This window comes from Bacillus sp. AFS053548 (assembly GCF_002575105.1).
Lineage (GTDB): Bacteria > Bacillota > Bacilli > Bacillales > Bacillaceae_G > Gottfriedia.
In genome coordinates this window covers 1-51,265 of sequence record NZ_NUHI01000021.1, presented here as the reverse complement: position 1 = coordinate 51,265, position 51,265 = coordinate 1, and the positions used below count along the sequence as shown (strand labels likewise).

47 protein-coding genes are annotated in these 51,265 nt (G+C 32.0%); 13 read left to right on the top strand and 34 right to left on the bottom strand.

Annotation, left to right across the window (positions count from 1 at the left end; genetic code table 11):
• Window positions 1-242: 242 nt before the first annotated feature.
• From CN946_RS10935 to CN946_RS10925, 3 genes are all read right to left on the bottom strand, one after another.
• On the bottom strand, window positions 243-1,919 hold the full coding sequence (locus CN946_RS10935; RefSeq protein ID WP_286133904.1) for a GMC family oxidoreductase: 1,677 nt from the start codon (window positions 1,917-1,919) through the stop codon (window positions 243-245).
• Between the two features lie 897 nt (window positions 1,920-2,816).
• The gene (locus CN946_RS10930) at window positions 2,817-3,089 is read right to left on the bottom strand and encodes a GNAT family N-acetyltransferase (protein WP_098861140.1); all 273 of its coding nucleotides are present in this window, start codon (window positions 3,087-3,089) and stop codon (window positions 2,817-2,819) included.
• A gap of 1 nt (window position 3,090) precedes the next feature.
• Window positions 3,091-3,336 carry a (4Fe-4S)-binding protein gene (locus CN946_RS10925; protein WP_084006805.1) on the bottom strand — a complete coding sequence of 82 codons (246 nt, stop codon included), beginning with the start codon at window positions 3,334-3,336 and terminating at the stop codon, window positions 3,091-3,093.
• 612 nt (window positions 3,337-3,948) lie between these two features.
• On the opposite strand from CN946_RS10925, the gene CN946_RS10920 reads away from it, so the two are divergent.
• A complete protein-coding gene (locus CN946_RS10920) occupies window positions 3,949-4,446 on the top strand; it encodes a DinB family protein (protein ID WP_098861139.1) in 498 nt (165 codons plus the stop codon).
• 169 nt (window positions 4,447-4,615) lie between these two features.
• On the opposite strand, the gene CN946_RS23460 is transcribed toward CN946_RS10920, so the two are convergent.
• From CN946_RS23460 to CN946_RS10880, 9 genes are all read right to left on the bottom strand, one after another.
• Window positions 4,616-4,792, bottom strand: a complete 177-nt coding sequence (locus tag CN946_RS23460) for a hypothetical protein (protein ID WP_176547295.1) — start codon at window positions 4,790-4,792, stop codon at window positions 4,616-4,618.
• 587 nt (window positions 4,793-5,379) lie between these two features.
• Complete coding sequence (locus tag CN946_RS10915) at window positions 5,380-5,955, bottom strand: competence protein ComK (RefSeq protein ID WP_098427758.1); 576 nt, start codon at window positions 5,953-5,955, stop codon at window positions 5,380-5,382.
• Between the two features lie 290 nt (window positions 5,956-6,245).
• Window positions 6,246-7,535: an isocitrate lyase gene (gene aceA, locus CN946_RS10910; protein WP_098861138.1), complete on the bottom strand. Its 1,290-nt coding sequence runs from the start codon at window positions 7,533-7,535 to the stop codon at window positions 6,246-6,248.
• A gap of 18 nt (window positions 7,536-7,553) precedes the next feature.
• Window positions 7,554-9,140: a malate synthase A gene (gene aceB, locus CN946_RS10905; protein ID WP_098861137.1), complete on the bottom strand. Its 1,587-nt coding sequence runs from the start codon at window positions 9,138-9,140 to the stop codon at window positions 7,554-7,556.
• A 259-nt stretch (window positions 9,141-9,399) separates the two neighbouring features.
• A complete protein-coding gene (locus CN946_RS10900; RefSeq protein ID WP_098861136.1) occupies window positions 9,400-9,678 on the bottom strand; it encodes a hypothetical protein in 279 nt (92 codons plus the stop codon).
• A 433-nt stretch (window positions 9,679-10,111) separates the two neighbouring features.
• On the bottom strand, window positions 10,112-11,389 hold the full coding sequence (locus CN946_RS10895) for a M48 family metallopeptidase (protein WP_098861135.1): 1,278 nt from the start codon (window positions 11,387-11,389) through the stop codon (window positions 10,112-10,114).
• Window positions 11,390-12,089: 700 nt separating this feature from the next.
• Window positions 12,090-13,622 carry a fatty acid--CoA ligase family protein gene (locus tag CN946_RS10890; protein WP_098861134.1) on the bottom strand — a complete coding sequence of 511 codons (1,533 nt, stop codon included), beginning with the start codon at window positions 13,620-13,622 and terminating at the stop codon, window positions 12,090-12,092.
• Between the two features lie 148 nt (window positions 13,623-13,770).
• Window positions 13,771-14,760 carry a lipoate--protein ligase gene (gene lplA, locus CN946_RS10885; RefSeq protein WP_098861133.1) on the bottom strand — a complete coding sequence of 330 codons (990 nt, stop codon included), beginning with the start codon at window positions 14,758-14,760 and terminating at the stop codon, window positions 13,771-13,773.
• A 10-nt stretch (window positions 14,761-14,770) separates the two neighbouring features.
• Complete coding sequence (locus CN946_RS10880) at window positions 14,771-15,502, bottom strand: MBL fold metallo-hydrolase (protein ID WP_098861132.1); 732 nt, start codon at window positions 15,500-15,502, stop codon at window positions 14,771-14,773.
• 180 nt (window positions 15,503-15,682) lie between these two features.
• On the opposite strand from CN946_RS10880, the gene yhfH reads away from it, so the two are divergent.
• Entirely contained in the window at window positions 15,683-15,814 is a 132-nt protein-coding gene (yhfH, locus tag CN946_RS10875; RefSeq protein WP_097973739.1) for a protein YhfH, read from the top strand.
• Window positions 15,815-15,955: 141 nt separating this feature from the next.
• Here yhfH and hemY read toward each other — a convergent pair whose 3' ends face one another.
• The 4 genes from hemY to CN946_RS10855 form a co-directional block, all read right to left on the bottom strand.
• Window positions 15,956-17,377, bottom strand: a complete 1,422-nt coding sequence (gene hemY, locus CN946_RS10870) for a protoporphyrinogen oxidase (protein WP_098861131.1) — start codon at window positions 17,375-17,377, stop codon at window positions 15,956-15,958.
• A gap of 27 nt (window positions 17,378-17,404) precedes the next feature.
• Complete coding sequence (hemH, locus tag CN946_RS10865) at window positions 17,405-18,337, bottom strand: ferrochelatase (RefSeq protein ID WP_098861130.1); 933 nt, start codon at window positions 18,335-18,337, stop codon at window positions 17,405-17,407.
• A gap of 23 nt (window positions 18,338-18,360) precedes the next feature.
• The gene (gene hemE / locus CN946_RS10860) at window positions 18,361-19,404 is read right to left on the bottom strand and encodes a uroporphyrinogen decarboxylase (protein ID WP_098861129.1); all 1,044 of its coding nucleotides are present in this window, start codon (window positions 19,402-19,404) and stop codon (window positions 18,361-18,363) included.
• 402 nt (window positions 19,405-19,806) lie between these two features.
• Complete coding sequence (locus tag CN946_RS10855) at window positions 19,807-21,942, bottom strand: transglycosylase domain-containing protein (RefSeq protein WP_098861128.1); 2,136 nt, start codon at window positions 21,940-21,942, stop codon at window positions 19,807-19,809.
• 200 nt (window positions 21,943-22,142) lie between these two features.
• Here CN946_RS10855 and CN946_RS10850 point away from each other — a divergent pair, with 200 nt between their 5' ends.
• Window positions 22,143-23,339 carry a M20 family metallopeptidase gene (locus CN946_RS10850; RefSeq protein ID WP_176547294.1) on the top strand — a complete coding sequence of 399 codons (1,197 nt, stop codon included), beginning with the start codon at window positions 22,143-22,145 and terminating at the stop codon, window positions 23,337-23,339.
• Between the two features lie 43 nt (window positions 23,340-23,382).
• On the opposite strand, the gene CN946_RS10845 is transcribed toward CN946_RS10850, so the two are convergent.
• From CN946_RS10845 to CN946_RS10835, 3 genes are read right to left on the bottom strand one after another with little or no spacing between them, the layout of a single operon-like run.
• A complete protein-coding gene (locus tag CN946_RS10845) occupies window positions 23,383-24,111 on the bottom strand; it encodes an EcsC family protein (RefSeq protein WP_098861126.1) in 729 nt (242 codons plus the stop codon).
• A gap of 12 nt (window positions 24,112-24,123) precedes the next feature.
• On the bottom strand, window positions 24,124-25,344 hold the full coding sequence (locus CN946_RS10840) for an ABC transporter permease (protein ID WP_098861125.1): 1,221 nt from the start codon (window positions 25,342-25,344) through the stop codon (window positions 24,124-24,126).
• Window positions 25,341-26,078, bottom strand: a complete 738-nt coding sequence (locus CN946_RS10835; protein ID WP_098861124.1) for an ABC transporter ATP-binding protein — start codon at window positions 26,076-26,078, stop codon at window positions 25,341-25,343. The genes CN946_RS10840 and CN946_RS10835 overlap by 4 nt, the downstream gene beginning before the upstream one ends.
• A gap of 2,133 nt (window positions 26,079-28,211) precedes the next feature.
• Between CN946_RS10835 and CN946_RS10830 the strand changes: the two genes are divergently transcribed.
• Both CN946_RS10830 and CN946_RS10825 read left to right on the top strand, forming a co-directional pair.
• Window positions 28,212-28,649: an HIT family protein gene (locus tag CN946_RS10830; RefSeq protein ID WP_098861123.1), complete on the top strand. Its 438-nt coding sequence runs from the start codon at window positions 28,212-28,214 to the stop codon at window positions 28,647-28,649.
• A 353-nt stretch (window positions 28,650-29,002) separates the two neighbouring features.
• The gene (locus tag CN946_RS10825; protein ID WP_097973757.1) at window positions 29,003-29,563 is read left to right on the top strand and encodes an HTH-type transcriptional regulator Hpr; all 561 of its coding nucleotides are present in this window, start codon (window positions 29,003-29,005) and stop codon (window positions 29,561-29,563) included.
• Between the two features lie 281 nt (window positions 29,564-29,844).
• Here CN946_RS10825 and CN946_RS10820 read toward each other — a convergent pair whose 3' ends face one another.
• Both CN946_RS10820 and CN946_RS10815 read right to left on the bottom strand, forming a co-directional pair.
• Window positions 29,845-29,934, bottom strand: a complete 90-nt coding sequence (locus CN946_RS10820) for a YjcZ family sporulation protein (RefSeq protein ID WP_097973758.1) — start codon at window positions 29,932-29,934, stop codon at window positions 29,845-29,847.
• Window positions 29,935-30,032: 98 nt separating this feature from the next.
• Window positions 30,033-30,116, bottom strand: a complete 84-nt coding sequence (locus tag CN946_RS10815; RefSeq protein WP_082459494.1) for a YjcZ family sporulation protein — start codon at window positions 30,114-30,116, stop codon at window positions 30,033-30,035.
• Window positions 30,117-30,548: 432 nt separating this feature from the next.
• Between CN946_RS10815 and CN946_RS10810 the strand changes: the two genes are divergently transcribed.
• Window positions 30,549-31,370, top strand: a complete 822-nt coding sequence (locus tag CN946_RS10810; RefSeq protein ID WP_098861122.1) for a peptidylprolyl isomerase — start codon at window positions 30,549-30,551, stop codon at window positions 31,368-31,370.
• Window positions 31,371-31,945: 575 nt separating this feature from the next.
• Here CN946_RS10810 and CN946_RS10805 read toward each other — a convergent pair.
• Both CN946_RS10805 and yhaM read right to left on the bottom strand, forming a co-directional pair.
• The gene (locus CN946_RS10805; protein WP_056472082.1) at window positions 31,946-32,149 is read right to left on the bottom strand and encodes a sporulation YhaL family protein; all 204 of its coding nucleotides are present in this window, start codon (window positions 32,147-32,149) and stop codon (window positions 31,946-31,948) included.
• A 68-nt stretch (window positions 32,150-32,217) separates the two neighbouring features.
• Window positions 32,218-33,156 carry a 3'-5' exoribonuclease YhaM gene (yhaM, locus tag CN946_RS10800; RefSeq protein WP_098861121.1) on the bottom strand — a complete coding sequence of 313 codons (939 nt, stop codon included), beginning with the start codon at window positions 33,154-33,156 and terminating at the stop codon, window positions 32,218-32,220.
• Window positions 33,157-33,494: 338 nt separating this feature from the next.
• Between yhaM and CN946_RS10795 the strand changes: the two genes are divergently transcribed.
• Window positions 33,495-33,680, top strand: a complete 186-nt coding sequence (locus CN946_RS10795) for a YhzD family protein (RefSeq protein WP_098427778.1) — start codon at window positions 33,495-33,497, stop codon at window positions 33,678-33,680.
• A gap of 189 nt (window positions 33,681-33,869) precedes the next feature.
• On the opposite strand, the gene CN946_RS10790 is transcribed toward CN946_RS10795, so the two are convergent.
• From CN946_RS10790 to CN946_RS10770, 5 genes are all read right to left on the bottom strand, one after another.
• Window positions 33,870-34,406 (bottom strand): YrrS family protein, encoded by a 537-nt coding sequence (locus CN946_RS10790; RefSeq protein WP_176547293.1) that lies wholly within the window; start codon window positions 34,404-34,406, stop codon window positions 33,870-33,872.
• Window positions 34,407-34,761: 355 nt separating this feature from the next.
• Entirely contained in the window at window positions 34,762-35,550 is a 789-nt protein-coding gene (locus CN946_RS10785; protein WP_098861119.1) for an enoyl-CoA hydratase, read from the bottom strand.
• A gap of 71 nt (window positions 35,551-35,621) precedes the next feature.
• Window positions 35,622-37,109 carry a coproporphyrinogen III oxidase gene (locus CN946_RS10780; RefSeq protein WP_098861118.1) on the bottom strand — a complete coding sequence of 496 codons (1,488 nt, stop codon included), beginning with the start codon at window positions 37,107-37,109 and terminating at the stop codon, window positions 35,622-35,624.
• A gap of 124 nt (window positions 37,110-37,233) precedes the next feature.
• Complete coding sequence (locus tag CN946_RS10775) at window positions 37,234-38,103, bottom strand: Cof-type HAD-IIB family hydrolase (protein WP_098234676.1); 870 nt, start codon at window positions 38,101-38,103, stop codon at window positions 37,234-37,236.
• Window positions 38,104-38,314: 211 nt separating this feature from the next.
• On the bottom strand, window positions 38,315-38,671 hold the full coding sequence (locus tag CN946_RS10770; RefSeq protein ID WP_056472063.1) for a YlbF/YmcA family competence regulator: 357 nt from the start codon (window positions 38,669-38,671) through the stop codon (window positions 38,315-38,317).
• 173 nt (window positions 38,672-38,844) lie between these two features.
• On the opposite strand from CN946_RS10770, the gene CN946_RS10765 reads away from it, so the two are divergent.
• The 6 genes from CN946_RS10765 (at window position 38,845) to CN946_RS10740 (ending at window position 45,801) form a co-directional block, all read left to right on the top strand.
• Window positions 38,845-39,939: a YheC/YheD family endospore coat-associated protein gene (locus CN946_RS10765; protein ID WP_098861117.1), complete on the top strand. Its 1,095-nt coding sequence runs from the start codon at window positions 38,845-38,847 to the stop codon at window positions 39,937-39,939.
• An 18-nt stretch (window positions 39,940-39,957) separates the two neighbouring features.
• Window positions 39,958-41,043, top strand: coding sequence for a YheC/YheD family endospore coat-associated protein (locus CN946_RS10760; RefSeq protein WP_098861116.1), 1,086 nt, complete (start codon window positions 39,958-39,960; stop codon window positions 41,041-41,043).
• Window positions 41,043-42,398, top strand: a complete 1,356-nt coding sequence (locus CN946_RS10755; RefSeq protein ID WP_286133903.1) for a YheC/YheD family endospore coat-associated protein — start codon at window positions 41,043-41,045, stop codon at window positions 42,396-42,398. Before CN946_RS10760 ends, CN946_RS10755 begins: the two co-directional genes overlap by 1 nt.
• Window positions 42,395-43,570, top strand: a complete 1,176-nt coding sequence (locus CN946_RS10750) for a YheC/YheD family endospore coat-associated protein (RefSeq protein ID WP_098861115.1) — start codon at window positions 42,395-42,397, stop codon at window positions 43,568-43,570. The genes CN946_RS10755 and CN946_RS10750 overlap by 4 nt, the downstream gene beginning before the upstream one ends.
• Window positions 43,571-43,648: 78 nt before the next feature.
• The gene (locus CN946_RS10745) at window positions 43,649-44,572 is read left to right on the top strand and encodes a PucR family transcriptional regulator (RefSeq protein ID WP_098861114.1); all 924 of its coding nucleotides are present in this window, start codon (window positions 43,649-43,651) and stop codon (window positions 44,570-44,572) included.
• 131 nt (window positions 44,573-44,703) lie between these two features.
• A complete protein-coding gene (locus CN946_RS10740; protein ID WP_098861113.1) occupies window positions 44,704-45,801 on the top strand; it encodes an ABC transporter ATP-binding protein in 1,098 nt (365 codons plus the stop codon).
• A gap of 54 nt (window positions 45,802-45,855) precedes the next feature.
• Here CN946_RS10740 and CN946_RS10735 read toward each other — a convergent pair whose 3' ends face one another.
• From CN946_RS10735 to CN946_RS10710, 6 genes are all read right to left on the bottom strand, one after another.
• Window positions 45,856-46,107, bottom strand: a complete 252-nt coding sequence (locus CN946_RS10735) for a hypothetical protein (RefSeq protein WP_098427787.1) — start codon at window positions 46,105-46,107, stop codon at window positions 45,856-45,858.
• A gap of 77 nt (window positions 46,108-46,184) precedes the next feature.
• Window positions 46,185-46,388 (bottom strand): alpha/beta-type small acid-soluble spore protein, encoded by a 204-nt coding sequence (locus tag CN946_RS10730; protein ID WP_097973784.1) that lies wholly within the window; start codon window positions 46,386-46,388, stop codon window positions 46,185-46,187.
• A gap of 189 nt (window positions 46,389-46,577) precedes the next feature.
• Window positions 46,578-47,312 carry an amino acid ABC transporter ATP-binding protein gene (locus tag CN946_RS10725; protein WP_098861112.1) on the bottom strand — a complete coding sequence of 245 codons (735 nt, stop codon included), beginning with the start codon at window positions 47,310-47,312 and terminating at the stop codon, window positions 46,578-46,580.
• Window positions 47,313-47,326: 14 nt separating this feature from the next.
• On the bottom strand, window positions 47,327-48,022 hold the full coding sequence (locus tag CN946_RS10720) for an amino acid ABC transporter permease (RefSeq protein WP_098861111.1): 696 nt from the start codon (window positions 48,020-48,022) through the stop codon (window positions 47,327-47,329).
• Window positions 48,009-48,806 carry an amino acid ABC transporter substrate-binding protein gene (locus tag CN946_RS10715; protein ID WP_483295386.1) on the bottom strand — a complete coding sequence of 266 codons (798 nt, stop codon included), beginning with the start codon at window positions 48,804-48,806 and terminating at the stop codon, window positions 48,009-48,011. The genes CN946_RS10720 and CN946_RS10715 overlap by 14 nt, the downstream gene beginning before the upstream one ends.
• A 1,115-nt stretch (window positions 48,807-49,921) precedes the next feature.
• Window positions 49,922-50,800: a hemolysin family protein gene (locus tag CN946_RS10710; RefSeq protein WP_176547292.1), complete on the bottom strand. Its 879-nt coding sequence runs from the start codon at window positions 50,798-50,800 to the stop codon at window positions 49,922-49,924.
• Between the last annotated feature and the right edge of the window lie 465 nt (window positions 50,801-51,265).

Sequence of the window (51,265 nt, the reverse complement as noted above, 5' to 3'; positions counted from 1 at the left end):
AGAAATGTAATATTATTATATAAAAATTATTATCAATTGTTTTAGTTATACGCCTTTTCATTTGGAAAATTATGTAAATGAACTGCCATTTAACTTCATAAAAAAATCGAATATTCAGCTGATTATCTTGTTCAACTAAAGCATGCGTTAGTTTAAGTACAATGCTTCACAATTCTATTTATGCACGATGAATGATGAAAAGTGTGCTAAAAACCAGCACCAAATAATTGATAAATTGGAGTTTAATCTTGAATGAATCGTACAGCATTTAAACCGATAATTTGAGAAGGGAGTGAAGTATTCCCATCAGGTAAAATAGGTGCGACTGATAGATCTGCCACCTTAAGGTTCTTTGTTCCAAAAACATTCAATTCGCCATCTACGACACCTTCTCGAACACTCCTTGCCATTTTGCATTGACCTCCAAAGTGGAAAACATTACGATATGAGGCTCTTACGAAACTTTCTAATTTTTTACGCTTTTCTTCAATATTTTTTATCTCAAAGATATTTTCAGGCGGGAATACGACTTTGAATATTCCTTCAGGATCGATTTCACGTGCTTTCTTCATAATGTTGTGGGTCTCAATAAACTGATCAACCATGAAATTCAGGTCATCTGCATCTCCAAGCGGATTAAGGTCTATGGAAGGATATGCCTCAGGATCGCTGTGTGAGACCATAATAGTACCTCTGCTTTTTGGGTTATCGTCAAAAAGTCCAAAACTTATGATATTGCTTTTCTTTTTAGGATCGAAATCCCAATTATTTTCCAATACCTCTGAGGCAGGAAGAAACGATGGTGCTGGTGATCCTATTATTTGAAGGCGACGCCCTCCTTTACCGCGATCTGCATTAAATGCACCTAGTGTAATTGGATTGTCTGGGTCTGCAGCCATGAGTTCTAAAATCCGATCGGTTTTAACTTCAACTCCCAATCCGGTTGTAAATTGGGTTTGAAAGTTATGTCCTACATTTGGACTGTAAATTAAAGTTTCTATACCTGCTCTTTTCAGATCATCCGGGTCCCAATTCCCGAACGCTGCAATATAACAGAAGATAAATTGCCTGCACAAAGAATTATTCCTTTTTTTTGCGAATGCTTTATTTGATTTGCCGTTTCTGACAAAGTCAACTCCAACTGCAACTTGAATTTTTCCATCTTGCTTAAATAGAATTTTATTTACTGTTGTTTTTACCAAAATAACTAACTCTCTGCCGCCAACTCCAATTTCATCTGGATGGAACTCATTTCCTTGTGTCACTATTTTACTATTTAAATATCCTGTTGCAGTAGATGAGCGAACAAATTTTCCATTTACTTCCTTATTTAAAAACTGTGATTTAAAGAAAGTACAATCCCTAATACCAGTATTGCAATCCTCGACTATGGGAATATCTAATATTTCTGATGTTGCTTTTGCTAATGTAACGGTAATCCCATCCTTAGGAATAATTTGTTGTCTGATAAAAATAGGGCCCTTTTTACCACGTTCTTCTGGTTGTTGAGTCTTTCCAGTATAGGTTTCATTTTTTTTGAATAGTGGCTTTAAACTGTTATAACTCCATTGAGGTCCAACTAGGCGTGCCCATTCATCATAAAGTTCCCTGCTTCCCCGTACAGCATACATGGCATTATGTTCAGAGCTTCCACCGATTGCTCTACCGCCTGATACTCTAAGTTGTTGGTTCCCAATTGCGGGCTGTACATTTGTAAATATATTAAAGGAATGCCTATTATCAGCAGACAAAACACCGGATACTGCACCTGAAGGACTGCTTAGCTCTTGAACCATATTTGTGCCTGGTTCCAAGACCAATACAGAAGTAATTTTGTCATCTGATAATTTTTTTGCAATTACACCACCTGCTGTACCTGCACCTATCACAATAAAGTCAAAAGTATTATCGTTCAACACTGTATCATTCCTTCCGTTACTGGGTTTGCATAAATGTGGACTATTCATTTTTATGATTTATTATCTAAACTTATGAAAATAAATGGCATTTACTGAAGCAATTACCTTCTTATTGGATATAGATGTATGTAATATCTTCTATACTCGCGCTAATAAATAAAGTAATAGAAAAATCCCAATTTCTTATTAAAAAATTAAGAAACTGGGATTTTTAATTTATTAAATTCCTTTAGGTTGAAAATCCAATATTCTTGACACTTCACTAAGAGTCAAAACAAGATATATTTAATCTTGTTTCACATCACTCTCTTCAACTATCTTCCCTCGATCTGAAATAGAAGTTGATTGATCATAATCGCCAGTGTTAAGTGTTGTTCAACTATTGCATGTGTTAGTTACATAAGCTGAATTCAAAATTGTTACAATTCTTTTATGTTAAAACTATATTTTTTCGTACTTATAACAATTTGTTATATATGACATTTTTGAATTTGGAACAAGTTTTTTAAAATAAAATAAAGACGTCTTCTTTAGGCATGCATTTTTTTACATGAATACCGTAAGGTTTTTTCATGGGAGTGCAATAAAAAAGAGTTGCCGAAGCAACTCTTTTTGTACAACTAATGCATTGTTATTGAACAAGGATATTTAATAAATTCTGCAAAAACTAATAGCTCCATTGTATAGCTTATATCTTTCTATAAGCCACGCCCAAGCTGTGAATCCCAAAGTATATTGCTTAAATATCCTTCTAATTTATTCTATCATTAATCATTCTAACTCCCCTGACTTTTCCATACCTCCCTTTTTGATACTCATATGTAATGATGTTAACATGATGGATAGAAAAAAATGTAAAAAGGGACGATTGTTACCATCATTTAACAATGTGTATAATTACGCAAGCATATCTTGATATTCCTTTTTGCGTTCAAATTCAGCCTTAGCAAATGGGCAAAGTGGCACAATCTTTTTGTCTTGTTCTCTCATCTCTTCTACAACAGAAGCAACAAGTTTACTGGCAATTTTTTGTCCTCGCAAGGATTCATCGACAAAAGTATGATCAATGATCACTTTTGATACTCCAGCTTGTACAAATGTAATTTCAGCGACGATTTTCCCTTCTTCATTCTCAATGAAGTGTTTTTTCTCTGCCTTTTCAATATTCATATTATTTATCATCCTTTTTATAAATATATTGTAGTGCACCACTTGGACATAAATCGATCGTTTTCATAGCTGAATCTACTTCTCCATTATCAGCAAGAATCCATGGCTTTCTTTTTGTATCAAACACTGTCGGCATTGTCCTTACACAATTACCTGAATGTGTACAGATATCTTTGCTGAAATAAACTTCAATCTCTTCTCCTGAATATTTCCGATATCCTTTATTTAGTAGGTCTTCTTTATTCATTTCATTATCTCTTCTCATTTTGTAAATTTTCTCCTATTTTTAAAGAAATCAATTTTTATTAGACATCTAACCTAAAAAGCACCTCCAAATTGTCGATAATTATTTATACGACTTTGGGAGTGTTTTTTCCTTTGTCTGAGGTTTTTTTTTTGACCGGAACCAATACTATATAAGAATTTAGCTTGCTAAAACAGTTATTATAATTGACTCTAAAGAAGGCATTAAACAAAAAAAAAGAAGCGTAATCATTTTAAATTTATTTTTGGGTTTAGTAGTTGTTAATTCATTATAGTCCTAACGCAATGCGTTAGTTGAACAAGAGTACAAGTCACTTATCTGGCTTTTTATATTGGATTATTTGGTAGAGTAGTTAAAGAAGAAGTAAGAGCTTTTAATCATTCATTTATCTATTGACTTAGAGTTTACTCTAATCAGTATAATTAAAAAAAATGAAGATGTACTGTAATCAGTTAAAGATTGGTTGCTTTATCTTCAAATGATTTAGATGAAAAATTAGAGTTGACTAATGTGAACAGTGATTTTTTCGATAATAGAAAGTAAAAAGAACAAAAAATTCAGTGAATTTGAACTAGAATGTTGGGAGTCGGTTTTATGGAGCAATCAAATAAAGCGTTTAGCGACACATTAATAAAATCATTAAGAGGAGAACGTGGTCATCTTCCTATCAAGAATGCTTTGTTGGATATAAACATGGATCTTGCAGGGAAAAGAATAGAAGAGTTACCTTATACTATTTATCAATTAGTCAAACACATGACATACTGGCAAGAATTTCTCTTATTATTCGCACAAGGGGAGAAACCAGAATTACCTTCCGATGTAAAAGAAAGCTGGCCTATTGAAGAGGGGCCAAGTAATGAGGAAGAGTGGAAACAGGTTATTCAGCATTTTCTTCAAGGGATAGAACAGGCATGTACGATTGCCCAAACTGTTCAATTAGACAAATCATTGGAGAAATGGCCAGGCGAATCACCAGGTGGTGTGCTACGCAATATTGCATCTCACAACTCCTATCATTTAGGTGAAATCGTACTAATACGCAGATTATTTAGCGCTTGGCCACCACCAACCGGAGGATATCCAGCCTAAACTTTGGATCAATAGTAATTTCATAACACATGGGAGTCAATGAGGCTCCTATTTTTCCTGTTTGCCCTTTTTTGAATAAGAAGTGATATAAGTGTTTATAGAAATTTAATTAAAAGTAGTAGAAATTCTTATATAACTAATAAATTCGTTAGTTTCTTAAGGTTTATATTTACTTTTTTTCATTTGAAGTGCCTTTAGCAGAACCTGTAAATGGATTAATTTCATAAGATAGATCTCTGCCAGCCTCTTTTTCTTCTTGATGAATTCTTTTTCCTAAAGATGCATAATACCAAATCCATGCACCTAACGCTAAGATACCACCGATTGTTGAAATCCAAAAATCCATTTAAATTCCCTCCAAAAAGTTCCAAATGCGAGATAGTTTGGGATTTGAACAATATCACCTTAAAGAAGGAAAGAAAATAAAAAAATGTAATGAGACTATAACATTTCACGGGACCTCAAGGACCAACAGGACCGGCTGGTGCAGGAGCAGGGTTTATTTATTTTAGTTCAGATCAATCACTTGCAAATAATGATTTCATGGGGCAAGGAACATCCTCACCAATGTTTAATCGAAATACGATTGTAATTCCACAAGCTGGTGTTATTACAGGAATCATATTCAGCCACAGTAAAATACAATCTCACTTTTATTACTATCACTCAAAAGTAATTTATAATATTTCATGCCTTCATCCACCCATTATTTTATTTCTATATATTAGCATTCCTTATTCAACTAAGCTGCCATTTAATTGAATAAGAAATCAACAATCTACTTTAACAGAGCCTTTTACTAAGAATTAAAAGGACTAAATTTCTAAAATAGAACTTCCCAATTATCTTTTTTTCTACAAATCTGTTTAAATAATCCACATAAAAAAACTACTTTACTAAATGTTAAGTAGTCAAAATTTTAATCTTCCACATTTATTTTTCGTGTATTGATATTCCTTTTATATATGAAGTAATTTCGTTATCAGGGATTAATTTGTAAGTTTTTTGTTGGGTATTCTCAGGGTTGAGCCGATCTTCATAAATAGCCCTTAAATGTGCAGTTCGATATAATTGGTTTTCAAATGAACCACGAGATATTTCTAATGGAAGTTCAACACCATTGAAAAATTCAACAACTGATCGATTGTATTTACCGCCTCTGAAATTTGCAACATGATTGTAGGAGATCCAAGAACATTCTACTTTTAAAGAAGATGAAGTGGGGAAAAAGAAAATTTGATTCATTGAGCTGATCGCTATTGGTGGTTTGTGAGTGATGGAAATCATTTGTTTAGTTCCTTCACGCCTACCCCGGTAACTACTCCCGAAGTAAGCACAGCTTCTTTCAATAATTTCAATCGGTTTCATTAAAACATAAAAACTATCATCTGTTTCATAAACCTTTGAAATTACAACTAAATCGACCGTAAATTCTGGAATGATTGCCATTGTTGACTTATTAATCTCGTACTCATTTAATACTTTAACTTGTCCTTTCACATGATTCATCCTTACAACTCCTTCTGTTATTAGTATTGAAATGTTAAATTTTGTTGGCTTCAAGACAGTCTCTTAAATAAATTGATTGCCAACAATTAAGTTTAACAAGTTCAGATAAAAAATTGTTAACATGAAGTATAGTAGCTACATTGATGTTAGAGAAATAATATCACAAATCTTTATTTGTAGAATCATTTTTTAAATACTTTAACAAAAGTGTCATTGTTTACTAAATTTTAGGATAATAGCCAATAGAAAAACCACCTTTCTCACAATTGAAAAAAGTGGTTTTTTATTAATTAGTTAGATGAAAATTGTTGTTCTTCAGTAGAGCCTTTGAGAGCTGTTGTTGAAGAAGTTCCTCCAGTAATTATTTGAGCTACTTGATCAAAATATCCAGTTCCAACTTCGCGTTGATGTCTTGTTGCAGTATAGCCATATTGTTCACTTGCAAATTCGGCTTGTTGAAGTTCTGAATATGCTCCCATTCCACGATCTTTGTAATTTCTAGCTAATTCAAACATGCCAAAGTTTAATGCATGGAAACCAGCAAGGGTAACGAATTGGAATTTATAACCCATTGCTGCAATTTGTTGTTGGAATGTCTCGATTGTTTCGTCATCTAGTTTCTTCTTCCAGTTAAATGAAGGTGAGCAGTTATAAGCTAGTAATTTACCTGGGAATTTGGCATGAATAGCATCTGCAAAACGTTTTGCATCTTCTAGGTTTGGCTCTGATGTCTCACACCAAACTAAGTCTGCATACGGTGCGTAAGCAAGACCACGAGCAATTGCTTGATCTAACCCCGCTTTCGTACGATAAAAACCTTCAGGTGTTCTTTCACCTGTAATAAATTGTTTGTCGACTGGATCAATATCACTTGTAATTAAATCTGCTGCATCTGCATCAGTTCGTGCAACAATAAGGGTAGGAACTCCCATTACATCCGCTGCTAAACGAGCAGAAATTAAGTTACGAACCGCCGTTTGTGTTGGTAATAATACTTTCCCACCTAAATGGCCACATTTTTTCTCCGAAGACAATTGATCTTCAAAATGTACACCTGCCGCTCCTGCTTCGATCATACTTTTCATTAGTTCAAATACATTTAATTGTCCACCGAAGCCAGCCTCTGCATCTGCCATAATCGGTGCGAAGTAGTCGATTTCTTCTCCACCTTCAACAAATTGAATTTGATCTGCACGTTGGAAAGCCTGATTAATTCGTTTTACAACTGCTGGTACAGAATTTGCTGGATATAAGCTTTGATCCGGGTACATTTGACCAGAAAGATTCGCATCAGCAGCTACTTGCCAACCACTTAAATAAATAGCCTTCAAACCTGCTTTTACTTGCTGAATTGCTTGATTTCCAGTTAATGCTCCTAGTGCATTAACATAGCTTTCTTCATTTAAAAGCTTCCATAATTTTTCCGCGCCTTTTTTTGCCAATGTTTGTTCAATATCGATTGATCCTCTTAATTTAATTACATCTTCAGCAGTGTATGTTCTTGTAATGCCATTCCATCTAGAATCAAGCTCCCAGCTTTCTTGTAATTCAGCAATACGCTTTTCACGATTTTTCGTCATATTCAATTCCTCCTAATTTTATAAAAAGTTATATCCTTTTAAAGTCAGAAAGTCAGCAAATTCATCGTTGCTAATTAATTCATCAAATAATCCAACTGCTTCATTAAATCGTTTTGCTTCAAATTGTTCTTTCCCAATTTCTAGTTGAAGCTTCAACATTTCTTCATTTTTTAATAAATCCACTAATTGTAAAGTAATGTTTGTACCATCCTCTAAAACACCTTTTTCATGACGCACCCATTGCCAAATTTGCGCACGCGAAATTTCAGCAGTCGCAGCATCTTCCATTAAGTTGTATAGCGGCACCGCACCTCGACCACTTATCCATGCTTCAATATATTGAATCGCAACTGTTATATTTGTTCTGAGACCTTGTTCAGTAATAACACCACTAGGAATCTCTAAAAGGTCCGCCTCAGTTATATTAACATCTTCACGTTTTCTATGAATCTGGTTTGGTGTAGGCATAAATCGATTAAACTGTTCAAGAGCAACAGCTACTAAACCAGGATGGGCTACCCAAGTTCCATCGTGTCCATCCTTTGCTTCACGCTCTTTATCTTTTCTTACCTTTTCAAACGCAACTTCATTTCGCTCTTTATCATCTTTAATTGGAATTTGAGCTGCCATTCCTCCAATTGCTGGAGCATTTCGACGATGACAAGTTTGAATAACTTTTTGAGAATATGAACGCATAAAAGGTACTTCCATTGTCACAACAGATCGATCAGGTAAAATAATTGATTTGTCGTATCGCATCATTTTTATAAAACTAAAAATATAATCCCATCTGCCGCAATTAAATCCCGCTGAATGATCCTTTAATTCATAAAGTATTTCATCCATTTCAAATGAAGCAGCAATTGTTTCGATTAATACAGTTGCTTTAATCGTTCCAACAGGTATATTCAATTCATTTTGAGCAAATAAAAAAACATCATTCCATAATCTTGCTTCCAAATAACTTTCCATTTTTGGTAAATAAAAATAAGGTCCTGAGCCATTTTTTATTGCTTGTTTCGCATTATGAAAGAAATAAAGTCCAAAATCTACTAAGCTACCAGACATATTTTCACCATTTACAGTGATATGTTTTTCTTCTAAATGCCAGCCCCTTGGTCGAACTAATAGTACAGCTGGCTTCTCTTTTAACTTATATGTTTTTCCATTTGAATGGAGTGAAATTGTTCGGTTCACAGCATCTTTTAAATTAACCTGACCCGAAATGATATTTTCCCATGTTGGAGAAGTAGCATCTTCAAAATCAGCCATGAAAACAAACGCATCAGAATTCAATGCATTGATAATCATTTTTCGATCAACTGGTCCTGTTATCTCTACTCTTCGATCTTGTAAATCCTCTGGAATAGGTGCAATTGTCCATTCACTTTCACGAACGTGTTTTGTTTCCTCTAAAAATTGGAGCTTTCCACCATTCTGTAAAAAACACATTCTTTCTTTTCTGTTTAATAACAGCTGTTGTCTACGTTGATCAAACTTCAGATGTAATTGCTCTAAAAAACTTAATGCTTCGGTCGTAAGAATGTCAGTTGAACCTTCTACATGATTACCTAGAACTTTGATTTTTGAAAGCTCAGTTGTCATATGATCCCTCCATTCAGTTATATAACAGATATTGATTACTTATGTTATTATATAACAGTGTATTCGGATTTGATATTAAATTCTGAAAATATTTCCAAAAGAATTTTCGACAGTTTTACTTTTTAAAGTGTGGTTGTTTATTTCAATTAAATAAAAAACACCCTATAAGGATGTTTTTAGACGAGTATCCATCTTTTGCAAATGGAGGAACAGTAAAATACGAAAATCAGCATTTTCTTTATAAAACTTACCTTTAGAATTACTTAAAATTATAATTTCTTTTCTTAATTACTTTATCATTTGTATAAAGTTCAACTTTGAATTGTCCTTTGTAAAGTCTAGTCCGATCTACCGATAAACTAGTTCCAGATGTATCTTGTTCTTCTGTCCATAATTTTTGGAACAGTACTTGATTTTTATCATTTTTTATTACTAATTCTCTTATATTCTTGTTAACTTTCCCTAAATTCGTATCTTGGTAGTCCACTGATACCCAAATTATTTTATTTAGATCGAGAGGTCCCTCATATTTTTCCATTTTCTGAGATTCTGCATTAATTACATAACCTAAGTGAAAATCTTCAATTTGTGCTCCATTGTCTTTAATAAAGTTTAGTAAAAGTATACTAAAAGGAACACACGAAATAATTAATCTACATATAAAGAGTATTCTTCTTTTAATAAGATCACCTCAGTAAAAGTTGTTATAGAGAATTAGATTTAATTTTCGATCATCATTTTATTGAATAAAAAGATATTTTTACTAAATTTAACTACCGCACCTAATTAAACACAATAAAATAAATGTGAAACTTTCAACAGATTTTATAACTTTTGATAATATGACACATTTAAAGTAGTTGACCCTATGTACAATTAAGACAGGGCGAAGCTATAATACAAAAAAAGCTTGTAGATCTTGGTATAAAACCAATCAATCTACAAGCTAAACATTCCACAAAGAATTTACTCTATTTATTGTTGATTCTTTTTTCAGCTGCCTCTAAATACTGCATTCTTTCCAACATTGTCGGATGATCATATCTAAATAATTTCACTAAAAATGGTGGATTTACTTGAGACAAACTGTTTTTGGATAACTTTTGAAACGCTATAATCCCTGCCTCCGGATCATGTGTTAGCTTAACAGCATATAAATCTGCTCTTTTCTCGGCACTTCTTGAAAATGCATTTGATATCGGATCTGAAATAAAGCCTACAATTCCACTAATTATCAAAAATAAGGTTAGGAGTACGGCCATTTTTTCGGTTGAATGACTGCTCCTATTCTTTGATTGTACATACTTCATTAATAAATGAATGATATACAGACCGACTAAACTACCTGCCAACATACCAAACATTGATTTATAGATGTCTTTATGGACGTAATGTGACATTTCATGAGCCATGATGAACATAATTTCATCTTCAGTCAGCCCTTTAAGAGTTGTATCCCATAATACAATCCTAGCGTTTTTACCTATTCCTGTAACATATGCATTATAAGTAGTTGTCTTTGTAGACATATTTACTTCATATACTCGATGTGCTGGAATATTTGCTTCTTTAGCAAGGGTAATAATTTTCTTTTCTAAATTTTTATCTTTTAATGGGTAGAAATCATTATATAAGGGATCTATTACTACAGGCTGAATAAATGTCAAGAAAACCGTAAAAGGAATACTTAATAACCATGCAGTTAGCCACCATTTTTTTGGTTGTTTTTTGATTAATAAATACACAACATACATCACAAAAAACATCATAGCAAAATTTATCCAAAAACCAATCATTTCATCCTTCATCCACGCATTAAATGATTGAACAGACAATCCGTATTTCGTCGATAATTTAAATCGATAGAAATCAATTGGAAATGAAACGATATATGTAGCGACCGAGACAAAGAAGAAATATAAAAAGACTTGTATAAACTTAAATCTAGTCAACTTAGATAATGAGTCACCTAATCTTTCAATTGATCCACTTAATAATAAAAGTGATAATACAATCCAATCAATCGGCAAGGTAATAAAGTAAAGAACATTTTTTAAAGTGCTATAACTAGAACTTAGATTAGCTTCCTTATGATTCATGAATGTATGTGGATCAACAAATGTTCCTTTATATTTTAAAGGTAGGTCAGAAGTCGTAAAAACATAAAAGTATAACAGGACTAAAATGATATAAACGAGATAGCCTAGACAGATGAATTTGGCTAATTTAGATTTAGTTGCTTTTTTCATAAAATCTCCCCCCATTCTATATTATCAACTTTGTCCAATTTTTTAGAACTTCAACCTATTATATTTTTATTTACTTTTTTCTATTTTAAAGAGATTTTTAGGAAAATAAAGATACACCCTTTATCAAACGTAAAAAATTCCGTCCAACACTTTTAGTATAAAATTGGGAAGATCTTAAACAGTTTTTATAAATACCAGGAATTAGTAATCTATTTTAATGGAGAGAAATTTAAAAATGTAAGGTGGGTATATCGGAGGTTATTTTTCATTTCTAGTATAAATTCAACTTTATTTTAGAGATAATTAGCAGACTAGAATCAATTTTTTATTTAAATTTGAAAGAATTAGAACAGTTTTACATGTTTTCCATTTGAAAGGATCAAATACTGTACATTTTTTGTGTGTAATACCTTAACTGGTATGTGTAATCTTTTATCTTATTTACAGATTTGTTATTTTTATTTGCAGTTTTAATATTTTTATTTGCAGATTTACTATTTTTATTTGCAGTTTGCCTTTAATTGCAGCTTGTCCTCGTTTATTTGCACAGTTGTGTCTCTTATTTGCTGTGCTCAAGGACTTATTTGCAGATCAGACTTTAACTACACTATCAGTTTTTAAAAGATTAGTATTACAACTATATATCCAAAATAAAAAAGGAGAGATTCCCTAAAAGAACTCTCTCCTCTATTACCTCAATTTATATTCTAACTGAATCTTTCAATGCTCTTCTAAGTATTTTTCCAGTTGCATTTTTTGGTAACTCTGGAATGAACTCTATTGATCTTGGTACTTTATATTTTGCTAAGTGCGCCTTGCAATATTCTGTCAAAGTCTCCACACTTAATGAAGGATTTTTTGAAACAACATAGGCTTTTACACTTTCTCCAAAATTATCGTCTGGTAATCCAATCACCGCACATTCAACAACATCTGGATGATTATAAATTACCTCTTCAACTTCGCGAGGGTATACATTATAGCCGCCAACAAGAATCAATTCTTTTTTTCGATCGACTATATAGAAATAACCATCTTCGTCAATTCTTGCTAGGTCACCAGTATATAACCAGCCATCACGTATCGTCATTGCTGTTTCTTCTGGCATATTATAATAGCCTTTCATTATATTTGGTCCGCGGACGATTAATTCACCTACTTCACCAACTGCTGCTTCTTCACCAAGAGCATTTATAACTTTATTTTCTACATTGCTAATATTTGTCCCAATTGATCCTGCTTTTCTCGGACGGTCTAATGGATTAAACGTCGTAACAGGTGAAGCTTCTGATAATCCATAACCTTCTGAAATAATAACTTTAAATTTCTTCTCAAAATTCTCTAAAAGTGCAACAGGCAATGAAGAACCACCTGAAATGCATAGACGAATTGACTCAAAGTCTTCTGTCTTTCCTTCAGGGAATTGATATAAGAAATTATACATTGTTGGCACACCAGCAAATACGGTTGCTTTGTATGTACGAATAATATCAAATATTTCTTTTGGGCTAAATTTAGGCACTAAAATAACAGTAGCTCCATACATTAAAGGTGCGTTTAAAGCTACAGTTAAACAAAATACATGGAAAGCAGGTAAAGTTGCAATTACCTTTTCTGTATTTGAAAAGCTTAAGAAGTGTCCAGCATCCATAGCATTCGAATAAAGGTTTTTATGCGTTAACATAGCTCCTTTTGGTTTTCCTGTTGTACCGGAAGTATATAAAATGACTGCTAAATCATCATCATGTAATTCAGGTCCTTTGAAATCTATATCTCCAAGTCCAACTACATTTGTAAACGATTTCAATTTATTGTTTTTAAATTCATAAGGATTTTCTTGTTTTGTTTCACAAATAATGAAGTGATCGATATAAGGAAGAATCGGTGAAGCTTTTTCTACAAGTGGAAGAAATAAGTCTAAGGTGATAACTGCTTTTGCGTCGCCGTTTGTTAATATGTATACTAATTCATCGGGTGCATATAAAGGATTAACCGGTATTACAGCCGCTCCAACCTTCAATGCACCATATAGCGCTATAATAAAATGAGGTGAATTACCAACAACTAGAGCTACTTTATCTCCTTTTTCAATGCCTAATTTTGAGAGGCCACTCGCAAATTTTGTAATATAGGTCTCTAGTGTTGAGTATGAAAATGTCTGCCCTTCAAAGATAATAGCAGAATGTTTTGGATGCCTCAAAGCTGATTGTGACAGTGTTTCAACTAAATTCAAGAAAAACTACCCCCTTTAAATATAAAAATTTAAAATATTCTAAATATATTATATTGCTAGAAAACAATTCTGACAAGTGAGAAAACTAGCACTTTTTAGACTTCTAATTTTTTAACAAACAAAAAAAGAGTAGTTTCCTACTCTTTTTTTAAAATAATAAACTCATAAATTCTTCTTTCGTTACATTACCGAAATAATGGGTAAAATTAATTTCATTTAGCTTATTTTCAATCTCTTGTTGATCAAATTTACTACCAATCAGAAGCTGTTCTATATCAGATACATCCCCTACCCCAAAGAAGTCACCATAAATTTTAACATTCTCAACGATTCCTTTGTTTACATCTAAACGAAGATCAATTGAACCAGCAGAGAATCTTTTACTTTGTTGAATATTGCATTTAGGAGATTTTCCAAAATTCCAATCCCAATTTCGGTATCTACTCTCAGCAAGTTCTTTAATATTTTTTATATCCTCATCTGTCCATTCATATCGTTCTATTCTTCCATGTTCTTTAAAAATAGATTTTAAAATTAAATCTTTAAATTCTAGGATTGTTAAATCGTCTTTTAAAAACTCCTTAATGTTTGCAACTCTACTTCGGACTGATTTAATTCCTTTGGATTGAATTTTTTCTAGCTTTACGTTTAATGCATTTACAACTTCATCTATATCACTATCAAACAATAATGTACCGTGGCTAAACATTCTACCTTTAGTAGAAAATTGTGCATTACCTGAGATTTTTCTGCCTTCTGCTAATATATCATTTCTTCCACTAAGTTCAGCATTTACACCGAGTTCCTTTAATGCCTCTATTACTGGCTCAGTAAACTTTCTAAAATTATGAAAACTGTCACCATCATCTTTTGTAATAAAACTAAAGTTAAGATTTCCTAAATCATGATATACCGCTCCACCGCCAGATAATCTACGAACTACATGGATATTATGATCATTTACATATGAAGCATTAATCTCCTCGGCAGTATTTTGATTTTTACCAATGATGATTGATGGTTCATTAATATAAAATAAAAAATATGTATTTTCAGGATCTAGATTTTTTAGCGCATATTCTTCCATCGCTAAATTTAATGTTGGATCCGTTATTCCCCTATTATCTAAAAAAAGCATATGTATCCTCCTATAATTTCGATTTCCATTCAAATCCTGTATAAGCTAAATGAACAAGTCCATTATAATACTTTTGGGCTTCATTTATTAAATCTTTTGTATTTCCACTATGAGGAAGATGTGATAATAATAATTCTTTTACATTCGCCTCATTTGCAATTGTGGCAGCATCTTTGCTGCTCATATGCCCCTTAGCTCCATCTTGATGTTCATACATATTACAGTCACTTATAAGTAAATCCGCGTTAGAAGAAAACGGTATGAACTCTTCCGTAAAGCTTGAATCCGCTGTATATACAACCGAATGATTTGCAGTTTCAATTCGCATCGCGAAACAATCAACTGGATGAACAGTCTTAAGAAAACGTATTGTAAATGGACCTAGATCGAGGGCCTCATTTGGATTATATACATATCCCTTTGTTGCTTCTTTATATGTTAATGAATTAAATTTTTCGAGATCAAAGTTATGTCCATAAATAGGTAAAGCAAACTTAAGCTTACCTGAGTTTACAAGTTGGAAGTATTGTAGCACACCTATATCTGCAATATGATCATGATGATAATGTGAAAGGATTACAGCATTTAGGCAATTAGGATCTATGTAATTTTGTAATGTAGCTAATGCACCTGAACCACAATCAACCAATAGATTAAAATTTTTTGATTTAAATAAATAACATGAAGTTGCTTCACCTTTACCTGGATAGCCGCCCCAATAACCAATAACGGTTACTTTCATAAAACAAACACACTCCTTTATACTTATTATTTCTATGAAAATTTAAATTTATAAGCTTGTCCTTACTGTTTAATAAAAATAGGCGTTTAGATTATTTTTTAAAAATTGTACTAATACAGATTGACACAAAATACGTTGTAGTAATACAATACTAATAAGTTAACTAAAGGAGAGGGTAACATGCTTGTAAAAATGTCCGAATTTTTGAAACTATTACCAAAGAAAATATGTAAACACTGTAATTCGACGATTGAAGAACAACATGATTGCTACAGTAACACTTGCTCAAATTGTTTAAAAGATAGTTTTTAAGTGAAGTCTTTTAGGAACATCAATTTTCTTAACGAAATTATTAAACATATTATTAGTACAAAGACAGAATAAAAAGAGCAACCTCAAAGTATCGATCTACTTTTTTGGTTGCTCTATTCTTTACTAGTTGTTTTAAAAGCCTTAATAATTTCGAACAGCTTGTTTTTCATGTGAGAACAAGTATTCAATTGTATCTGAAACTGCTTTTTCACCTTGATCTATGCAGTCTGGTAAGCCGGACCCATAAAATGAGCAACCGATTACCGATACACCAGGCATTTCTTTTTGTAAATATTGTTCCATATTTTTCGTACGCTCTTTATGATTAATCGTATATTGAGGCATAGCATCTTTCCATCTGGAAACTATATAAAACTCTGGTTTTTCAGTTATATCCATCGTTTTTCTTAAATCTTCTAAAACAATTTCAACAAGTTCTTCATCCGTTTTATCGACTATTTCCTTATTGTAAGGTCGTCCAACGTAACAACGTAATAGAACTTTACCTTTTGGACATGCATGTGCCCATTTTTTATGAGTCCAAGTACACGCTGTTATATTATAGTCATTATTACGTGAAACAACAAAGCCTGTACCATTTATATCCCTCTTAATTGCATGCTCTGGAAATGCAAGTGCAACATTCGCAACTGATGTAGAAGGAACTTTTTTGAAAGGCTCAAATACAGGTTTATTATTAAATAGTTGTGGAATGAAACGATGAGGTACAGTAACGATAATTGAATCTGATTCTATCTTTTCATTATTGCTAAGTAAAATCTCATATTTTTTTCCAATTTTATTTATATTAACTACTTGTACACCTTTTAAAACTTCCTCTTGATCTAACTCTTTTTCAATTCGTTCAACGATTGTTTGAAGACCTGTACTTACAGTCTGGAAAATTCCTTTTCTCGGACCTTTTGATTTCTTCACAGGCATCTCTTTTTTCATTCCTAGAACAATACTTTGATGTTTTTGTTCAATTTGGAAGAATTGAGGGAACGTTGCCATTAAACTCATTTGGTCAATGTCGCCTGAATAAATACCTGATAAAAGGGGTTCAATTAGATTCTCAACTACTTCATTACCAAGTCTTCTTCTAAAAAATTTACCTAATGACATATCCCCTTGGACATGTGTTTTTGGTAAAACAAAATCTAAACCTGCACGGATTTTTCCTGCTGGTGAAAATAGACCTGAAAAAATAAAAGGCTTGATTTGTGTAGGTATCCCCATGTTTGAACCTTCTGGCATACCATGTAATTTATTATGGGCTAGTACATACGATTTACCAGAAGAGTTAAAAACGATTTGATCTTGGATACCTAAGTTCTCAGCTAATCGATATGCACTCTTTTTCCTTGCCAAAAATGAGTCAGGACCACGCTCAATAACAAACCCATCTTTTCTAATTGTTTGGATTTTTCCTCCAAGCCTTGATGAACCTTCAATTAATTGAATATCAATTGGAAGATTATTTTTTAATTTTTCTTGTTTTAAATAGTAGGCAGATGTCAATCCAGTAATACCGCCACCAATAATGACAACCTTCTTATTCACTTCTTTACCTCCTATTTCAAAACCATATTATTGTTCGTTTAATTTTCTTAATACAACCGTACTAAGCCCACTAATAAATAATGGATCCGTATTAGGCATCGGTGGACGAACATATGCTTTTTGAATTTCATCCGTTACTTGTTTACACTCTATATCATTATCATACAGTACTTCTAAATGCTCACTTACAAATCCTAATGGTAAGTATACATAAGTTTCAAAATCATAATTTTCATTTAACTCACGTGTTAAATCTTGTACATCAGGTCCAAGCCAAGGATCTGGTGTATTACCAGCACTTTGCCATCCTAGAAAATAATGACGAATATCAGATTGCTGAACGACTAACTCGGCAGTTTCCTTAAGTTGCTCTGGGTATGGATCTCCAAGGTTAAGAATTTTTTCAGGTAAACTATGCGCTGAAAAAATAAACGCCGTTTTCACACGTTGCTCTTCATTCATTGGTTCAAGAATTGCTTCTACTTCACGAACCCAATATTGAATAAATCGTTCTTCTTTATACCAATCATCTACATGGATAATTTTTGGTCCGTCTATTTTTTCTGAATGATTTGTAGCACGTTCGTTATATGACTTTACACTAAAAGTAGAATAATGTGGTGCAAGTACGATACTAACTGCTTTTGTTATACCATCTTTTTTCATTTCATCTACTGCATCTTCAATGAATGGTTCAATATGTTTCAGTCCAATATACATTTTGAATTCTACTTTGTCTTGGATCTTATTTAAATCTTCTTCTAATGCTTTTGCTTGTTCAATTGTTATTTTTGCTAAAGGAGAGATTCCTCCAATTGCACGATATCGTTCAGTCAGTTCTTCTAGCGCCTCTTGTGAAGGCTTTCTACCTCTACGAATATCTGTATAATAACGCTCAATATCTGATTCTTTATATGGCGTGCCGTAAGCCATAACTAATAAACCGATTTTTTCTTTCATGTCATCACCATAGTCCTTTTATATTAAGCTTTAACCCTTGATGAATACTCATGTACAAAACTTGTTAATCGTTTAAGAGTATCAGGATTTACTTCAGGGAATACCCCATGACCTAAGTTGAAAATATGACCTGGATTTGCCATACCCTCATCTAATATTTCCTTTGCACGTTTCTCAATTTGTTCCCATGGTGCTAATAAAAACGCAGGATCTAAATTACCTTGAAGCGTTTTTGTAATCCCTAAAGAGCGAGCTTCAGAAATAGAAGTTCTCCAATCTAGTCCAATTACATCTACAGGCAGTTCATTCCATTCATGAATTAAATGGCTTGCTCCAATTCCAAACATAGTTGATGGAATATGGTCTGCTTTAAGAGCTGTAAAAATCTTTTCCATACATGGTTTAATATAAATGCGATAATCAGTTGCATTCAAAGCACCAACCCATGAATCAAATAATTGAATTGCGCTTGCCCCTGCTTTAACTTGTGCTTTTACGTATTTGATTGTCATGTCTGCTAAATGATCCATTAAAGCAAACCATGCTTCTGGCTCTGCGTACATAAATGATTTTGTTTTATTATAGCTTCTAGAAGGTCTACCTTCGATCATATAGCTAGCAACTGTAAAAGGTGCACCTGCAAATCCAATTAATGGAACAGAAAGAACCTCTGTTGTTAATAATTTAATCGTCTCATAGATATAAGGTAGTTGCTCTTCTGGATGAATATCAGTTAACTTTTTTACATCTGCTAATGAACGAATAGGATTGCTTATTACCGGTCCTACCCCTGATTGAATTTCTACGTCTACTCCAATTGCAGGAAGTGGAGACATAATATCTTTATATAAAATAGCTGCATCAACATTATATTGGTCCACTGGTAGCGCTGTTACGTAAGCGCATAATTCAGGTTGATGAGTAATTTCAAATAAAGAATATTTTTCTTTTATTTTTCGGTATTCTGGCTGAGAACGCCCTGCTTGTCTCATATACCAAACTGGTGTATGCGTTACTTCTTCTCCTCTAATCGCTTTAAGAAATGTATCGTTAAAATCTTTTTTCATCCTTCAAAGTCTCCCTTTCACTTTTCCAAACTCTACTATTAAATATACTGATTGAACCATTAATTGTATAGAAAACTCGAATTTTGACACATAATGTTCACTGATTTTACAATTTTTCTCAATTAATAGGCCTATTTCACTACCAGACTTTTCCCATTAAAAATTATATCAAAATATGTCTAAAATATCGAATTAATAATCTTTATTTATTAATACTTTTTATAAAATAAAGGGGTTTTATAATTTTTTTTTAATGTTCGGTTAATCGTTATCTCATCGTTCAAACTTCTTAATCTCTTTACTATTCTTTTTTAAGAGATACAGTTTTTACAATCGTAGATTTAATAGGAAATAAAAAACTCCCCTTCAAATCATTTGATAAGAAGGAGAGCCTTAAAATGTCTATTCCTTATTTCTTATGTTGGGTTTGACAAGTTTAGACCTGTCACCTTCTTCTTTTGTTTGAGGATTGTACGGTACTACATAATAAGAAGGGACATTAAATACATTTACAAAGGAATCCTTGTACTCATCTAAACCAGTAACAGTATCTATTAATTTCTCTTTTCCATTCTTCACTCGATAGATTCGATATTGCTGTCTGTGGTCAGTTGGTGCAGTCCAATTAATGACGACAGTGAATAATCCAAATGGAGAGAATGATACTTTTGATTGAACATTTGAAATAGGCTCTAAATTTATCGGTGATTCTAAATCGTCTATATTTTTTGGCTTTTTAAATTTGGTAGATGGTTCTCTTCCTGCTTCACTTAAAATCTTTTTAAATAAAATGGTTGGGTATGTACTACCATTTCTTAAAAAATGTTTTGAATCTGTTTTATCATATCCCATCCAAATTGCGCCTACAACGTCTGGTGTATAGCCTACAAACCAAGCGTCTTTGTTTCCATTTGTTTGGCCAGGTATATTTGTAGATCCCGTTTTACCAGCTAAATCGCCAGTAAAACTTCCTCTACTAGCCGTACCTTCATTTACAACACCTTTAAGCATTTTTGTCATATACCAAGAGGTTTGTGATGAAAACACTTTATATTCCTTAATTTTCGCTTCGCCAACTAATTCATTGTTCCGATCATAAATTGCATTAATAACAAAAGGCTCTAATGCATCTCCATCATGATCAAAGGCACTATATGCTTTTACTAGCTCTAAAGGTGTTAAACCAATCTTAAGTCCTCCTAGCGCCATACTTAAACCTTGATCGGGAATATTCAAATCCATTTTTTCTAGATACTCTTTTGCATGATCAATTCCTATATCATTTAATAACCAAACTGCTGGTACATTTGCTGACTCTATTAATGCATTAAACATCGAAATCGTTTTCGTATAAACACCATTATAATTTTTCGGTTTATAGTCTCCTAACGCACTTTGTTCATTTGGTAATAAAGAATACGGATTGTAGTTTCCCGTTTCAAGCGCTGGCGAATAGACAAGTAAAGGCTTCATTGTTGAACCTGGTTGTCTTTTCACGTTAATACGATTTAAACCTTGAAAATAGTAATTTCTACCTCCAATTGCCGCCTCTACACCGCCTGTTTCGGAGTTTATTAATACGAAGGCTCCTTCAGCATTTTGATCAGTTCCCGGAAAATAGTTTCCATTTTTAAAATATTTATAGGCGGTTAATTGTGTTTTTTTATGGATTGGAACGACAACTTTGTATCCACCATTTAAAAGTTTGTCATAAGAAATGCCATATTTCTCTTTTGCTTCTTTTATAACCATATCAATATATGTAGCATATCCGTTTTCAAATTTTTGTTCCGTAATATGTAATACTGTTGGCTTGCTTTTGGCTTTCTGATACTCAGATTCAGTTATATAATGCGTATCTAGCATTTTATAAAGAACAAGATTCCTACGTTCTAAAGATCGCTCTGGTTGTGTGACTGGATCATAATGTGATGGTGCTTTTAATAAGGCTGCTAACGAAGCACTTTCCTCAATAGTCAAATTTTTAACATCTTTCCCGAAATAATATTTCGCAGCCCCACCTATGCCATATACTCCGTGACCGAAATAAACCTGATTTAAATACATTTCTAGTATTTGATCTTTTGTATACTTTCTTTCTAGATTAATTGCTATAATTACTTCCTTTGTTTTTCTCATAAATGTTTTGTCGTTCGTCAAAAAAACATTCTTTGCAAGTTGTTGAGTAAGTGTACTCGCACCTTGTACTTTACTAAATGCTTTTATATCATTTACTATAGCCCGAAAGATTGATTGTGTATCAATTCCATGGTGCTTATAGAAACGTTCATCTTCAATTGAAACTACTGCTTGTTTAGTATAATCAGGTATATCACTAATTGAAACGATTTGATGATTTTCATTATATAGCTTCGAGATAAAATTCCCCTCTAAGTCTACCATTTCCGATGATGAATGGACGACTAACTTATCTTCATCTATAACATAATTACCTAAGAAAACGATTAGTAAAAATCCTACAAAGCTAATTAACAGGACACTTAACAGTCCTATTGCTAAATATCCCCATTTTTTCAATTATTTCACCTTCATTTCTCTTACCATATAACAAATAGTATATCCATTTATTCCCATGAATAAGTCATTATTTCCTTTTTTTCGATGTATATTTCCTTGGAAATACATTTTTCGCCATATCTTAACTGAAGATAATTTTAAAGGATATCAATTACATTTCTTGAATAGGTTATATAGATAGTAAGTAGGAGGGTGAAATAATGTCAGATTTATTTTCTTTATTAGATTCATATTATCCGGAAATGGTATCTACACGTAGATACTTACATGAAAATCCTGAGCTTTCATTTAAAGAATACGAGACAGCAAAATTCATTCAAAACTTTTATCAACAATTAAATATTCCATTCAAATCAAACGTCGGTGGAAATGGTGTTGTTGCTACAATTAATGGTCGTAACCCTGGAAAAACAATCGCTTTACGAGCTGATTTTGACGCTTTACCTATTCAAGATGAGAAAAATGTTCCTTATTCCTCAAAAGTGCCTGGCGTTATGCATGCATGTGGTCATGATGGCCACACTGCTACACTATTATATCTAGCAAAGGCACTTCATGAGCAAAGAGATTTATGGGACGGTAAAGTTGTGTTCCTTCACCAACATGCAGAAGAATATGCACCAGGTGGAGCAATTTCTATGATTGCCGATGGCTGTTTAGACGGTGTTGATGAGGTTTATGGAACTCATTTATGGGCAATTGAAGAATTAGGAACAATTGGTTATCGAAAAGGCCCAATCATGGCAGCAGCTGATCGTTTTTCAATCACAATCCAAGGTCAAGGCGGTCACGGTGCGGAACCCCATCGAACAAAAGACAGTATTGTAATTGCTAGCCAACTTGTTATGGCACTTCAACAAGTTGTTAGTCGAGAAACAAATCCAATTGACACCGTAGTGTTATCGATTGGAAGTTTCGAAGCAAAAAATGCTTTTAATGTAATCGCCGATCGAGCAACCTTAATAGGAACGGTTCGTACGTTCAAAAAGGAAACACAGGAAAAAGTAAAAAAACAAATTGCTAGAATCATTAAAGGAATTTGTCTAGCAAATGATGTTACATACGAATATAAGTACGATGATGGATATCCTCCAGTAGTAAATCATGAAAAAGAAACTGATTTATTAGTTAAAGTAGCCGAATCAATTGAAGAAGTTAATCAATTAAAAGAAATGGACCCTAAAATGGGCGGAGAAGATTTCGCATACTACTTACAAAAAGTACCAGGAACTTTCTTCTTCACAGGAGCTAAACCTCCTCACGCTACAGAAGCATACCCACATCACCATCCAAAATTTGATTTTGACGAAAAAGCAATGCTAATTGCAGCAAAAACACTAGGGACTGTGACATTAAATTCATTAAAACAATCACAAAAATTAGTTGAGCAAAAATAAAAAGAAGGAGAACTTTTTAGTTCTCCTTTTAGTATGTAACTTCTTAGATGATATCTCCCTTCTTCTTCATATACCTTAACCGATAAGCATTTTTAGCCGTTTCACCTAATTGTTCAAGAAGTTGATAATTTACATAAGCTCCAACCGGTGCTCCAATAATAGGGACTAATTGCAGAAGTTTTGCTAAATCGATATGATCCCGATATTCTAGTTGTAATTGCTCCCAATTGACTTGGGGATTTTCATCTACTTTATCTTCCCACTTTTCAATAACTGAAAAAACTTTTTTCCGATGGCTATCACTTGAAAAAGCAAGTTGAAAGATATACAGCATAAATTGTCTTTCAAGTTCATCTTTAGGTGAGTAACCATATATTTTTGCTGCCTCAACTAAAAACCTAATTTTTATCCCTAGCAATAACGGAAAATCGGCAAGACCGAGTAATATTCCACCCGCTCCTGTACCCGCACCTTCTACAGCTGAAATCTTTTTGTACTCATTTAACTTTTTATCTAAGATTAAATCTCTTTCTCTAAGTGTTAATGCTTCATACTCTTCACCACTGCCATTAAAAACAGTAGACCCTCCCATAAATAAAACCATCATATTTTTAACGGTTTTTGTAAGCAGATCTTGGATTTGTTCTGGTAATAATGATTGAAGCTTTAACTGAACTTTTTTTGCAGAAGTTTGAAAAACATTTGAATCGGACATTACTTTTTGTTTCCATCTAGATAGTTCGTACTCAATACGAAGTTCATAAGAATCCATTTTGTCCACCCTTTACAATTTTTGTGGCTGACTTAACCTTTTAAGCACATAAAATTTAATTAACCACATTGAAAATAAAGTATACACAACGATTGCAATAGCAAAGTTTAAAATTGATAAGCCCTTTATTAAACCAATGATACTAAAAACTAGACTACATATTATCAGTAGTATATACAAAAGTGTCGAAATAGATTTTTTATTTTCTTCATTTGTATAAGGATAAATTTTCCACAACAAATGATAGTTATACTGTTTTAATATTGACATATTCTGTAGAGAAATTACGTAAAGAAATAAAATGCCAATCAATATTTTCCCAATTGTAGTTGGCACCAAGTAAACTACAAACCCACCTACGAAAATTTGTCTTAAAAACATACTTAAATAGTTACCATTTCGGATAAATGTACGAACTAGTAAATAATTCGCAGCATTTCTCATTTTAATTTTATTAATGATTGGATCGGCCCATTTTCTTCGCTTAACTTGCTGTTGAATAGATGGCACATCAGTAAACATATTCGCAAATCGATAAAAAGTCGATAATCTTGAAGTATCAAGTTTAACATTTCTTTCCCATTGTACTCTTTTATTTTTACTACCTATTTGAATAGATAATGCATAAACAGCTAAAATTACGATCATTATTACAAGGAAAAAACTGCTCCATTTACTTAATAAACCATAAATAAATAGGAAAGTACCTAGCAACCTTAAACAATAATCAAAAGCTCGGTTTAAAACACCACTATTTGTAAGTTGTAAGAATGAAACAAAAAGATTGTATCCTTTTAATAAGAAAATTATTACCATAAAGACGATAAAACTTGTTGTTTGTCCTAGTGAAAATTTCTTATAAATTGGATAAATCACCCCTAACATCATTAACATTAAATAGACCTGAACGATGTACGAAATTAAAAAGGAGCGGATAAAGTAACTTTTCATCTTTTTTTCCAAAGGTAGTAAATAATGTAAATCAGGTCCTTTAAAAAAAGTAGTTACTTGACCAGTTACAACAAGAAAACTAAAAAGAATAGTGATTAATAAAATAACCGGAAAATCTAGAGAAATTGTTTTTAGCATTTGTTGATAATAATATGCTCCTCCTCCAAAGCCAAAAACAATTACAAACTTTATATGATCATTAAATATATAACGACCATATTTACTCATTTCTTTTATAAAGCTCCTAAACCGTGCTAACCATAATTCTTTTATCGTACTCATATTTCTTTTTCCTTCGTTGCAAAAATATAAATTTCATCTAATGAAGCATTTGACATATTATATTGAGTTTGTAATTCGTTTAATGTACCTTTTGCAATAATTACTCCTTCATGCAAAATAATAAATGAATCACAATAAATTTGAGCAGTCGATAAAATATGAGTAGACATTAAAATGCCTGCTCCTTTTTCTTTTTCATTGTTCAAAATCTCAAGTAAATCATTTATCGCGATTGGATCAAGTCCTAAAAATGGTTCATCTATTATGTATAACTGCGGTTGGACAATAAGGGCACAAATGATCATTACTTTTTGTTTCATCCCTTTAGAGAATGTCGAAGGAAAATATTTTCTCTTATCATATAATCTAAATGTTTTTAATAGCTCTTCACTACGTTTTTTAAAATCCTTATCAGGAATATTGTATGCCAAGGCTGTAATTTCAAGATGTTCCTGTAAAGTTAATTCATCATAAATCATCGGTGTTTCAGGAACGTATGATATGCTAGCACGATATGCAGTTGGATCTTTATCAAATGATTCACCATTAATTAATATATCACCTTTAGATGGCTTCAAAAGTCCCAAAATATGTTTTATAGTCGTACTCTTACCGGCACCATTTAACCCGATTAACCCAACAAGCTCATTCCTATTAATCGTAAATGAGACATCTTTAATGACAGGCTGTCTAGTGTATCCGCCTGTGACATCTTTTACATGCAATAAAGTCATTCTTTACAAATCCTTTCAAATGTACTTTTCCTATAAATTTTATTGTATCAAATAATAATCTTAACTGCCTTATTATCATATTTATGGAATACTAAAAAAAAATCCTTCTTTTTTTGAATACTATTTTAGGTTAAGGGTATTATAATTCATGAAGGGAAAGCAACACACTTTCCAGTTCAAAATTTGAAATGAGGTGTGTGTTAAAGGAAATTTAATTTGCGTTCAAACCTAAGTCAGATCATTGTTTAAGTGAAATGAGGTATCTCCAAAGATTAACATAGTTGTCATACACAGCAATGCAAAAATCTAAGGAGATGGTGCGCTTGAACATAATCTATAAAAACAAAGGTCATTAGTATACCAATTTGTAAATGAGGTGTCTCGAGCAGAACATATAATTTATTTATAGGTGTACCAATTTATTGAACATTAAAGCAAATGAGGTGTCTGTTAAAGACAATTTAACTTATTAACCTAAAATCTTTTCTAAAAATCTTTCCCCTTCATCAAGGAGCAACTATTGGTTGCTCCTTGTTTTATGTTGTTAAAAAAGAATCTTGTATGTCAATTAAAGTCGAACACCAACTTTTCATAATAATCATTTGTCCTTGTTTTTCTAAAATTAGCTCATAATATTTTTAACTACTGAAAAAACCATTACTAGAGTTATTTGAATCATAAATTGCTCAAAATTATTAACAGTTAAAACCATTAATATATCATTCAAAAAATGAAAATTTAATCATTAATAAATGTTCATTTAATGTACTTTTTCTTTATTGACCGTTTTATATTTCAACACTCTGCAAGGAACAACTATTGTTGCTCCTTATAGAGTGTTGAAGAGAAACAATCTTGGATCTCCCTTTCTCAGACTTACTGCATTTCCTAAAGGAGTCGTGTGTTCTTTCGTTCCTATCAACTTATTCCTATAAAGATGTTTACATTAAAGCTACTTCCTTCTATTATCTATACTCTTATTTTCCAATTAACCAATAAATAACTCATTTCTTACAATCATGTCTTCTTTTCAAAAATTTTCTTCTGCTTAAGAATATTTTCTTTACCGCAGGGCATCATAATTCTTGAAGGGAAAGCAACACACTTTCTAATTCAAAAATTTGAAATGAGGTGTGTGTTAAAGGTAATTTATTTGCGTTCAAACCTGTGCAAGGTAACTGTTAAAGTGAAATTTCTCCTAAGATAACGCATCGTTGTAAAAACAGCAGTGAAAACATCAAAGGAGATGGTTAGCTTGAACATTATCACTTAAAACAAAGGTTTTAGTATACCAATTTGTAAATGAGGTGTCTCGAGCAGAGCATATAAATTTATTTTAAGGTGTACCAATTTATTGAACTTTTAAGCAAATGAGGTGTCTGTTAAAGACAATTTATAATTACTCCATAATCTTTCCCCTTCATCAAGAAGCAACATAGGTTGCTTCTTGTTTTATGTTGTTGAAAAGAAGTTGTAAATTTAAATAATTCCTTCCCGCACTCCCTTTTAATCTTTTTTGATCCAAATTAACAATTATTAATTTTCTTAATTTCCACTTAAATCTCATTACTAAGTCTTTTTGTTTTCTTGCTTTCCTGATTTTTAATATTCTCTCTTTGCTTTCACTGTTTTTAAAAGTTTTTTATTGTTTTGCATACTTTCTTTAATACGGGGCATCATAATTCTTGAAGGGAAAGCAACACACTTTCCAGTTCAAAATTTGAAATGAGGTGTGTGTTAAAGGTAATTTAATTTGCGTTCAAACCGATGCAAGGGTAGTTGTTGAAGTGAAATTTCTCCATAGATAAAACATCGTTGTATAAAACAGCAGTGAAAACATCAAAGGAGATGGTTAGCTTGAACATTATCACTTATAAACAAAGGTTTTAGTATACCAATTTGTAAATGAGGTGTCTCGACCAGAGCATATAAATTTCTTATAAGGTGTACCAATTTATTGAACATTACAGCAAATGAGGTGTCTGTTAAAGACAATTTATAATTACTTCAAAATCTTTCTCCTTCATCAAGAAGCAACATAGGTTGCTTCTTGTTTATTTTTTCCTGACCCTATTTCCCCTTTAACCTACGCCTATGTTAAAATAAGGAAAAAAGTGAAAGGAAGTATAAAAAATGGCACATGACGCTAATTGTATTTTCTGTAAAATTGTTGAAGGTAGCATTCCGGCTTCAAAAGTGTACGAGGATGATGATATTTTAGCTTTTTTAGATCTAAGTCAAGTAACAAAAGGACACACATTAGTCATTCCAAAGAATCATGTAGAAAACATATTCGAAATGAGTGAAGAGACAGCTAGTACATACTTCCGAAAAGTACCTCACATTGCTAATGCAATGAAAGAAACTTTTAATGTCCAAGGTGTAAATATTTTAAATAATAGTGGTGAAGTTTCAGGTCAAACTGTATTTCATTATCATATGCATATTTTACCACGATACGGAAATAATGATGGCTTTGATGTAAAATGGCTTTCAAACCAAAATCAATACACAAATGAAACGCTACAAGAGATTGCAAAATCTATCGAAAATAACATTATTAAAAAATAATAAAATCATCCCATTTAAATACGAAAACAGGAGAGTGAATATCTCCTGTTTTTGTTTTTTTTATGTGAATTTCATCTAATTTCTGCATTTTATACTATATTTTTATAGATTTATATTATATATTTACTATATTACCAATAATATTTTATCGACAATCACTCTATAGTTTCGTTAAAATTATTATATAAGCATAACTTTTATAACCCACAACACTTAATTATAATATAAAAATGTAGAATTTTATCAACTACTTTGTGAAAATTTTTAAAAATTCTAACTAAAAGTTCTTTATTTCTTCACATATTATTGGCATAATAATAAATAGATAGTTAAATAGAAAAGAAGGTGAATTGATGAAAACTGAACAAAAATTATACACAATGAAAGAAGCTTTGATTTTTAGTCAAAGAATTGCCCAAATTTCTAAAGCATTATGGAAGTCAGTTGAAAAGGACTGGCAACAATGGATTAAGCCCTATGATTTAAATATCAATGAACATCATATTTTAATGATCGCCTTCCACTTAAAGGGTGCGTCTATTTCTGAAATTGCTAAATTTGGTGTAATGCACGTATCAACTGCTTTTAACTTCTCTAAAAAGCTAGAAGAACGTGGTTTATTAGTGTTTTCTAAAAAAGTAGAAGATAAACGTAATACGTATATTGAATTAACAGAAAAAGGTAAAGATATGCTATTAGAGATCTTAGGTGAATTTGATCCAGAGACAAATTCAGTTTTTCAAGGTACTTTACCATTAAAAGAATTTTATGGTAAATTTCCAGAAAATATGGAAATTATGGCTATTTTACGTAATATTTATGGAAAAGATTTTATGGATATATTTGAAACAACGTTAGGTAACATAGATAAAGAATTCATTGAAGAAGATAATCGTTTAATTAAGAAACCTTAATATCTTCTTTAAAGTTACAATTTCAGTTTATATGTCCTTGAAATTGTACAAATAAATAGAAGCGGGGCAAGATTAATTAAATCCTTCCGCTTTTTATTTCGGCTACTTTTGTTCAAAATTTCACATAAATACCTCATTGAAACCCTCAGACTCATTTCCTATTCATTTATTTCTATATTTCAATTAACAAAGCATATGTATATCATTAACTATTTTGATCTGGAATAAAAACTCAACCGGAGGTACAATACCTCCGGTCGAATATTTGTCTTATTTACAAATTAGATGCAAGCTGCTCCTACGATAATTAATAAGATGAACAATACAACGATTAACGCAAATCCTCCACCATGGAATCCTACGCCCATCATTCACACCTCCTTTTGCTACATATCTTATCTTATGCGTGTAGTAAAAAATGGTCTGGGCAAATGTATAAATAACCTTCATTTTTGAAGATTCATACTACTTATAAAAATGAACACCCAATAATGATTAACAAAATAAACAGGATCACGATTAATACAAATTCATTCGATGCTTTCCCCTCCATTTTTCCACCCTCCTAACAGTAATCCATAATAATATATAGACGAATGCCTTAAATGATTGGGCGAATGTCACGATTGACAAGTTTTTAATTTGCAGGATAAGCATCACTTTTAGGCAAAGTCAAGAGTTAAAATATAAAAAAATAGAAATCTGAATTCATTTATTACACTACACTCATAGTGCCTACATTTCATTTAAAACTAGTTCAAGTTTCCTTAAAATTAATTAATTTTTAATTAAAAAGCATACCAAATTATTCTTTTTTTGGATAAACTTTGTCACATTGAAGAAAAATATGTTATATTAAGTGAAGTAATTTCCAGTAAAAGGTATGTCTAAATACAGGAAAAATTAAGATTTAAGCTCCATACTTTAATAAGTAAAATTTTTCTTTTTAAGAAATCATTTTAAATTTTTATTAGGAGATGTTTAAATGAAAAAGTTAATCGTATCTGCAGTTTTAGCTACCTCAGTATTCGGACTAGCAGCATGTGGATCTGCTGGTATTAGTAACGATGTTGTTGCTACATCTAATGCGGGAGATATCACATCTAAAGATTTATATAACAAGATGAAGGATACAGCAGGATTAGCAATGCTTAAGCAAATGGCTATTGAAGATTATTTAAAGAAAAACTACAAAGTTAGTGATAAAGATGTCGACGCTAAATTCAATGAGTATAAAACACAAAATGGTGACCAATTTAAGGCTTTCTTAGCTCAGTACGGATTTAAAGATGAAGCAGCATTTAAAGATCGTGTTAAAATCGATTTATTAACTGAAAAAGCTGCTGAAGCTTCAGTAACAAAATCTGACCTTGCAAAATATAAACCAGAAATTAGAGCTAGTCATATCTTAGTAAAAGACGAAGCTACAGCTAAAAAAGTTGAAGATGAATTAGCTAAAGGTGCAGATTTTGCAGCAGAAGCAAAAAAATATTCTACTGACACTGGTTCAAAAGATAAAGGTGGAGATTTAGGCTATTTCGGAGAAGGTGCTATGGTACCTGAATTCGAAGCAGCTGCTTATAAATTAAAAGTTGGAGAAATTAGCCAACCAGTTAAATCACAATTTGGATACCATGTTATTAAATTAACTGGTAAAAAGACAGCTAACGAAAAAGATGCTCGCAAAAAAATTGCTGAGTCTAAGCTAAGCCAAGAAAACTTCCAAGCATTCTCTGATGAACTTCTTAAAAAAGCTAAATTTAAAGTAAAAGATAAAGACTTAGAAAGCCAAGTGAAAAAATCATAAAAAAAACCTGCCTAATTGGCAGGTTTTTTCACGCTGTTGAAAAACAATCTTGTCATTTAATGATCAAATTTTCGTAATAGGAGTAGAGTGATGTTGATTTCCATTACAGGATGCTCGCTTTCCATGGNNAGATTCTTTAGCCTCCTCGGCTAGCCTGCGGGGTCTTTAGCCTTCCCGCTTATCCCATAGGAGTCGAGCATCCCTCCATTCCAATCAACTAATTCCTCAAAAAAAAGTTACGTTAAAAACCTATTTTAATATCCTTTACTTTGTGTAACATAACAGAATATTAATCAGTTAGTAAGTCAATTGAGATTGAACAACAACATATAAACTATTCATTTAAAACTATATCTATAATTTGCTCTAAATATTTTGGATTCCCGAAAAAACAATTACTATAGTTTGATGGTATATTAAAATTGTTGAAACAATTTAACATTTGAAATGGTTAATTGTTAATAAGTATAAAAAAATGAATTTTAACATCAATAATGTTCCACTTAATTTTATTTTATCTATAGACCGTTTTAAATTTCAACGCTCTGAAAAAAACCTGCCTATTGGCAGGTTTTTTAATTGGATGAAATCTCAGAGTTAATAAGTAATTGCTCTCTTCGTTCTCTTTCTTCTTTAATTCTTTGTAAGTAAATTTCTCCCTCTTTTTCAATGAAAGCTTCATCTGCGTCTCTTTCTTGTTTCGAGGTGTAAAGCACCATAAATCCACTTACAAAAATTCCTAAAATCACGATATACATCCAAAATGGTAATATTGGCATTGATTTTCCTCCTTAGTAGACAAGCATTTGCTTCATTATATGGCTAATAAAGAGGAAGTATGATTAATTTAAAATTTTGGTTTGTAAAAACTACGATTTTCTAATGGGAAAATTCGCTCTGTATATTCTCCTGGTTCAACTCTTTCAAGTGCGCGGTCTAACATATTCATTTTTGCATCAATATTATCAATATAATGTAAAATTTCCGCTTCTTTTATTAAAGGTAGTTTTGGACTACCGTACTCATACTTACCATGATGACTTAAAATAAGATGTTGTAGAACAGTAACCTCTTCTCCCTCAATCCCTAGTTCGATTGAGGCATTTCCAATTTCAATTGCCATAAGCGAGATATGGCCTAACAAATTACCTTCGACAGTATACTTTGTTGAAACTGGACCAGATAATTCTCTTACTTTTCCTAGATCATGTAGTATGATTCCAGCATATAGTAAATCCTTATTAATCGAAGGGTATAAATTCGCAATTGATTCACCTAATTTCAGCATACAAAAAACATGGTATGCTAAACCAGAAACAAATTCATGGTGATTCTTAGTTGCCGCTGGAAAATCAAGAAAATCCTCTTGATTTTTTAATACTAGATACTCAGTAATCTTTTTAAGTTTTTCATTGCTCATATTATTAATATATGAAGTAATTTTCTCATATAATTCTTCTTTAGAAACTGGTGCTCTTGCAAAAAAATCTTCCGGATTAACTTCGTCTGTATCTTTAGTTGGACGAATTTGGCGTAATTTAAGTTGAAGTTTTCCTCTATAATCGTGTAGCTCCCCTTCAACTTTTACAACAGTTCCTTCTACATACGCTTCTTCTTGCTCTGTAGTAATATCCCAAAGCTTCGCCTCAATATCTCCACTTTGATCTTGTAAAGTTAAAGATAAGAATGTTTTTTGATTACTTGCTACACCTTTAGTAACAGCTTTGACAAATAAAAATGTTACAAAACGTTCGCCAACTTCATGATCATATACTTTTTTATCCATAAGTACCTCCATTTTGTATATGCTTCCTTAAGCTCTACTTAAGTAAATAGCTTAAAATATTTTGGAAAATCAATTTCACAAAATAAAAAAAGGAAAATCAAATTATGTATTAGTCGTTTCACTTATCCTATTATACGTTAAAATAGATACTTAGCCCAACAATGTTCATACAAAAAATTAAGACATAATCTAACAATTCTTAAAATCTGTTATAACCTCCAAATGTCAAAATTTTAAATTTGCACTGAATTTTTTTATAATTCAAATTATAACTTTGCATAGCTTTTCAATCTATGCCAAAATAGTAATATCGCAACTACTATAGGGAGGTCTATGACATGGCAACATATCGAATTACTGCTTTTGAAAAAAGTGGCGAATCAATAGTCGATGAACAATTTGAAGCTAATTCTGACTTAGAAGCAAAAAAGATTGGAACAGAAAAACTTACTACACTAGATGCACTTGATAAAACACACCGTTGCATTAGCCAAACTGGTAAACTTCTTTTATTTCATCCATAATTAAACAAGCTGCGAAAATTTATCGCAGCTTGTTTGTTTTTGATCTAAATTAGTGTTTAAAGGTACCAATCAAAGTTTCAACCTTTTCCAACTCCTGCTGGTTGGCGTGGAACTATCCTTTTAATAAAATAGCTGTCGAGAATTTCTCGACAGCCATAGGATTACCTTTAAGTGCATCCTATTTACATTCTATGAAGCAGGTTCAACTTTTGTAGCTTTATAGCCAGAGCCATCCCATATGAGATATACTCGATACTTTTGCGAGCCTTTTGTCTTTGCTGATACAGTCCCGACTGATCCACCTGGGTTACTTTTGTCACTTCCTAAAAACCATACAGTCATATTGCCTGAATCTATTCCGGCAGCAGAAGAGATTGTCTGTAGCATTGCCTGCCAGTCTTGAGAATTTCTATCATAGCTTGTAACATGCTTTGTACCAGTTTGTTCAGGTGTTTCTGGAGTCGTGCCATCTGAATCGTCATCATCAATTGTTTGAACCGTTGTTGATGTCTCTTTTACACCATTATCATCATTCTTATCGCTGTTTTTAGCCGATGCATAGTCACTTTTTTTAGATCCTGCCTTAATATCTTTCGGCGAATAAATGGAATACGAAACAAATGCTATTAATATTAGTACGATTCCAATTGATCCAAATAAAATGAGTTTTGTTTTTTTTCTTTTCGCTCTTGACGTTGTACGTGAATTGCTTTGAATCTTTTTCAATCTAACCACTCTCCCAAAACTGAGAATGTCAACATTCTACCATGAGTGGAGAAAAACTTATAGTCTTGTATTTTAAAATTAACCATTTCGTAAAACAACTGTTAAGTTTTTTTCATTGTCAGACACAATTAAACTAACAAAGACTAGTGCATAATAGAATATAGACAATCTAATTTTTAATGATTTATTCTTTTATATATTAAAAACATTGGATTACAGAAAGAAAATAGTAGTGTGATAAATATTATATCTACTTTTTCAGGTTATTTAATTGTACTTTTGTTAAATTTATTTGTACATCTTTTCTTTTCTTCTAATCAAAAAAATCGACCTAATCCAGTCGATTTCACGATCCCTATTTACCAGTAAAAACCGGCAGTCTCTTTTGTAAAAAGGCCTGTACACCTTCCTGATGATCGGCTGTTCTTCTCATTGCACTTTGTCCTTCTTTTTCAAATAAAAGTACATTTTTTAAGGACTCTAAGTTACCATTACTGTAGATTTGTTTTGTTTGGATCATCGCACTTACTGGTTTTTGAAGAATAGACTTCACGCGCTCATTAATTTTTTGTTCAAAGTCCCCACTGATTACTTCATCAATTAAACCGATTTCTAGCGCTTGCGTTGCATTTAGTTTTTTACCTTCCCATATCAATTGTTTAGCTTTTGTTTCACCTAGTCTTTTTTCTAAGAAGTAATGTGCACCACCGTCAGGAATCAAACCAATTCCGATAAAATTCATTGCCAATACACCTGATTCGTGAGCAAGAACGTAATCACTAGCAAGAGCAAAACTTAGTCCTATACCAGCAGCTGGTCCATGAATCGCACTAATAACGATTTTAGGTAAAGTATATAATTTAACTGCTACATCTGTAATTAAATCCATTACTGGACCGAAAGCAGACTCATCTGTATTACTTAGCATTGATTTTAAATCTCCACCTGAAGAGAAACCTTTGCCATTTCCACATAGAACGACTACATCAACGTCTGAGCTAGCAATTTCATCCAGTACATCTCGAAATTGTCTGAATGTATCTTCATTCATTGCATTCAATACTTCAGGTCGATTAAATACAACAGTGGCAACTCGTCCCTCTTTTCTTAATAAAACATGTTCTGCCGTGTTCGAAATAGACATAAAAAATCCCCCTTGTTTTCATGGTTAATTTAAACATTAAACATCGCAAGGGGAATTTCCTTTATTTTTCATTAATTTGATTGATTACTTTTCGAAAATAACTCATCTAAAATCTTAATTTTTGCATTTGTATAATGCTCATAACCTTCATTATATGATTTAGGATCTTTCGCATTAGCAAAACGAGTTATTTGACGAGTTTCTGGATTTACAAACTTACTAGATGCACCACAGCCTAGACCAATAATTGTTTGTTCTTCTTCCATAATTAATATATTATACAAGCTTTCTTGACCATCAACAGAGTAACCAATGTTCTCAAGATTACCTAATATATTTTTTTGACGATATAAATAGTATGGATGATAGTTATGATTTTTTGTCCATACCGTTGCTTCATTCATCATTTGCTGCACTTCATCTCGATCTGCAACTTTATATTTTTGTTTGTTTTGCGTCATTTCTGAGGCTCTTTTAAATGAAAGTGTATGAACAGTCAATGATTCAGGCATCAACTTTTCAGTTTCATCTAATGTATATTGAAATTCTTTTAAACCTTCTCCAGGTAAACCAATAATCAAATCCATATTTATATTATTCATACCCATTTCACGGGCTAAATGGTACTTTGTTATTGTTTCATCTACAGTGTGATGTCTACCAATTGCTTTTAAAGTTTCTTGAATATAGGATTGTGGATTTATACTAATTCGATCAATATTCCATTTATTTAAAACATCTAATTTTTCAGGAGTAATTGTATCAGGTCTACCAGCCTCTACCGTAATTTCACGAACTTGTTTCATATTTGGAAATGATTCGTGCATCTTAGCATACAGTAAGTCCATTTCTTCTGCTGTAATACTAGTAGGTGTCCCTCCGCCATAATAAATCGTAGTAATGTTAATTCCACGTTCCTTTAGAAATTCGCCGATTTTTTCCATTTCGTAATGTAATCCATATAAGAATGAATCGACTGCACCTTGTTTCCCTTGAATTGCATAAGCTGGGAATGTACAATAAGCACACTTAGTAGGGCAATAAGGGATACCAATATAAAGACTAACTTCATTTTGCAAGTTATATAAATCTGGTATTACTTTTAATTGACGGTCGACGATTGATTGCATTAATTCAATTTTTTCGTCATGGATTAAATAGTCGTTTCGTAGCTCTTCATGCGCCATTTCCTTTGACATACCAGATTTAAGTTTTGAATGAAGGAGTTTAGTTGGTCGTATACCAGTTAAGATTCCCCACTTTTGCTGAATTCCAGTATGCTCTTGTAGTAATGATAAAAAGACAAAGTTAACTGCTTTCTTTTTAAATTTAAATGATTCTCGATCATCTTTACCATCTACATAGCTTGTATTTGCTTCGAAATTCGTACCTAACTTACCTAAAACTTGTTTATTAATTTCATCTAGCAAAAAACTTACTTCTATATCTGCATCTATTTTTTCTAACGATACATCACAGTCTTCAAAAAATAGTTGAGCTAAAAGCTCTAACGGTCTTTGAAAACGAATATCCTCTAAGCCTTTAATATATATTTTCATTTTATTATCACCTTTTTAAGTTATCACTTAAGTATAAAATTAAAGAGTAACAAGGTCAATTATTTAAAATTCAATGAAAAAGCCTGGTTTTCGAAGAGGAGTCTCTTGAAAGCCAGGCTATTATTTATTTTTCGATTTTTAAATGTGTTTTTAAGAATGGCAGTGGGAATTGTTTCCTGAAATGCTCCTTGATCATATATGGAACACCATTTTGATCATTTGACCTTGTAATCCAGTCTGCAACTTTTTTAATCTCTACAGGAGCATTTGACATAGCAACTCCTAAACCTGCATGCTCGATTAATGGTAAATCACTATAGTTATCTCCGATTACAACCATTTCGTGATAAGAAATTCCTAAATGTTCACCTAATCGTTTTAGTCCTGAATATTTTGAAATTCCTTTTCGGACGATTTCAATTTTGCGATCTTCATCACATAAGCAATCAAGATGTGGATACTTTGCATTCAGTTCTTTTTTCACTTTATTTTTCTCTACTTCATCTGAGAAATAACATTCAATTTTTAACGGTGATATTGAATTTTCCAGAATGCTATCTGAAAGTGATTCAACAAATTGGATTGGATAAAAGACAGGATCAGCATTTGATAAAACTGCTTTTGCCACTAAATTAGATTGTAATTTTTTTCGATTTCCAATTGAAAAATGTTCATGTGACAACCGAATATTACAATCATATTTTTCTAGTTTTTTAACGATGTCATAAGCTTCTTCCTCTTCAATTCTCTTTTCAAATAATGGTTCATCAAGCTTTGAAGAGATAAAGGCACCTGAGTGAGAGACCAAAAGGTTATTAACCTTAAGAGCTTTTGCGATTTTTTTTGTAGCTTGGAAATTCCTACTTGTATATAAGGTTACATAAATCCCTTTGTCTTGAACATATTCAACAGCTTCTTTCGATTCTTTTGAGAGTTTTCCATTGGATTGCAATAAAGTACCATCTATATTAATTGCAAGTAACTTATAAATCACTTAATCTCCCCCATTTCGCGAAGAAATACCTTACTAGAATATATGACATGCTTCATTTAATTAGAACAATGTAGGTTTCTTATTATATCCATTCGTATACTAAAAAAGACTCCATTCAATGAAGTCTCTCCTATGTATAACAAGGATTTTAAGTAAGGCAGGAAAAAGAAAAAGAATTAAAAGATCCTCTTCTTATCCTGCCTTTTAAATATTAAAGTTCTAGTAAAGATTTATAAAATTCTTCTAATGGACTCATGACAATTTTATTTACATCTTGGATGACTAAATTTAGTCTTTGTTCCACTTGCATTAAGTTTGCAATTAAAGGGTTTTGAGACACTCTTGCAACAATTTCTTGTCCTTTAGCATTTTCTTCAGGTGTAACCGCTTCACCTTGATACATTTTTTGTTGCATCGCCTTTTGGAAATTTTGAAATTCCATAAATAATGGTTTTGCATTTGGATCAGCTAATACTTGTGAGTATAGTGATTGTAAGTTTTTAAATTCTGGTTGTTCCTTAAAAGCGTTTTGTAGTGAGTATGCAATATCATAAATATTTACAGACATGTTACTACCTCCTATAAACTTTTGTATCTCCACTATAGCAAACATTCTATTATATGTCAGTCTTTCTAAAACAAATCAAACTTTCTTTCCTAAAAATTTCCTAAAGACATTCACCAACTAGGCGAATATCACATAGTATACAACGACAATTATTTTGGAAAGGAGGAGAATCATTGCAATCTTTTCCTAAAAATCAAGAACCCCAATCTTTTGTTGTAGTAACTGATTCGATCAATGAGGAGTCATTAAATCCGCTCGGTTCAATAACGACACTTTGTGAGGAACTATCAGAGTTATGCGGAGACTCTGATATTGATTTCTATGTAACTACATTTAAAAAACTACTAACGAATGAATTAAAAGGATATAAGCGATCAGAAAATGGCTGGACTTTAATGAATGTACCTGCCCCTTCAATCATTCATAATCGAATTCATTCGAGAAGACTTGAACGAACGAAAGAGTTTAAATTACTCAATTCTTCGCTAACAAGTCTACAAATACCTTTTTTTAATGCTCGCTTCTTAAATAAGCTTGAAGTTTTTAAAGCTCTGATTGATTCAGCCTATATAAAGCCATACGTTCCGTACACTGAGGAATGCTGCTCAGTCGAACAATTAGAGAATTTTATTCAAAAATATGAAACGGTTTTTATAAAACCAATTCATGGTAGCCAAGGGAGAAACATTTTTAAGGTTACAAAAGATAAAGATTTGTATCGTTTAAAACACAGCCAAAATTCTGAAGTAGAAGTTGAATATAAATCAATTTCTCAACTTTTTAATCCAATTAAACAGCAACTAAGTAAGCGGACTTTTATCATCCAAGAAGGCTTACCTTTAATCAGTAAGGATGATCGACTTGTTGATTTTAGATTTTTATGTCATAAAAATAAATTTAATAAATGGGAAGTAACTTCAACTGTAGCAAGGATTGGTCACCCTACGCAGTTTGTAAGCAATTTGGCCCGCGGGGGAGACCTTCAAAAAATCGATGAATTTTTAAGTCAATATTTACCAAAAAAAGAGCGAATTCACTTTAAAAAGTTATTGATTGAATTAGCCATCGAATGCTGTATATGTATAGACTCCTCCTTTGATGGATTATTCGCAGAGTTTGGTGTGGATCTCGCTATAGACAATCAATTTAACCCTTGGGTTATCGAAATAAACTCAAAGCCATCTAAGGATTTACAAGTTTCAGACCAAATTCAAAAAATTAGACCTTCAACAAAAGCTATTTTTTCTCTTGTTCAATCATATTTATAAGTACAAGGAGTGAAAAGAATGAGAATAGGTTATTTATCTCTTAAAGAAAGACAAGAAGGTGAATACGTTCAGCATATGGCGAAAGAAGCAAGTAAACTTGGTTACGAATTCGTTCAATTTACCCCTTTTAATATTCAACCAGCTTCAGAAGAAATTATGGGCTGGAAGTATATAGCAGAAACAGAACTATGGGAGAAAACAACATTTGAAATACCAAATTATATTTATGATCGTTGCTTCTATTCCCCAAGCATTAAAAGTAAGCAAGCAAAGCCTATTGTTGACTGGCTAAAAAAACGTAAAGACATTACTTTTTTAGGATATGGACTGCCAGGAAAATGGGAAACTTATCAAGCACTAGCAACTGATGAAAGTTTAAATCCATATATCCCTAAAACAAAGAAATTATTACACTTAGCTGTATTTTTTGAAGAACTTAGAAAAACGCGCAAGCTCGTCATTAAACCAATCCATGGTTCTAGAGGAATCAATATTTATTTTATTACGTTAAGTGCCTATTCAATTAGTGTTTCAACACAAAAACAAAAGGAAGTAATTGAAACTGTTTACGAAACACGGGATGAATTTTTTGAGTGGCTACAACCGATTGTTGAATCAAAAGGATATGTTTATCAAAATTATCTAGACCTCCAAACAAAATCACGTGAAGCATTTGATTTAAGGATCCTTTTACAAAAAAATGAAAAAGGTGAGTGGCAAGCAGTTGGAAAAGGTGTTCGCATCGGTCAGCCTAATTCAATTGTTGCAAATTTAAGTGCAGGTAGTAATGCAGTTCCATTTGAAGAATGGATTACTCAATTTAATCAAAGAACTGCTTTAATATTACAGCAAGATATCGAGACAATTTGTAATCAATTACCAGTCACCCTTGAAAAGAATTTTCTTCCTTTATTTGAAATAGGTTTAGATTTAGGAATCGATTCAAATCAAGCCATCTGGATTTTAGATGTTAATTCAAAGCCTGGTAGAAAAGTTTTACTTCAAACCGACCCTTCTATCCAACAAAAGCTTTACTCAGCACCCATTCAGTATTGTTTACATTTACAATCGAAATCTAAAAGTGAAAGAAGTGAAATTAAATAATGAATGAAGTTTATAAAATCGTTACTCATCGACAGAGTAAAAATCTAGTATGTATACCTGAAGAGCTTACTACTTCTAGAAATATTGAATATATTGCTTTTGGTCAAAAAAAATACCCTTGTCAACTAGTTACGATGAATACACTTCACAATATTATTTCGATATCAGAGCATTTAGTCGAAATGCTCTGTATACCTTTTGAAGGTTCTATTGAGCCAATTATTATCGGAAATACTTTACAGCTTGGACCACTAGTCGGAATTTTCACCGCCGGCTTTACTGAGTCACTACTTCGCCCTATCGGTGATCGTAGCTTTATGTTTGCAAACTTAATTGCTGAAAATAATCACAAAAATAGCTTTATATTTGTATTTGGTACTCACGGAATCGATTGGGAATCTGAAACCATTCAAGGTTATTTCTTTACGAATAAAAGATGGACCAAAGAAGTTGTCCCTTTTCCTACGGTTATTTATAATAGGTTACCTAATCGAAAGGTTGAAGTTCATAAATCAATTAAACGCGTACGTCAAAAACTAGAAAAAGAATACAAAATCCCATGGTTTAATCCTGGATTCTTCAATAAATGGGACTTATATTTAAAGTTAAAAAATGAAGAATCAGTTGCACATTATCTTCCGAAAACAGTAAAATTTCATAATTTTGACACGATTGAAGAATTATTATCGCAATACCAATTTGTATATGTTAAACCTGAAAATGGGAGCCTCGGTTCAAAAGTCATTTTAATTCGTTACCACCGAGAAGAAGGCATTTATTATTGTAGATATCGTGATTTTGAAACAAATAAACTTCAAAAATTCTCATCACTCCAATCTTTAATTAATCATGTTTTTCGTAGCACCAAATTATACGACTTCATTGTACAACAAGGTATTTCACTAATTCGATACGAGCATCAGCCTGTCGATTTTCGAGTTCATACAAACAAGGATGCTTTAGGAAAGTGGCATGTAACGGTTATTGCCGCAAAAGTAGCAGGAAAAGGTAGCACTACTACCCACTTAAATAACGGTGGTCGAGTAAAAACTCTTGAAGAATTATTTGATCAGGAAAAAGCGAAAAGAATACATGATAAATTATCTACAGCAGCATTAAAAATTAGTGAATCTTTAGATCGTCAAGTAGATGGACATATCGGAGAAATTGGATTTGATTTAGGTGTTGATAAGGATGAAAAAATTTGGCTTTTCGAAGCAAATTCTAAACCTGGAAGATCAATCTTTTCAAATCCTAATTTCCAAGAAAATGACAAACAGATTAAAAAACTATTTTTGGAATATGCTACTCATCTTTCCAAAAAGGGTAATGAACTCGAGGTTTCAATGAAATGATCTCTGTTTTTTATCATCTTGATAAAAACACTTGGTCTCATGACCATAGTGAATCAAGATATTCCATAGGTCATAATCAGCTTCCTATATTACCATCCCAAGACGATCGTTCAAACTCCATACAATTTCAGGTGAAAAAAACTGGAACACACTTAGGCCCAATTATCGGTATTTTAACAAACGAAGATCGGCTACCTTTTAGTGGAAATATTAAGACCTTTAAAAGAATTTGTAAGAAGGTGTTAGCTGAGGGGGGTATACCTATCATATTAACTCCTACCGCCCTCTCTGGTAATTCGGTTAAATGTTATACGTTTTGTTTTAAAACAAAAAAATGGCTTAAGCTATTTTCCCCTTTACCAGACGTAATTTATAATCGCATTCCATCTGTACAGTACGAATCTAACGACGATTATAAAAATTTCCGAGATAAAATCTCAGAACTAAACATTCCTTTTTTTAACGAATCATATCTCTCAAAAATACAAACAACGTCAATATTATCTTCAAACGACTTTTTAAAAAGTTATATTCCAAAAACAATCGAATTAACTAGCGAAAAAGATTTATATTTCTATTTAAAAAAATGGAAATTTCTATATATAAAGAAGCATAATTCTTCTAGGGGATTTGGCGTGTTTAAACTCTCCTTGAAAAGTGACAAAGAAGTCATAATCCGTAATGCATTTCACGTAGAATTGGTGAAATCAATTAGTGATTGTTGGAAATTTCTTAGTTCATTAAGCGAGGATTTTATTTGTCAACAAGGAATCGTGAGCGAATTACCAGATGGCAGAAAGTTTGATCTACGAATTCTTGCACATAAAAATGAAACTAATTATATTCTTTCCGGTATCGGTGTAAGAGTAGGAACATTTAATGCTATTACAACCCATGTACCAAGAGGTGGTAGCATTATTACTATTGAAGAACTACCGATTGAATTAAATTTTTCATTATTACAAGAAATAGTCAGACAAACAGGAATTGCATTAAATATGGACGATGCACACTTTTATGAATTCTCTATGGATATCGGAATTCAAAACAATCATTACTATATTTTTGAAATTAACTCTAAACCAATGGTCTTTGACGAGATTGCGATAAAAGAACAAGGTCTTGAAAACTTAATTCGACTATTTTATGAACTTTCGAATTTTAAACAGTAGTTACTAGAGCTACTGTTCTTTTTTATTTTTACCAATGGTGATAAACTAATATGAAATAATGCGCGGAAGGTAAAGTATATGATTGATAAAATTAAGACATTATTTGGGAGTGAGTCTGTTTCAGTCACGCCTGATGAGAGTACATATTTGGATTATTCTTGGTTTTCTACTGAGAATCAAGAAATTTTCGGGATTAAAAAAATTTCAATATCAGAAGAACAAAATAACTTATTGGAATGTCTTTTTACAAAATTAGAATCTGATGCAATTCTGATGCCATCTGTACAAAGCGAATGGTTTCAATATTTATTTTTTAGTAAAGGACATAATCCTTTCACTTTCGAAACCGAGGTTTCTCTCCCTACTTCAATTCGTTTTATTCATTTTTATAGCAATCAGTTATTCTCTAGTAAAACTGAGTTTGAAGAAGCAATCAATGCATTCTTTCATAAAGAAGTAATAGTGGTTTGGAATTCTGCTAAGGAAGGCGTCATTATTGAAAAAATAATCGATCAACCATTTAACAAAGAATTTTTAGAGCATATGCAAGAAATCATTGCAGCTGACTTGTATCATGATGTTACCTTTTTTGTAGGAAAACGCTATTCACCATTAGCAAATCTAAGCCTTTATTTTGATATTGAACAGCAATGTTTTAAAAAAGCATTATCCGTAAAAAGGCAAAAAAATATACTATGGTTTTCAAAAGAAATGCTTTATTACCTCCTTTCCTTTTTACCAGATGATTTACAAAAGGAATTGCCTAATTTATTTTTGAATGATATGAAAATTGATGATCCAATTCTTTCAACGGTAAAAATCTTTCTTCAACAAAATTTAAATGTTACTGCTACTTCAAAAAAAGCTTTTTTACATCGAAATACTGTTCAATATCGTCTTGATAAGTTTTCGGAACAAACCGGAATAGATTTAAAGCATTTTGAGGATGGACTAGTTATATTTTTAGCAATTCATCTACTTGAAATCGTGAATGAAAATTAATTAAAGCCTACTTTGTGCACCTTGTACAATGTAGGCTATTTTTTTTGTGAACCTTTGCCATTGTTTATAAACGCTTAAATGTTTACAATTTAATCAATGAAACCGATTACAAATAGTTGGAGGTAATACTAATGGCAGAATTAAAATTAGATCACATTTATAAAATTTATGATAATAATGTAACAGCTGTAAAGGATTTTAATCTTCACATTGAAGACAAAGAATTTATCGTATTCGTTGGTCCTTCTGGATGTGGTAAATCAACAACACTTCGAATGATCGCTGGTTTAGAAGATATTTCAAAAGGTGACTTCTTTATTGACGGCAAGCGTGTAAATGATGTTCAACCAAAAGATCGTGACATCGCAATGGTATTCCAAAACTACGCACTTTACCCACATATGACTGTATATGATAACATGGCTTTCGGATTAAAATTACGTAAGTTTGACAAAGCGGAAATTGATCGTCGTGTAAAAGATGCTGCACGTATTTTAGGTCTTGAGGAATATTTAAGTCGTAAACCAAAAGCTTTATCTGGTGGACAACGTCAACGTGTAGCTCTTGGTCGTGCTATTGTACGTGATGCAAAAGTATTCTTAATGGATGAGCCATTATCAAACTTAGATGCTAAATTACGTGTTGCAATGCGTTCTGAGATTTCAAAATTACATCAACGTCTTCAAACGACAACTATTTATGTAACACACGATCAAACAGAAGCAATGACAATGGCTACACGTTTAGTAGTAATGAAAGATGGTATTATTCAACAAGTAGGTACACCAAAGGAAGTTTATGATCGCCCTGAAAACGTATTCGTTGGTGGATTTATAGGTTCACCTGCAATGAACTTTGTATCTGGTAAGGTGGAAGATGGTCACTTTAACTTCGGCAGCAAAAAAGTTGCTATACCTGAAGGAAAAATGAAAACATTACGCGATAATGGATATGTTGGAAAAGAAGTTATTTTAGGTGTACGTCCTGAAGACTTACATGACGAACCAGTATTTATCGAGGCATCTCAAGGTACAGTTCTTGATTTAAAAATTGAAGTAGCTGAGCTTTTAGGAGCAGAATCAATGCTTTACACTAACTTTGAAGGAAATACATTAGTAGCAAGATTAGATGCACGTTCAACTTTTACACATGGTCAAATAATTAAATTAGCAGTAGATATGAACAAAGTTCATTTCTTTGATAAAGAAACTGAATCTCGTATTCGATAATTCAATCATGAATTAAACATTAAATAACGCGGTACCATTTTTATTGGTACTGCGTTATTTTAATTTCTCAATAATTTTAAGAAACCCTTCATTACAATCTGGACAATTAAACATATGAGTACAATACTGATTTGAATTATGCTCAGTTAATCCATCAGCTTTTGCTGAAATGTCATAATCTAAATATGGACTATATTTATCTTCATAATCTACAGCTCTGCCTTTATCTTCACAATGATTTTCACAAATAGGACATTTTAGTTTATAATGCTCAATTCCATTGCACAGTGGACAAATACCATCCATAAAAAGCTCACTCCAATTTCATTTACTTCATTAAGAAAGGATGGAGATTAATCTCCATCCCTTATTAGCCATAGTTATTATTTTGTATAACCACCTAAGCTTTGTTCAGCCATTTGAACTAAACGTTTAGTAATCTCACCACCTACAGAACCGTTTGCACGAGCTGTAGTATCAGGACCTAAGTTTACTCCAAACTCAGAAGCGATTTCATACTTCATTGCATCTAATGCTGATTGAGCACCAGCTACTACTAAGTTGTTGCTGCTATTGTTGTTTGCCATGTTGTCTCACCTCCTTAAGTAGTGTAATGATAGTATGACTCTAATCGATTAACATATGTATGTTTAGCTAATGTAAATTTTGGAAAAAACATTTTAATTTGTTTTTCCGCATTTTTTACATAAAAAAAGCACTAGATCAACATCTAGTACTAGTTTTCTACACTACTTTGTAAAATATTTTACTTAAAATTACTGTATTAATTGTAAAAATTGTTTTGTTCTTGCATGTTTAGGATGCTCTAAAACATCTCTAGGATGACCTTGTTCAACAATATAACCACCGTCCATAAAAATGACTTCATCCGCTACATCTCGAGCAAATTTCATTTCATGTGTAACGACAATCATTGTCATTCCCTCTTCTGCTAACTCCTTCATTACCTTTAGAACTTCTTGTACAAGCTCTGGATCTAACGCTGAAGTTGGTTCATCAAATAATATGACTGTTGGTTCTAAGGCTAACGCTCTAGCAATCCCCACACGTTGTTGCTGACCACCTGAAAGTTGATGTGGTAATAAATTTATTTTCTCTTCTAATCCAACTTTAGTAAGTAAGTCAATTGCTTTCTTTTTTGCAACATCTTTTTTTATTTTTTGAACAGTTACTAAGCCTTCCATTACATTTTCTAACGCTGTTAAGTGAGGAAATAAATGATGTTGTTGAAACACCATACCTGTTTTACTTCTTAAAGAAATAATATCTTTTTTACTAACTTTATTGGAGAAATCTAATGTCTGTTCATCAATTGTTATTTTACCATCTGTCGGATGCTCTAAAACATTAATACATCTTAAAAATGTAGTTTTTCCAGAACCAGAAGGGCCGATAATAGCAGTAACAGTACCTTTTTCTACATTTAAGCTAACATCTTTTAATACTTCTAATTCACCAAAACTTTTTTTAATATTTTCTAGTTTTATCATGTGTTCTTCCTCCATTACTTAGCAACATAGCGTTCAACTCGAGCTTCTAATCGACCTTGAATGACTGAAAGGAAGAAGCAAATTATCCAATAGATGAATGCAGCTTCTATATAAACAACTAAAAATTTATAGTTCGTAGCAGCTATTTCCTGGGCTGTTCTAAACATTTCAGTTACTAAAATTAATGAAGCCAAAGAAGTGTCTTTTACTAAACTAATAAAAGTATTTGATAATGGCGGTAATGAAACTCTCGCCGCTTGAGGAATAATAATTCGTTTTAATGTTTGATTATATGTCATACCGATCGAATAAGCAGCTTCCCATTGCCCCTTATCAATCGACTGGATTGATCCTCTAATAATTTCAGATGCGTAAGCACCAACACTTAATGAAAAACCAATAATAGCAGAAATATAAGGTGAAATCGTTACATGTATTGAAGGTAAACCATAAAAAATAATAAATAATTGTACTAAAAGAGGTGTCCCTCTAATGATTGAAACATAAAATTTGGCTACACCATTTAAGAATTTATTACCTGACAGACGGAAAAGTGCGGTAATAAATGCTAATACAAGACCTACTACAAATGTAATAATTGTTAATGGAATAGTACCTATTAAAGCAGTTTTAACCATTGGAAGGAAAGAATCCTTCGCAATGGTTAAATTGTCAACCCACTCTGGGGTTAGTAAATTATTTAAGTCCATCTTTACCGAACCATTTTTGTACTATTTCATCATACTTCCCGTCTTTTTTCATATCTGCAATTGCTTTGTTCACTGCTTTTACTAATGAATCATCATCTTTACGGAACATAAATCCACTGTTAGAAGCATCATTTTCTAAAGCTGCAATTTTAACTTTATTGTCGCCAGTTTCATTTAAATAGTTTTGAATTGATAATTTATCGTTAATTGTAACATCAGCACGGCCAGTTTCAATTAATTGAATTGCTTGGCTAAAACCTTCTACCCCAACTAATTTAGCTCCATATTTCTTAGCTAAATCACCATAATTACTTGTTAAAGATTGAGCAGCATCTAAGCCCTTAATTCCATCAAATGAGTTAACTTTTGAATCAGATTTTACTACTAATGCACCTGATGAAGTAATATATGGATCAGAGAAATAATATTTTTTCTCGCGATCTGGTCTAATACCAACCTCATTTGCAATGATATCAAAACGTTTTGCATCTAAACCTGCAAACATTGCATCCCATTGAGTTTCAAAATATTTTGGTTTAACTCCTAAACGTTTTGCAACTTCATTTGATAAATCAACATCAAAACCTGTTAATTTACCAGATTTATCATGGAACGTGAAAGGTGCATATGTACCTTCAGTACCAATTTTTAACTCTCCGCTATCCTTCACTTGAGTTAATAAATCTTTTCCTTTTGTTGTTTCTTCTTTTTTATTTGTATTGCAACCTGCCATAACACCTGCTGCTAAAAATAACGAACCTAATGTTAAACCAATTTTCTTAATATTCATTCTTTAATCTCCCTTAACCTTATCGGAATTGTTTGTTTTGAATTGTGTGTCTTAAATATATTGCATGTATTAAAAAATTACAACAAAAAAATCTCATATTTTTATTATTTTTCTTTTTGTCTTTTTAATTCTATTTTTTATGATTGAAAAAGAAAGACTGAAAAACCAAGCGTCTTAGGATATAACAATTTACAAATAACCTAAATTTTCCAAAATAAATAAATAAATAAATAAAAAACGATGTTCCGTGTGGCTGGATTCTTAAGCCTCCTCATCACGTTCGTTCCTGTGGGATCCCAGCCTTCCCTCTAATCCCACAGGAGTTGAGCATCCCTTCGTTCCATTCAACTTATTCAAATATAAAAATTATCCTAAATTCATCAGAATCAATCATTACTTAACGAATTGACTTTAATTAATTTAATTACTAGTGATATTCAATCAACTAGTTTTGTTGGCCTTTTGGAAATTGATTCAAATAAACTTTTCAATTAAATAACTATAAAAAACAAAAGGACCTATATTTTATTGTTTTTTTTTTGCTGTTTTACTTCCTCATGACCCCCTCATGAGGAACCATTTTGCTTCTTTTCGCCTTTTTACTTCCTCATGAACCTCTCATGAGGAACCATTTTGCTTCTTTTCGCGGTTTTACTTCCTCATGAACCTCTCATGAGGAACCATTTTGCTTCTTTTCGCCTTTTTACTTCCTCATGAACCTCTTATGAGGAACCATTTTGTTTCTTTTCGCCTTTTTACTTCGTCATGAACCCCTCATGAGGAACCATTTTGCTTCTTTTCGCCTTTTTACTTCCTCATGAACCCCTCATGAGGAACCATTTTGCTTCTTTTCGTCTTCTTACTTCCTCATGAACCCCTCATGAGGAACCATTTTGCTTCTTTTCGCTGTTTTACTTCCTCATGAACCTCTCCTGAGGAACCTAACACCATCTTTTTGCTGATATTTTTACTACTAAAGAATAATAATTACCAAGATTTTTTTCATAGATGAATACGTTGTATCAGGTTAAATAAATTTGGATACCCCCATTTAGGTCCAAACTGCCTGATCAAGTTCAATTAAGTCCCAAACATAAAAAACCCGGCTCCTAAGAACCGAGTTTACTTTGCAAATTTTGATGGTTTATTTTTACAATTACGCTTTGTATTCTTCTATTTTGAACTTCTTTAATGATGAAGGTTAAATTTTTATATTGAAGTAATTCTCCATTTTTTGGTATATGTTTAAAACTTTCGAATAACCATCCACCTAATGTTAAATATCTACTACTAGGTTTTTTTATATTAAATCGATTAAAAAAACTCGATAAGTCAATTGCGGCTTGGAATTGGTACTCATTCTCATTTATTTGGAAAAAATCGTCCTCTTGCTCGTCAAATTCATCTCTAATTTCGCCAACGAGTTCTTCTATTATGTCTTCAAGCGTGACGATACCGGAAGTTCCTCCAAATTCATCCATAACTATAGCTAAATGTGCATTTTGTTTTTGAAGAATTTTTAGCACTGTAGAAATTTTCATTGTTTCCATAACAAAAATCGGCTCTCTAATCAGTTCATGAATATTAACTGTTTGTTTTTGGATTAGTTGGGTTAAAAATTCCCTTTCAGAAATTACACCAATTATATGATCAATATCCTGTTCATAAACTGGGATTCTAGAATACCGTTCTTGTAAAAATAAATTACATATATAGTCCACAGATTCATTTAGATCAATCGCAACCACATTTGTTCGGGGTGTCAAAATGTCATTTACTTTTTTTTCTTTAAAAGTGATTGTTCTTAAAAATAATTCATCTTCGTACAAGTTAAATTGTTCTTCGTCAACAACATCAAATAAATAATTATGAGTTAAAAGATGTTTTTCTTTTGAATCTACATTTTTTCCCTTTGATTCCCTAAAAAAAAGTCGGTTAATAAAGTTTAAAAAAATTTTTATACTATTACCCGAGGGAGCATCTGACAAGCACTTCACACCCCTATAACAAATTTTTAAATTATTAACTATCGACAATCCTTTACAAATATTTAATTTATATGTATTCAAAAAAGGGAAAATTATGCAAAAAAAAGCCTCTTACTTAGAAAAGTAGAGGGGGGAAAATGAGGTATTGTACGAAACGATTAAAAAATAAGCTGATTGAAATAGTTAAAAATATAACTAGTAGAAGAATGTAGTACTTCTGCTCAAATCAACCTTACAACCTTATTTTATAATAAAAGAAATTGAATTGGAGCCGTTAGTTGTTAACTTTTTGTGAATTATTGTACAAAGTAAAACACTATAGCGTTAGCGTACATTATCTTAAGAAACAAAAAAAGAAGGTATAAAGAACTATAAAATGTACCCTATGTAAAGGACAATAAAAAAAGGTTATGCCACACAAAGAAGATGATTTCTGTATTCTATAGGGCTCATCTTCTTTAAATT

Excerpts from the sequence above, each read along its gene's own strand:
- CN946_RS10930 (WP_098861140.1), bottom strand. The coding sequence starts at position 3,089 with ATGAATATTGAAAAGGCAGAGAAAAAACACTTCATTGAGAATGAAGAA.
- CN946_RS10925 (WP_084006805.1), bottom strand. The coding sequence starts at position 3,336 with ATGAATAAAGAAGACCTACTAAATAAAGGATATCGGAAATATTCAGGA.
- CN946_RS10920 (WP_098861139.1), top strand. The coding sequence starts at position 3,949 with ATGGAGCAATCAAATAAAGCGTTTAGCGACACATTAATAAAATCATTA.
- CN946_RS23460 (WP_176547295.1), bottom strand. The coding sequence starts at position 4,792 with ATGGATTTTTGGATTTCAACAATCGGTGGTATCTTAGCGTTAGGTGCA.
- CN946_RS10915 (WP_098427758.1), bottom strand. The coding sequence starts at position 5,955 with ATGAATCATGTGAAAGGACAAGTTAAAGTATTAAATGAGTACGAGATT.
- aceA (WP_098861138.1), bottom strand. The coding sequence starts at position 7,535 with ATGACGAAAAATCGTGAAAAGCGTATTGCTGAATTACAAGAAAGCTGG.
- aceB (WP_098861137.1), bottom strand. The coding sequence starts at position 9,140 with ATGACAACTGAGCTTTCAAAAATCAAAGTTCTAGGTAATCATGTAGAA.
- CN946_RS10900 (WP_098861136.1), bottom strand. The coding sequence starts at position 9,678 with ATGGAAAAATATGAGGGACCTCTCGATCTAAATAAAATAATTTGGGTA.
- CN946_RS10895 (WP_098861135.1), bottom strand. The coding sequence starts at position 11,389 with ATGAAAAAAGCAACTAAATCTAAATTAGCCAAATTCATCTGTCTAGGC.
- lplA (WP_098861133.1), bottom strand. The coding sequence starts at position 14,760 with ATGCTTTTTTTAGATAATAGGGGAATAACGGATCCAACATTAAATTTA.
- CN946_RS10880 (WP_098861132.1), bottom strand. The coding sequence starts at position 15,502 with ATGAAAGTAACCGTTATTGGTTATTGGGGCGGCTATCCAGGTAAAGGT.
- yhfH (WP_097973739.1), top strand. The coding sequence starts at position 15,683 with ATGCTTGTAAAAATGTCCGAATTTTTGAAACTATTACCAAAGAAAATA.
- hemH (WP_098861130.1), bottom strand. The coding sequence starts at position 18,337 with ATGAAAGAAAAAATCGGTTTATTAGTTATGGCTTACGGCACGCCATAT.
- hemE (WP_098861129.1), bottom strand. The coding sequence starts at position 19,404 with ATGAAAAAAGATTTTAACGATACATTTCTTAAAGCGATTAGAGGAGAA.
- CN946_RS10850 (WP_176547294.1), top strand. The coding sequence starts at position 22,143 with ATGTCAGATTTATTTTCTTTATTAGATTCATATTATCCGGAAATGGTA.
- CN946_RS10845 (WP_098861126.1), bottom strand. The coding sequence starts at position 24,111 with ATGGATTCTTATGAACTTCGTATTGAGTACGAACTATCTAGATGGAAA.
- CN946_RS10840 (WP_098861125.1), bottom strand. The coding sequence starts at position 25,344 with ATGAGTACGATAAAAGAATTATGGTTAGCACGGTTTAGGAGCTTTATA.
- CN946_RS10835 (WP_098861124.1), bottom strand. The coding sequence starts at position 26,078 with ATGACTTTATTGCATGTAAAAGATGTCACAGGCGGATACACTAGACAG.
- CN946_RS10830 (WP_098861123.1), top strand. The coding sequence starts at position 28,212 with ATGGCACATGACGCTAATTGTATTTTCTGTAAAATTGTTGAAGGTAGC.
- CN946_RS10825 (WP_097973757.1), top strand. The coding sequence starts at position 29,003 with ATGAAAACTGAACAAAAATTATACACAATGAAAGAAGCTTTGATTTTT.
- CN946_RS10820 (WP_097973758.1), bottom strand. The coding sequence starts at position 29,934 with ATGATGGGCGTAGGATTCCATGGTGGAGGATTTGCGTTAATCGTTGTA.
- CN946_RS10815 (WP_082459494.1), bottom strand. The coding sequence starts at position 30,116 with ATGGAGGGGAAAGCATCGAATGAATTTGTATTAATCGTGATCCTGTTT.
- CN946_RS10810 (WP_098861122.1), top strand. The coding sequence starts at position 30,549 with ATGAAAAAGTTAATCGTATCTGCAGTTTTAGCTACCTCAGTATTCGGA.
- CN946_RS10805 (WP_056472082.1), bottom strand. The coding sequence starts at position 32,149 with ATGCCAATATTACCATTTTGGATGTATATCGTGATTTTAGGAATTTTT.
- yhaM (WP_098861121.1), bottom strand. The coding sequence starts at position 33,156 with ATGGATAAAAAAGTATATGATCATGAAGTTGGCGAACGTTTTGTAACA.
- CN946_RS10795 (WP_098427778.1), top strand. The coding sequence starts at position 33,495 with ATGGCAACATATCGAATTACTGCTTTTGAAAAAAGTGGCGAATCAATA.
- CN946_RS10785 (WP_098861119.1), bottom strand. The coding sequence starts at position 35,550 with ATGTCTATTTCGAACACGGCAGAACATGTTTTATTAAGAAAAGAGGGA.
- CN946_RS10780 (WP_098861118.1), bottom strand. The coding sequence starts at position 37,109 with ATGAAAATATATATTAAAGGCTTAGAGGATATTCGTTTTCAAAGACCG.
- CN946_RS10770 (WP_056472063.1), bottom strand. The coding sequence starts at position 38,671 with ATGTCTGTAAATATTTATGATATTGCATACTCACTACAAAACGCTTTT.
- CN946_RS10760 (WP_098861116.1), top strand. The coding sequence starts at position 39,958 with ATGAGAATAGGTTATTTATCTCTTAAAGAAAGACAAGAAGGTGAATAC.
- CN946_RS10755 (WP_286133903.1), top strand. The coding sequence starts at position 41,043 with ATGAATGAAGTTTATAAAATCGTTACTCATCGACAGAGTAAAAATCTA.
- CN946_RS10750 (WP_098861115.1), top strand. The coding sequence starts at position 42,395 with ATGATCTCTGTTTTTTATCATCTTGATAAAAACACTTGGTCTCATGAC.
- CN946_RS10745 (WP_098861114.1), top strand. The coding sequence starts at position 43,649 with ATGATTGATAAAATTAAGACATTATTTGGGAGTGAGTCTGTTTCAGTC.
- CN946_RS10740 (WP_098861113.1), top strand. The coding sequence starts at position 44,704 with ATGGCAGAATTAAAATTAGATCACATTTATAAAATTTATGATAATAAT.
- CN946_RS10735 (WP_098427787.1), bottom strand. The coding sequence starts at position 46,107 with ATGGATGGTATTTGTCCACTGTGCAATGGAATTGAGCATTATAAACTA.
- CN946_RS10730 (WP_097973784.1), bottom strand. The coding sequence starts at position 46,388 with ATGGCAAACAACAATAGCAGCAACAACTTAGTAGTAGCTGGTGCTCAA.
- CN946_RS10725 (WP_098861112.1), bottom strand. The coding sequence starts at position 47,312 with ATGATAAAACTAGAAAATATTAAAAAAAGTTTTGGTGAATTAGAAGTA.
- CN946_RS10720 (WP_098861111.1), bottom strand. The coding sequence starts at position 48,022 with ATGGACTTAAATAATTTACTAACCCCAGAGTGGGTTGACAATTTAACC.